Genomic DNA, 57,671 nt, shown 5'->3' with positions numbered 1-57,671 from the left:
TTACCGGCACTGAAGTCGAAGTTAATGAAGTGACAGCATATACTGGCGTTAACACAAAAGCGTTTGCTAAGGCCATTACAGCTGACATCGCTACAATGCCGACGAGCAGTCCTACCACCGGCAATAAGTAGCCCTTTATGCTCTTGCGGTTTTCAGCCTCTACGCTCTTAGCGATAAAGTAAAATGGTAAGGCAAAGGCTAAACTTGCAAAGAAGGCTGCAAGTTGTCCTACCACGCTTGGTAAAGCAAAGCCACCCAAGATTAAACCCAAAGCCATTCTAACCAAAGCAATAATGATGCCAGGTACTGCGCCGAAAACAAAAGTTCCGATCGTTATGATGACATCTGAAAAGTCAAACTTCAGGAAACTAACCCCTGGCATTATCGGAAATTCAAATTTCATAATTACAAAAGCAATTGCTCCAATTAACGCATAGGCAATAACATTGGCGAGGCTTGAACTAGTACTCTTTCTAACGTCCATAATCTTCCTCCAGAAAATAAATCAAGGTCCGTTGCTCCAGCAACAGACCTTGTAAATTCTGAAAATAAAATTATCAGTTAGATCTGTCTTCTTCCATCTAGACTTTAACTATCGGTATCCTATTAGGATTCAGCCGCAAACGCGGGTCGTGGACTCTCACCACCGGTCGGGACTTTCACCCTGCCCTGAAGACAACTACCTTATTCAACTTACATTTTTATAGTATTACAAGCGCTTTAATTTGTCAACTTCTTGCTTTGATAATTCCCGTCGCCGTCCGGAAGTAAGCCCTTCCAGAGTTAGAAAGCCATATTGCTCACGAGATAGTTTTTCAACTGGATGACCAACGGCCTTTAGCATTCTTTTCACTTGGTGATAATGTCCTTCGTGGATCGTTAACTGCACAATTTGCCGATCCTTGCGTTGATCCGTTTTTAAAATTTTAACCCGTGCAGGACGACTCTTAAACTTGCCCAGCTTTACTCCCTGCTTAAGACTCTTCAGCTCATCAGCGGTTAAAATGCCATGAATTCTGGCAACGTAAACCTTATCTACTTCATTCTTCGGGTGCATTAAGTAATTTGCTAAGGCACCATCATTAGTTAAAATAAGCGCACCCGAGGTGTCATAATCTAAACGACCAACTGGATATAGACGATATGGCAAGTCAGCAAAATAATCGACTACCGTCTTGCGACCCTTGTCATCATGAGCGGTTGAAACTACGCCGCGGGGCTTATAAAAGAGATAGGTATGATGGCTTTCGCGTTCAATCGGCTCGCCATCAACGGTAATATTGCTAAAAGTTTCCACCTTGGTTCCCAATTGGGTAACTACTTTACCATCAACTCGAACTCTCCCAGCAGTGATCAACTTTTCTGCTGCTCGCCTCGAGGCAATGCCGGCTTCAGCTATCACCTTTTGTAATCTCTCTGCCATAGTTTAATCTTCATCCTTTCCAGCATCTGTTTCATCAGGAAATAGTTCTACATTTTCATCTTGGAAATCAAGTTCATCCTCAAAATCTTCAATTAAAGGCAAATCTGCTAAAGATTCATAACCAAAATATTCTAAGAAATAATCAGTAGTTACATATAAATTAGGATGACCAGGCACATCTTTTTTTCCGCCAATCTTGACCAATCCTCGCCAGACTAACGTTTGTAATGCTCCTGACGAATTTACGCCCCTAATTTCATCAATCTCAATTCGGGTAATCGGTTGTCGATAAGCTACAATGGCTAAAATTTCTAAGGCAGATTGACTTAGCGAAGGATTGGCATCCTTTTTGAAGTAAGATTCAACTATTTTGGCAACACCCTTACTTGTAACCAGTTTGTACTTATCATTAACATGAACAACCCGCAAGCCCGATTGACGGTCCTTTAATTGATTATTTAATTTTTCCGCAGCCTCTGCCACAATCTTGGTGTCAATAATTAGCAAATCAGCTAAAGTATCAGCGGTTAGGCCATCTTCACCGGCCACATACAAGAGGGCTTCCATTTCTGCTATTCTCGTTGCCATAATTATATTCTTTCTACGATTAAATCACTAAATTCATCTATTTGCTTAACTTTGACTTGCTGATCTTTACACATTTCTAAGATAGCTAGAAATAACCCGATCACGTCAGAAATATCATTCATCGTTCTAGCACACGCAAAAAAGCTTACTGCTTTAGCCTCTTTCAGCTTAGCCTGTAAGTAATTTAACATTTGTGTGATTGGCGTTTCAGCTACGTTTAAAGTAGCGATATTCGGTTTGCGCAATTTTAACCGGCGCAAAACCTGTTTGAACGACTCCGTCAGATTTTCTTCGCTGATTTCACCTTTGGGTAGCTTTTCAACTTTAGCTGCTTTTTCAATGCTCGGTTCTTTTGCCATCAAAGTAGGCGTATTAGCTTCTCGCTCTTTTAGATAGCTTGATACTTTTTTAAATACAGAATATTGCACTAACTGTTGAACTAATTCTTCCCGTGGGTCATCATTCTCTGCTTGATACGGATCGAAATCATTTTGAGGCAGCAAATATTGTGATTTTATTCTTAATAGCGTTGAAGACATCACAAAAAATTCACCTGCAATTTGCAAATTCAACCGTTGCATTTCTTGCAAATATTGCAAGTATTGCTTAGTAATTTTGGCAATCGGTATATCATAAATATCGATTTTTTGTGACTGAATTAAATGCAGCAACAAATCCAGCGGCCCTTCAAAGTTAGGCAAATCTAATCTTAAATCATCTTTACTCATTATTTTTATTTACAAATTTCAATAAATATGTATAGTCAGGTACTGCACTAATTCTGAGACCATTTTTTTCTTGTTCAAGTTCATTTACAACAATTTGGCGATGTTTGTCGTCGCGATACGCTGGCAGTAAAGACAAATAGCGGATTACTACAAATTGGTCACTTGTTTGTACGCCAATGACGCCAACTTTATTGCCATCACTAGCTTGGTAGACATATAATTCAAAATCATTATTGCCATTTATTAGTGCCATTTCAGATTTTAAATTATCGATATTTTTTAAATCTGGCAAATAGGACAATAAGCCCATTACCGTTTTTTCAAGATCTTGCTTATATGGTATCAACATTCACATCACCTACAATCGAGGATAGCATTTTTGATAGACTGCAATTATCTGTTTTTGGGTCACGGGGCCGTAGTAATTACCATTTGGATCAGCCCGATCGAGCATTTTATCTATAACTCGTGAATCTGCGCCGTTTGCTAACATCTGACTAATGAAAGTATTGCGCAGGGTATGAGTATTGACTTCTTTGGTAATTTCGGCTTGTTGGCAATATCTTTTTAGCATTTGCCAAACAGCTTGACGGGTAAGTCCCCCACCCCGGTTATTACAGAAAAACCTCGATCTCTCTTGACCAGCAGATTGTGACAACATTTTCTGGCGATATTTTTCAATTACTGCCAAAGCTTCGTCGCTGATCGGCAACAAGCGTTCACGTCCATCTGCAGATAAAACTTTAAACAAATTTACTTCCATCAAGAAAGCATCTGGTTTTAAATTAACTAATTCACCGACTTTTATGCCTGTGGTATATAACAAAACTATAATAGCCCGATCTCGAAGCCCTAATAATTTGGACGTGTCCGGCTGTTGAAGGATGCTCCGCACTTCCGGGAGAGTTAAACTAACAGCTTGAGCTTTGGTAAGAGGCGGAGCATCAATTTCCAACATGGGATTAATTTTTTGATAACCTCGGCGAGCCAACCATTGATAGAATTTCCGTAAAGTTGAAATCAAGCGCCGTATCGAACTAGCGGATTTCTTTTGCCGCGCGATAAAGGCATTGATATCGCTAGCTTTATCAGGCCAGTCAGAAATATCTTCACCCTGCAAAAAAGCCAAAAATTCATTCAAATCTTGTTGATAGGCAAGGATGGTATTTTTACGTAAGCCCTTCTCGTTTGCTAAGAAGGCAAGATATTCTGCAACCTGTTTAGTTAAGTCATTCCTCATCTTCTGGGTCCTTAATTAGGGTGATAGTACCAGCTTGTTTATCTTCACTAATAATACCCCGTTTCAAGAGATTACCCACTGCTCGTTTGAAAGCTCCTTTGGAAATACCAAAATAAGCCTTTATCTCGCTGGCATCAGATTTATCATAGAAAGGCAAACTCTTATCAGCCTTACGCCGCAGACTCATCAAGATCATGCCCGCATCATCACTGATTTCTTCAAAAGCGCGCGGAAGAATGCTCATATTTAGTCGTCCATACTGACTAAAGCCAATTACTCTAGCCTTGACTTCCTCGCCTAAGCGCAATGGGCGTGGCATCTGACTAACATGAATAAAACCTAAATAATAGTCCTTGGTTAAAACAAAGGCACCAATTTCCCTAGAGGCATAAACAGTAGCAAATTGGTCTTTATTCTTCAAATCATTGGGGTAATTGGCAGCTAATTGTTCAAAAACATTTTCGTCGGCTAAATTGCACCAGACGCGTTCCTTTTCATCAACAATTAGGGATACTAATAGCCGGTCATCGCGCTTAGGCCACCGCTCTTTTTCCCGTGGTAGATCATCCATTGACAAGGCCACATCTTTATCCGGCAATCCAACATCCACAAAGACGCCCAACCCTGGTCGTACTTCGGTCACTTTGCCCCAACCATATTGATCAATTTGAGCGAAGGGCAAAAATTGCGTCATTTGTTTTTGGTGCTTTTTATTTTCGTAGCAAAATCCACTGATAAGATCGCCCTTCTGAGGTAACTCATCTTGCGTAAGCTCATGCTTTTTCAATTCGAAAGTAATACCATCTACTTGTACAAAAAAAGCATCTTTATTCTCATCAGTAATTTTCCCGGTCTGAACTTGTCCTAGCATAACACTCTCCCTGTCTTTAGTCGTCTTTAAACTAGTATACGAGATCTTTACCAAAATTTGTAGACTATGCTCTTATTAATTTAAAAAACAAAAGGAACCAAGTTAATTACTTGATTCCTTTTTGATTTAATTAGTTTTGTTTGAACTGAACTTTAGTTGATGTATTTAGTCAATTAAAGAGTTGAAATTTCACCTTGGTAAATAGCACCACGACGAGCATCAACAGTAATAGTTGTACCATCAGAAATCTTTTCAGTTGCACTGGTAGTACCAACAACAACTGGGATACCTAATGATAAGCCAACAACAGCTGCGTGTGAAGTTAAGCCAGAAGCTTCAACAACTAAACCTGAAGCCTTCTTGATAGCTGGTAAGTAGTCAGCGTCAGTTACCTTGGATACCAAGATGTCGCCTTCCTTAACCTTGCTGTTAGCTTCTTCAGCACTGTTTGCTACAACAGCCTTACCAACAACTGAGCCATTACCTACACCCAAACCTTGTGCAAGCTTTGAACCAACGATTTGAAGTTTCATCAAGTTAGTAGTACCTGAGTCACCAACTGGAACGCCAGCAACGATGATTACCAAGTCACCATCTTCAACCAAACCTTGTTCCTTAGCAACCTTGGTTGCCATTTCAAACATTTCATCAGTTGACTTAGGCTTTTCAGTTAAGATTGGAGTTACGCCCCAAACAATACCAAGTGAGTGTTGAATCTTTTCATCAAAAGTCAAAGCGATAATATCAGCATCTGGACGGTACTTAGAAATCATCCGAGCAGTGTAACCAGAGTTGGTTGCAGTGATGATAGTCTTAACGCCCAATTCTTGAGCAGTCCGAACAACTGATTCACCGATAGCTTCAGTAGTGTTTGAACCCTTGTAGTCTTCAAATCTTTGGAATGCTAAAGTGTTGTTCTTGTGCAATTCACGTTCAGTACGTTGGTCAATGTCAGCCATAGCTTGAACTGATTGTACTGGGTACAAACCGTTTGCTGATTCACCTGACAACATAGTTGCGTCAGTACCATCAAGCACAGCGTTAGCAACGTCAGTAACTTCAGCACGAGTTGGACGTGGGTTTTCTTGCATTGAGTCAAGCATTTGGGTAGCAGTGATAACTGGCTTGCCAAGTGCATTAGCCTTCTTGATCAATTCCTTTTGTACAAATGGTACGTTGATAAATGGAATTTCAACACCCATGTCACCACGAGCAACCATTAAACCGTCAGAAACTTGCAAGATTTCGTCAACGTTGTCGATACCTTCTTGTGATTCAATCTTTGGGAAGATCTTAACGTAGTCAGCGCCAGCTTCTTCACACAATTCACGAATGTCAAGAACGTCTTGAGCCTTACGAACGAATGAAGCAGTGATGAAGTTAATACCGTGAGCTAAACCAAACTTAATGTCATCAGTATCTTTTTCAGTGATCCCTGGAAGGCGGATTTCAACGCCTGGTGCGTTAACACCCTTCTTTGAACCAATCACACCAGTGTTTTGTGCTTCGGTTACAAGTTCACGCTTAGCTTCGTCCTTTTCCTTAATTAAAAGGTCAACCTTACCATCGTCGATCAATACGTGACCACCAACGTGAGTATCATCGTAAAGACCTTCGTAGGTAACGTGGATCATTTCTGGGTTACCCTTCTTTGAGTCATCCATTGAAATGCGGATAATGTCACCAGTGTGAGCAGTAAACTTGCCGCCTTCTTGTTCAGTAGTTCTGATTTCAGCACCCTTGGTGTCAAGGTCGATACCCAAAAGTAAACCAGTTTCCTTTTCAACTTGGCGAACCATCTTCATTCTAGCAAGGTGTTCTTCGTGGTCACCGTGTGAGAAGTTAAAACGGAATACGTTAGCACCAGCCTTAGCTAACTTAGTAATAGTTTCAATGTCGTTTGAGGCTGGCCCCAACGTGCTGACAATCTTAGTTTTCTTCATTTGTGAAAAATTCCTCTCCAAAATTCGATAAGACTACTTAGTCATATCTTTGTTTAAATCCAACAATGCATAGTCGCCTTCGTGCTTACCATCAAAAAGATCGAGAATGTCGTGAGTAGAAAGTTCGTTGTTCTCAAAGCCGACAGCTAAACCGCCCTTACCTTCAAGAAGCAACTTAACAGCATAATTACCCATCTTAGTAGCATTAACTCTATCTTCAACAGTAGGTCTACCACCTCGCTGCATGTGGGCAAGAACATTGGCACGAGCATCGAAGTCGCCGTATTTCAAGAGTTCATCCTTGAATTTGTCGGCGCTCATTGCGCCTTCGGCGAGTACAATGATTCCATGATCCTTACCCTTAGCAAAGCTGCGCTTTAGGCTTTCAGCAATTTCCTTTACATCGTATGGACGTTCAGGAATGACAATTGCATCGGCACCACTGGCTACACCAACGCGCATCGCAATGTCACCACATTCACGACCCATAACATTGACTACGAAAACGCGGTGGTGACTACTTGCAGTGTCACGAATCTTATCAATCGCATCCATTGCAGTTTCGCAAGCAGTATCATAACCGATTGTGTAGTCAGTATATGGAATATCGTTGTCGATCGTACCAGGCAGTCCGATTGAGTTAATACCGTGACGCGTCAAAGCTAAAGCACCGTGGTAAGATCCATCACCGCCAATTACGATAACAGCATCAATACCATGCTTCTTGAGTTGTTCAACGGCTTTTTGTTGTACTTCTTCTTGTGCCATTTCTGGATAACGAGCAGAGTACAAAATCGTACCGCCAAGATTGATCGTGTGGTCAACATCTTCAGCCGTTAATGGTGAAAAGTCGCCAGCAACTAATCCGGCAAAACCATAGCGAATACCAAAAACTTCAAGACCATGAGAAATGGCAGTTCTGGTAACAGCTCTGATTGCTGCATTCATACCAGGGGCGTCTCCACCACTGGTCAAAATACCAATCCGTTTCATGAATTCACCTCATCATGATTATATTGTGTAATCTCTCACATCAACTAAATATTACCATTTTTAGTCCGAAAAATCTCATAAAAATTAGCTAAAATTGCTTTTATTTCGCGATTTTATTGATGTTAGCACTTACATCTATTAAGGGGCTTGCTTTTATTGATCAGGCAAAAATCTAACTCGTTATTTTGACAGCTCGTAAATTTGTCAACAAATATTGCTTTTTGCTAGGATCATACCGATCTGCTTGGACTCTGAGACCAAGCAAATAGATTTGACCTTCTTTTAAATTGCCATGCACCTTTTCATAGACGCCAGGGAAGATCACCACTTCTTGCTTGTTCTGAGAATCAGCAAATGTTGAAAAAGCCATGGTTGTACCTTTTTTCGTTCTCACTGGCTTAAGACCCATTAATTTACCAACCGCAACCCCCTTGTCGCCAATTTTAAATTCAGCTAAGCGCTTAGCGTTATAAATTTTGGCATATTTTTGAACGGCCACTAATGGCGTGGTAGTCGTTGAAAAGCCCAAAACCCGCTCTTCCATTTCTGCTTTTGCGGCTGAATCTGGCATCGGTGCCTCTGTCATCTGTGGCCCGCCTAAACTTTCTGATAAAGATAAATTTTGACCAGTTAGTTTTACATTTTCGATAATATCTTCACAGCTGCTAAGAAGCATATTGCGATTAGGTTCCATTTGGTCAAAACAGCCAGCCATAATCAAGGACTTAATAGCATCTGTTTGCAAGAATTTAGGATCTAGCTGTCGTAAAAAATCGGTGAAAGATTTAAACGGACGTTTCTTGTTAACTATTTCGTTAATCATATCAATCCGCAAGCCCTTGATCGCTCTTAAGCCTGTGATAATCTGGCCATTTACCAATGTAAAGGATACGTCCGCATGATTAATATCGGGTGGCAAAATCCTAATTTCGGCATTTTGCGCTTCAATGACATAGTTTTGCATTTTAGTCCGATTTCCAATATTGCTATTCAGCATTGAGGTATAAAATGCTGCTGGAAAATGGACCTTCAAGTAAGCCAACCAGAACGCCAACTTAGTGTAAGCCACAGCATGAGAACGATTGAAGCCATAGTTAGCAAATTGCTCAATATAGCTATATACTCGTTCGCCAACTTGCTGTTCATGTCCTTGAGCTACCACGCCTTGAATGAACTTAGCTTTTTGGGCTGCCAAAACGTCGCTTTTTTTCTTCGACATTGCTCGACGTAAAATATCCGCCTCACCCAATGAAAAACCTGCAAGAACCTGGGCGGTTTGCATGACTTGTTCTTGGTAAACCAAAATCCCGTAAGTTGGCTTTAGAATTTTTTCAAGGCTCGGATCAGGATAAGTAATCGGCTTTTTACCGTGTTTACGAGCAATAAATTCATCTATATTACCCATGGGACCTGGACGGTATAAAGCATTGACGGCAACCAAGTCCTCAAAATTGTCGGGGTGCAGCCGTTTTAGAACATTTTTGATGCCTGCTGATTCAAACTGAAAAATTGCATCCGTCCTACCTTCTTGAAAAAGCTTTAAGGTCGCAGGGTCGTTGAGCGGAATTGCTTCTGGTAAATTTTGTTCTTTTGGCAAATTGCACAAAGCTAAAGTCTGACCTAAAATCGTCAAATTTCTAAGACCTAAAAAGTCAATTTTTAATAGTCCCAGACTTTCAACATAGGCCTTAGTTTGCTGAGTTACGGGAATTCCTAGCGTCCCCGCCTGCATCCCTGAGATCCCTGCAATTGACTGATCGCTAATTACCAAACCAGCTGCGTGAATTGAAGTGTGGCGGGGAATGCCCTCTAAATGAACAGCCGTAGCAAAAAGCAATTGATCCTCTGGGCTGGTTGCAACTAAGGTCTGTAGTTCGCGGGAATTTTGGTAAGCTTCTTTCAAGCTAATCTTGGTTTTAGAAAATGGAAGGCTTTTGGTCCACTTTTCAGTCTGTTTAAGAGACATCCCAAACACGCGCCCTACGTCTCTTAAAGCTTGTTTCGCCGCCAGGGTCCCAAACGTTAAAATTTGGGCAGCGTGATCCATTCCATATTTATCAAACATGTATTTAATAACTTCATCACGTCGGTTATCCGGGGTATCAAGGTCAATATCTGGCATTTCATGGCGAGCTGGATTTAAAAAACGCTCAAACAACAAATTATATTCAAGCGGGTCAATATCTGTAATACTCAAGGCATAACTTACTAATGAGCCACACGCAGACCCCCGCCCAGGACCGGTGGTAATACCGACTTGATGACAATAATTAATCACATCCCAGACAATCAAAAAATAGTCGTTAAACCCCATCTCGTTAATGACGTTTAATTCATAAGCTAAACGATCTTGATATTGTTTTGCAGGTTTCACAAGGCGTTTACGCTTTAAGCCATTTTCAGCTAGCTGTTTGAGGTATTCTTGGCTAGATAGACCTGAATTTTGATGGTACTTGGGCAAAACCGGTTTTTGAAAAACAACTTCAGCATGACATTGCTGGGCAATTTCACCGGTATTAGCTAAAGCTTGACTTAAACCCATTTCACGGTAACGCGAAACTAATTCGGTGCTATTTTTCAAATCATGCGAGCCAGGAATTTTCGCTAAATCTATCAGATCATGCAGCTTTTCACCTTTTTTGATGGCTAACAAAGTCTTGCGTAGAAAATGATCCTTGGAATTTAGATATTGGACGTCTTCTACGGCTACCAAAGGGATATTAAATTGTTTAGCTTTACTTTTGACAAAATTGATGTAATTATTTTGGTCTGAATTAGCATAAACACCCAAATACAAGGAATCCGGCAATACTAATTTCTGTAGTTTGCGCACGAAATTACCGGCTAATTCATCATTTTCTATAAACAAAGTTCTTAATTCGCTCTGAGTGTTGGCCGGAACTATCACAAAAAGGTCTTTTAAATAGCGTTGCAAGTCTTCAAGCGTCACGACTTTATGATTTTCGCCGTTTTCCGTCAAAAGGTTGATTTTACTCGACATCCGCAAAATATTGCGATATCCTTCGTTGGTTTTGGCTAAGACCAGCAAATCATATTTTCGCGTACTATCTACTAAACCATTAAGTCTTACCTGCATGCCCAATAATGGCTTAATCCCAATTTTTTGGGCTTGTTCATAAAAATTGACCAAACCATAAGTTACATTGATATCAGCCAATGCCACCGCTTGATAACCACGTTCTTTGGCAGCCGAAAGCAAATCGCCAATTTTTATGGGACTTTCCAGCAGAGTAAACGAACTAATGTTTTGTAAAGCTGCAATCTCCATTTTCCAAACTCCTTTCTTATTTTAAGTATAGCAAAAACTAAAGCACGTACCATAATACCAGAAAGATTGAAATCAACAGGGATTTTATGCTAAAATTTTCTTGTGAAAGAAGGAATAGCTATGGGTCGTACAATCGTTACAATCTTCTGGAGTATTCTTTATTCAATGATCATCAGCTTTATCGCTGGTCCTTTGACTAAAAACTCCGGCAATATGACCGAAGCTGTGATCTTTGGTGTAGTCTTTGGGATTTTGTTCAGTCTGATTATTCCGACAATTACCGCCCATTCCCACAAAGATGACAGTAAGTTCAGCAGTTTAAAGTAATTAAGCAAGTTAGATTTTGAGATAAGCAGAAAAAATACGTTTGGAGATTTTCCAAACGTATTTTTTTACTTTTAGTAGAATTTATAATTTGGCTTAGGATCGACCTTTTCACTGCTTTGGGTTAGATATTCAGTAAACATTTGGACGTAATCTTTATCCAAGGCCAAATCGATTTTATCTAGACTATATTCAGGATAGAAACCTCCACCATTAGCACGGTAATTATTTACTGCAAGTTCATAATTCTTGTCGTCTTCTAATGGTTTTCCATGCAAGGTTAAGTTCTTTACTCGCTGTCCCACAGGTTGACTGAGATCAACCTCATAGTGTACGGGATAGAACACATCAAAGTGGTATAACTCAGGCTTTGGCTTAATCCAGCGATCAAGGAATTTGATGGTTCCCTCGGGAGTCTTTTCTAAAAAGCTAGCACTGTGTTCAATCACATGCTTTAGCTGCTTGCCCGTAAATTTAACTCGTACCAGCTGATTGGCATATGGGTAATTTAAAATGACGTCTCGCAAAGTAACGGTTTTACCAAAGCCCTTGGCTTTTTCACTCATAACCGCCGTTGCCGACACATCAGCATGCGTAAACCAAAGCTGCATTTGCTGCAACAAGTTAATAAATGGCGCTCCATGAATCCGACCGGTCATTGCATCCTTGATAGGAGCTGGTTCTGATAATTCCGCAATCGGTTGATCAAGCCAATTTTGGGTTCCTTGATCAAGTTGCTTTACCAATTCTACAATCGCAGGATCTGGTTCAAAGGCTTTGGTATCAACTAATTCCGTTTCAATCTTGCTAATCTTTTTGCTTTGCTCGTCAATATCTAAAATGACCTTGCCAACCGCTTCACCGCGGTAACCTGGTTGAATTAAGGCAGTTTGGTCAACCACTTCATTCAAACGGCGGTGTTGGTGTCCAGTTAAAAAGACGTCGACTTCGGGAATTTCTTTTAAAATATGATACCCTTCATTTTCCCCACGATCTGGTTCAGTTGCTTGGCCCGTTTGGGGATCATTTTCAAAGCCGCCGTGATATAAAACAGCTAGCACATCAACTTGCGGTTTTAATAGTGCAGCATAATGCTTAATTGTCGTGAGAGCTGACTTAAATTCGAGTCCCGCAATATGGTCGGCTTGCTCCCAATGAGGAATATACTGGGTAGTGATTCCCAAAATTCCAACCTTGATGCCAGCTTTTTCAATAATTTTAAAAGGAATTCCAAAAGCTGGGCGATCTGTACCGGCAGCAAGGATATTATCATTAATAATTGGCGCGTCATTATGATTTACATACCAATTCAAATAATCTAAACCAAAATTAAAGTCGTGGTTTCCCAGGCAGCGGGCATCATAACCAATTGCATTATAGGCGGCAGTAAACTGAGCCAAACCGCGGTAATCAGGCAAGGTGCGCGCATAAGATGCCAAAGGCGACCCCTGCAGACAGTCACCAGCGTCAGTGACTAAGACATGGTCTCGGCCATATTTAGCTATCTCGGACTTGATAGTGCTGCTAACGCGTGCTAGTCCAAAGGGTGCATGGTAATCATTTCTATCTTGATAATCGGTAGGCATTAAAAAGCCATGCGTATCACTGGAATGTAAAAATACTAATTTCATTCTTTCCTCTCAATTAGCCTTTCCTTTTGGAATTTTTGCATAAAAAAAGACACCAGAAGCGAGGTGTCTTTTAATTAGTCGTTGTTGCTAGCTTTGTTAACAACTTGACGACCCTTGTAGTAACCTTTTGGTGAAACGCGGTGGCTTAAACGGTATTCGCCAGTAGTAGCATCATAGTGCATTGCTGGAACAGATAACTTAATATGACCGCGACGTGAACGCTTCTTTTGCTTTGAAGTATGTCTTGCAGGAACTGCCATTAATTTGATCTCCTTTATTGTAGTCTAAGTTTCAAATCGTTAGAACTATGCCGACTTGAATTACTCACGTGATTTAATGATACTATCCTAAGCACTAGAAATCAAGTAAAGTTTATTTTCTTGACGCAACTTTTAATGAAATATAGTCGCCTAAGCTTGGGAATAAATTATATAGTTTAGCGGCTGCAGCTAAGCTTAATGGCAAGTTCAATTCGCGTTTATCAGTTCCGAAGAAATGAACCACTTGCCAAGCCACATCATCTGGATCAAGCATAAAGGCCGAAACATTTTCAGCATAATGACCGGTTTTATCTGCAATATTAAAGAAGTTGGTATAAACCGGTCCAGGGTTTACCGTCATCACCTTTACGTTGAATGGCTTTAATTCTAAACGCAAGACATTTGAAAACTGGATAACAGCAGCTTTAGAAGCGCTGTAGGCAGCTGATTTGGTGGTAGGTACTTTTCCTGCGATTGAGCCAAAATTAATAATTTGACCGTGCTTTTGATCAATCATTAACCTTCCGACTAAACGCGTAAAGTACATCAATCCTAAAACATTAACCTGGAACATGCTGGTGACATCAGCCATGTCGCTCTCAAAGAAATTATCAAACTTGCCAAATCCGGCAGCATTTACCAGCACGTCTACGTGGTCAATTAAACTTACTAGCTTTTTGAAACTAGCTTCAATTTCATCTGACTTGCCCATATCGGTCGGCAGTACGAAGACTTCGCTGCCTGACAATTCTCTAGCTTCAGCAGCTATTTCTTCTAAACGCTCCTTACGCCGAGCCATCAGAACCACTGTGGCTCCTCGTCCAGCACTTTCCAAGGCAATAGACCGCCCAATACCACTGGAAGCACCAGTGATTACAACTACCTTATTCCTTAATGTATCAACCATTGCTCTAGCCTTTCATTGGAATCTGTATTTTTGCAAAATCATTTGCCAAAATTGTGTTCGGGAAAATCTCCTGGGCATCCCGCTCTAGTTTTTTAGCATCAACACCTAAATAACGAGCCGAAATATGGTCCAAACACAGCTGTTTTACGCCATTATCACGTGCCACTTGAGCTGCTTCAATACATGTCGAATGGTAATAGGACCGAGCCATGCGATTCTCACCCTTGCCAAAAGTTGACTCATGAACCAACAAATCAGCATCTTTAGCCAATTCCGCAATGTTTGGCGTTTTGCGAGTATCGTAGATAAAAGTTACGATTCGGCCCGGTTTATCAGGTCCAAGGAAATCCCTTCCATCTAAAATTGTACCATCTGCTAGCTCAATCTTTTCACCGTTTTTCAATTTTCCTAATAAAGGACCGTTTGGTACATGATAAGCAGCCAGTTTGTCCATTAATAGTTCTCCAGACTTGGGTGCTTCAATTACCCGATATCCAAAACTAGGTATCCGGTGATCCAGAGGTTTAGCAATTACGCGATAACCGCGATCATTTAATATCTCTCCCCCATCAACCAATTCAACGAATTTGATGGGATAAGATATCCTGGTCCGGGAAATGCGCAAGGCGGTTTTAACAAATTGTTCCAACCCCGCAGGGCCATATATGGTGATAGGGCCTACGTCTCCTTGAAATGACCGTGTCGATAATAAGCCAGGCAAGCCAAAAATATGATCACCATGGTTATGTGAAATAAAGATTTTGGTGACTTTGCGCAAACGAATATTGGTTCGTAAAATTTGATGCTGCGTTGCCTCACCACAATCAAACAGCCAAATTTCATTCAACTCATCTAAAAGCTTTAAAGCCGCTGATGACACATTTCGCTGTTTTGATGGCTGGCCAGCTCCAGTTCCAAGAAATTGTACTTCCAAACTAAACAATCCTATCTAAAATTTTGCGTATTTGACAATTTGTTTGACAATATATGCACTGTAATATTTTGCACCTTCAACATTGGGGTGGGTATGATCATCATATAACCAGGTAGGATGGGCTTGAGCTAGGCCATACCAATCAATTACCCGAAAATTATGATATTTTTTCTGCGCTTGCTGCAATAGATCATTAACTTGCCCTTGCCATGAACGGCTTGGCACATACACGTTTATCCAAAAAACTTCACGTTTAGGCGTTGCCTGGTGCATAATATGATCTATTTCGTCCATATCGAATGGGCCGTTAGTACCTAAGCCAATCAAAAGATTATCAGCCAAGGCGCCCTTATTTTGATAGCTATCAAGCAGCCCCTCTGCTGTGTTTGCTTGTCGAGATACGGCTGCATCCACAATACTGTTAGGCATTAATTTTTGCAAATCATCGCTTGAACTTGCCATGACTGAATCGCCTATTGCCAGCACTTGAACCTTTTGAGCCTTTTGGAGTTCAGCCTGACTTATGCCATATTTTTCAAATGACTGATTAACCTTATGTTTAAATTTGGCCTTCTTACTGGTTCTTTTGGCTTTTTTAGTTGTAGTGCTTGAGCTTTGAGCTCGTTTCTTTTGTTCAGATTTGCGAATTTTTTTGATAGCCTTCTGATTGCCTTCAGTCTGCGTCTTGCTATTTTGGGCAATTCTTTTGGCTAGCGCAGACTTACTATAATCCTCAGCTTTCACCATTGGTGAAATCCCTACTGCTGCTACGCCCAGAATCATCACCAAGGCCAAGCTAACTCCTGTAGCGTTCTTTACATAATTTTTGTTATGAAAATTAAGCGATTCAGTCCAAAAAGCTTTTACCTTTTCCCAACTGAAATGTTTGAAGCGGAGTTCAATTTGCCGATAAGTAAATTCTGCCAAAAATAGAATTATAGCTAGTTCGATTAAGCGGTAAAGCAAAACATGATCAGCTAAATTGGTAACCTTGTCTTCAAAGAAAATCATGACTGGGAACTGATATAGATAGATGGCATAGCTGCGCGAACCAATCCAGTCAAAAATAGGATTAGTCAGCAAGCGATTCCAGTCGCTTCCCGGATGGGCAATAATCCCAACTAGGATAGCTGTAAAAAGGCTGAATAAAAGCATCCCGCCCTGGTATGGAAACGCGGTCTGAGGATTCATTGAGCCATCAAAGAAGAGCCAAATCATGCCTAAAAAAGCCACTAATCCGGTAATATCGAGGATTAAACTATCTCGTAGCTCAATGTCGGAGCGCAATTTTTCCATCGGCCAAATAATCGCTAAACTCGCTCCCATGCCTAGACTAAAGAACCTGGTATCCGTTCCATAATAAATTCGATTGATATCAGCTCCGGTAGCATACAGCACAGCCATTTCAATGGCGGAAACCGCAGTTAGGGCCATAATTGTCCAAAACAGCGGCTTCTTTTTACCTTTAAAAAGTGCAAATAAGAGAATAATGATTAGGGGCCAAAATAAATAAAATTGCCCGTCAATCGACATCGTCCATAAGTGGGTAAAAGGAGATTCATTGCTTGCGAATCTTTCAAAATAGCTCTGTCCATTAGCAATCTGCCAAAAATTATAAACGTTTAGCAGATTGGTCACTACGACTTGCCATAATTTAGCCAAAAGATTGCGCTGAAATAGCAAAATATAAGCCGAGGACGCCCACAAAACAGTGATAATCTGCGGGTATAAGCGTTTAATCCGCTTCCGGTAAAAGGAACCTAGCGGATAGGTCCCCGTAGCATCGAGCGACTTAACTACCTGATCAGTTACTAAGTAACCAGTCAAAACGAAAAAGATCGGCACGCCCAGATAGCCACCAACGTAGACGTTAGGATCAAAGTGGTACAGAATAACCCCAATTACGGCCAACGCCCGCAAGCCTGAATAACCTGTAATAAAACGACTGCGTTTCATTTTTCTCCCCTATTAATGTTTATTGCAAAAATTCAAAGGCAAAGTCTCCAATATACACGTCATCACCATCGACTGCCCCTTTAGCGCGCAAAGCATCATCCACACCAAGATTTTTCAGTTTGCGTGCTAAGAGCATAATGCCGTCTTGATGATCTAAATTCGTTCTTTGAACCAAGCGTTCAAGTTGTTCTCCCTTTATCTCGAACTCATGGTCACCAATTCGCTCAACCGTAAACTCATTCTTAGGCTGTGCCTTAAAGCGGTATTCCTTAACAGTCTCCTGGCTTTCCTGATGAGCAGCTTGGACCGCTTCTTCCGCTTCAGCTTTTTCAACTAGATCCATTGCATCATTTAAAAGCGGAGTAAGGCCCTGATGGGCAATACTTGAGATGGCATAAATTGTTCGGTCATAGCCGTGACTCTTTAGCTCCTCTTTAAACTTAGCCAATTTATCTTGGCTGCCCGGCAAATCCATTTGAGTGGCTACGATCAATTCCTTTTTATTGGTTAAATCAACCGTGTACTCACTGAGCTCATGGCGAATCGTCTCGTAGTCTTCATAAGGATCACGTTCGTTGCTTGGGTCCATTGACACCAAATGCAAAATCACTTTCGTACGCTCAATATGCCGCAAGAACTGCATCCCCAGTCCAACGCCCTGAGCTGCGCCGGCAATTAATCCCGGCAAATCTGCCATTGAAAAGTCGCGCCCATCCGGAAGAATAACCATTCCCAGATTAGGTTTTAACGTGGTGAATTCGTAAGCAGCAATCTTTGGCTTAGCCTTCGTGGTCACTGACAGCAAGGTTGACTTACCAACCGAAGGGAAACCAACTAGACCCACATCGGCCAGCATCTTAAGTTCTAAGCGGAGTACTCGGTCTTCTCCTGGTTCGCCATTTTCAGCAATTTCCGGGGCCGTGTTAACAGAAGTCGCAAAATGGATATTTCCTCTGCCACCTCTTCCGCCTTTGGCTACTACCAGCTCTTGGCCATTTTTTACTAGATCGCCAATTAATTCATTAGTATTAAAGTCGTAAACAACCGTGCCCACAGGAACTTTTAAGCGTAAGTCTTTGGCAGCCTTGCCATACTGCGACTTAATTCGCCCATTTTCACCGTTATCAGCCTTAAATTTACGCCGATAACGAAAATCCATCAATGTGCGCAAGCCATTATCGGCTACAAAGATGATACTGCCGCCACGACCGCCATCGCCACCAGCAGGACCGCCATTAGGCACATATTTTTCATGGCGGAAAGCGACCATGCCATCCCCGCCTTTGCCGGCTTGGACCTCAATTTTAGTTTGGTCTACAAATGTTGGCATCTGTAGCTGCTCCTTTCATTTTTTAAACAAGAATAACTGATTAATTATATCATATAAACTGCTGTTATAAACTAAGTTTAACCGCCTGGGCTTGGGTTATTGTCAATCCGGCTGCTTGTAATTCTTCAACTGAAGCTTCTTTTATCTTTTTAAGCGAACCAAACTTTCGCAACAACTTAGTTCGACTCTTGGGTCCAATGCCCTTTATACTATCCAATTTGCTGGATAAAGCGTTTTTGGCGTGAGTTTTCCGGTGAAAAGTAATTGCAAAGCGGTGCACTTCGTCCTGGATCCGCGTCATAAGATAAAATCCTTCTGACTTTGGATCCATCGGAATCAGTTTAAAGCTCTCACCCCTGGTCGGATCGCCTTTTAATAAGTGGTTGGTCCGGTGATGATCGTCTTTGACCATCCCAGCAACGGGAATCATCAGATTCAATTCATTGCGCAGCACATCTTCGGCAGCTTCCATTTGGATCTGACCACCATCCATCAAAATGAGATCAGGCATTTTTTTATGTTCCTTAAGCAGTCGGCTGTAACGTCTTCTGACCACCTCACGCGTATTGCGCAATTCATCAGCCATATTTTGATGCTCAACTTCTCCTCGTAATTTATATTTACGATAGGCATTTTTATCTGGCTCGCCATCTTTGAAAACCACCAGCGCTGAAACAGGGTCAGCTCCTTGAATGTGAGAGTGGTCAAAACTTTCAATGATATGTCCATAAGGCAAACCCAGCGCATCAAAAATTTCCTTTTGGGCTCCTTTGGTTTTACGATTGCCTAATTCTAACAACCGGAACTTGTCATCAAGTTTCAATTTAGCATTATCCTTGGCCATTCCTAGCAGATCTTTCTTTTGTCCGCGCTTAGGCGTACGCACGCTCACGTGCAAGATTTCGCTCAAGGCATCATTATCTAGCCCCTCCGGAACCAGCACCTCTTTAGGCAAAACGCGGTTGCGTTGACCGTAAAACTGGACAATAAAGGTCTGGAAGGCATCCTCGGGATCTTTTTCGTCAGTTAAAGCAAACATTCTGGTTTCCCTGCGCAATAATTTAGCCTGACGCAAAAAGAAAATCTGGACTGACATCCAGGACTTATCAACATAAAAATTAAAAATATCTCTTTGCGTATGGTCGTTAGAGATGATTTTTTGCTTTTCAACCGTTTCTTCGATGTAATGCAATTGGTCGCGAATTTCGGCTGCTCGTTCAAATTCCAAATTTTCGGCAGCTTTTTCCATTTGCTGGGTTAAGTCAGACTTCACGCTGGCAATATCGCCATTTAAAAAGCGTTTAATTTTTTGGATCTGACGATCATACTCTGCTTTCGGAACCTCTTTGAAGCAGGCGCCCAAGCATTGCCCCATATGGTAGTACAGGCACGGTCTTTTTTGGAAGCCGTTGCAACGCCGCAAAGGGAAAACTTTTTGGATAAACTTTAAGGTTGCTTGTGCAGCATAAACATTGGGATAGGGACCAAAATAGTAACCGCCGTCCTTGCGCACAATACTAGTCAATTTAGTCTGAGGATCTCGCTCATTCGTGATTTCAATGTATGGATAACCCGTTCCCTGCTTAAGCTGAACGTTGTAGTAAGGTTGATATTTCTTGATCAGGGTAATTTCGAGCAAAAAGGCTTCTTTATCAGTGGAGACCGTAATTATGTCAAAGTCTCTGATTTCCTCTACTAACTCCGCTCTTCTGCCATATTGCCGACTTTTAAAGTAGGACCTAACCCGGTTTTTCAGATTTTTTGATTTTCCAACATAAATTACCGAACCATTGACGTCCTTCATCAAATAGCAACCAGGCTGCTCTGGCAGTAACTTTAGTTTATTTTCTATTAAAGTGTTGGCCACTTGTTCGCTTCATCTCCATACATATTATTAATTATGTAAAGTTAGTATCTTATCAATCGCCACGGCTACACCGTCATGCTCATTATCGGTTGTAATCCAATTAGCTGCTTGTTTAGTGACCGGAACAGCATTGCCCATTGCGACGCCAAAACCGGCGTACTCGATCATTGCTCGGTCGTTAGCTTCGTCGCCAATTGCCATGACTTGATCGGCAGCTAAATTCAAATATTCTGCTAAATGCTTGAGACCGCTCCCCTTATCAACGCCAGCACTCGTGGCTTCATAATAAAACGGCTCCGTTTTTGAGAAAACTGCTCGCCCTTTCATTTGGTCAAATAAGGGACTATGGATTTGCGCATCTAAATAATCCGGATCATCAACATACATGCATTTGATAATCGGAATGGCTCTCATCTCATCAACGGTTCGATATGCAATATTTAGTTTCACAACCGTTGAGTTATAGACAGTCCATTTTCCGATGTCGCGATTGGCTGTATAAATTCGATCTAATCCTACCGCATGAAAGTGTAGCTGCAATTTGCGACTAATAGCTTCAAGATCAATATATTCTTGGTAATCTAGGCCTTTTTTGAAAATCACTTTTCCTGCTGTAGTTTCAACAACCGCACCATTGTAGCTAACCACATATTGATCATTTTGATCTGCTAAACCTAATTCTTGCAAATATTGCCTAGCACCAGCCAAAGGGCGACCGGTACAAATAACAATTTTACATCCTTGCTCCTGGGCCCGTAAAATAGCTTGCTTGACCTTGGGCGTAATGATCTTTTGATTATTAACCAAGGTTCCATCAATATCAATTGCAATTAATTTAATCATGCCGCTTCTCCAGCTCTCTAGCCACTAAGGCGATTATTTTCTGGGCAATCTCTGATTTGCTTAAGCGTGGCCACCGATCTTGTCCCTGTCGGCTGATGACGGTAACTTGATCTTGGTCTGAACCAAACACATCCTTGGAAACATCATTAGCAATAATGTAGTCTGCTCCCTTTTTTTGGAGTTTTACTTGGGCATTCTTCAGCAAATCATTGGTTTCTGCAGCAAAGCCAATCACTAATTGGTCGCTTCGTTTATCAGCTGCTGTAGTTGCTAAAATATCCGGGGTACGGACCAGTTTTAAGTTTAGTTCTGTTTGTCCAAGTTGCTTTTTAAGCTTATGATCAGCCACTTTAGCACTTTGCCAATCAGCTACGGCTGCCGCCATAATCAGGCAATTGCTTTTTCTAAAAGCTTCCTTGACGCTTGATGCCATTTGTTCAGCTTGGGATGCATGGATTAGCTTAATCTTCCGATTGTCCGGTAAATCACAGGTTACGTGGCCATAAATTAAGGTCACATCGGCCCCAGCTTCAGCAGCAGCTTGCGCTATGGCAATACCCATTTTGCCACTGGAACGGTTGCCAATAAAGCGAACTGGATCAATCGGTTCTAAAGTTCCGCCAGCAGTGACTACGATTTTTTCACCGCGTAAGGACTGTTGGCTACGTAAATGTTGTTCAACCCAATCTAAAATCACGGCTGGTTCAGGCATTCGTCCTTTGGCAGCATATCCTTCAGCCAAAAAACCAGTTGCAGGTTCAAGAATTTTTACGCCATTTTCACGTAAAAAAAGCAGATTCCGTTTGTTAGCCGAATTGGCCCACATTTGGTCATTCATAGCTGGAACCACCAATTTTGGACAACTGCTGGCTAAAATTGTCGTAGAAGCAGCGTCATCTGCCAAACCCAGGGCCATTTTTGCTATAAAATTAGCCGTTGCTGGAACTACCAGGGCGAGTTGACTCCAACGAGCCAATTCCACATGCGCAATCCGCGCCTCATTATCTTTTGCCCACAGGTTGGTCAAAACCGGATATTTGGTCAAAGCGGCGAGGGTTTGCGAACCAATAAAATGCTGTGCGTTTTCCGTCATAACACATCTAACTTCATGGCCCGCTTTTTCCAAGCCCCGAACGACCTCGACTGCCTTATAGCACGCTATGCCACCAGTAAAATAAACCGCTATTCTTGTCATCAGCCTTCTCCGTTTCATTATTTACTAACAGTCCAATTATAACCTTAGTATAACAAAGAAAAACTCCAAAGCCTTAGGCTTTGAAGTTAAAAAATTATTTAACGTTGCAGACTCGCTCTGCGCCGTCCCCACTGCAGCAAGTAGATTGCTATTAAGACAATGACTATCCCAGCCATTTCAGCAAAATTGATTTTCAATTTGAAAAAGATAACACTCAAAATTGTGGTCAAAATTGGCTGAATCGCATCCATAATACTGATAACATCACTCGGTGCATGATCGGCAGCAGCTAAGAGCAATAAAAATGGAATAATTGTGCCAAATAAACACACTGTCAAAACCGAAGCAACTAACACTGGCGTTAATTTTGGCGTTCCTACCCAAAATGGTTGAAAACAGTTGAAGAAGAGTGAGGCAATTGCAGTTCCCCAACCAAGAACGATAATTGAGGGATTGTCCCGGTTTGCCCTTTGAGGCAAAACTACATAAAAGGCAGCCGTTAAACCAGATCCGATCCCCCACAGCAAAGAATCAACCGGGATCGCCAAATGGCTAAAATCGCCTTTCGTAGTGACAAGAACGACACCGATTAAAGCACAGACAAAAGCTAGTACGTCTGAACGCAGAGGCCGATAATGTTTAAAAAGAATTCCACCAGCCATGATAAACAGCGGAGCTAAATATTGCAAAATCGTTGCCGTCGAAGCATTCCCCTCTTGAATGGAATAGTAAAAACTCGTCAAGTTTAAGGCTAGACCCAAAATGGCATAACTGATGATTGACAAGCAACTAGCCTTATTTTTAAACACATCAAAAATTCGTCCGCGGTACTTGCAGGCTGCAAAAATTAAAAGTGCAGCGCCAACAATAAAAGTACGAATTGAAAACATCCAAGGACCAGGGATTGATAAGTTTTGCGAAATCAGCTGCAAAGTCGTACCAGAAATTCCCCAACTTAATGAAGCAATCGCACTGAGCAACATCCCTTTTACAACTTGGTTCTTTTTATTCAAAATTTGATTCCTTTTCTAGCCAATTAAGCTATTGTGGTTTACTTAAATCCAGCTTATTTTCGGCAATAGTGTAGTAAATGTAAGCAACTATTCCGAAGAATACAGGACCAAAGGCCGTCCAAAAGGCGGTCATATAGTCTCCGGATAAAATTGGTTCAACAACCGTAAAAATAATTCCTGCTGCGACAATGAGCCAAACGCCAATCGTAATTGGCCAAACCAGCTTAGGATTCTTATAGAAGACAAATGGTCGTTCTAAATCCTTTTTAGCCTTAAAGAATGGAAAGGCGCCAATTAGGAATAAGTATGGGCAAGCAGATGAAACATTCATCATGTCCATTAAAATTGTGTAAAAGCCCGAAGCCGTCGTACCACCAAAACCAATTAACAAAATAATGCAGCTGACAAAGGCCACTTCGCACCACATGGCAATAGAAGGCATATCGTGACTATTTAATTTAGTTAATCTTTTCGGCAAGATTCGCGGATCACAGCCTTCAATAAAGGACTTGATTGGTGAATAGACCATCACGAAAGCTGCGCCAAGGCCACCAAAAACATCACTTAAAGCAGTGATTCTTGAAAATACTCTTCCCAAGGTAGCACATGCGCTTGCTGATAAGCCCAAATGTTGCCCAACGACAATCCCCATATTATTTACCAAAGTAAATTCGACGTTGGCCAAGTCGACATTATTTTTGCCCAAAACCTTGTTCCAGTCAGCACTAATGCCACAAGCAAAAATTGCAAAGACATATAAAACGGTCATGATAATCATGGCGGTAATCAGTGCCCGCGGGAAAGTCTTTTCCGGCTTATGAACGTGGTCAATCACCCCAGCCATCGTTTCCAAGCCGCCAAAGGCAAACAAAGCATAAACGATAAATGAAAGGATAGAGATTGGTGATTGAAAGTTATGATTAGGCGAGTGGGTTAATTGGTAGCCATTTAGTGCTTGCGCAGTGTGCCCGCCCTGCATAATCCAAATCAAAATACTTACAACGATAAAAGCGATCGCAATCCCCATCGTAAAGAAGCCAGCTACCGAGGTAATTTTGGCAATTTTACCAAAACCATGAGTAGCAATAAAACAAACTACCACTAAGAAGACGATCTCCAGGATCCCTAAGGTGGCATTGCTGCTTAAACCGAATAAACTCCAAGTTTGAGTAGTGTCTTTACCGTAAATCAGCGTTGAAAGTGCCACTAAGAAAAATTGGGTCGAACTAACTAGCCAAATAACCCAAGCAGCTAACCAGATAAAAGTTCCGATAAAGGCCGGCTTTTCTCCAATTGACCCTCTTAGCCAGGAGAAAATCCCACCTTTAGCGCTCTTAAAACTGGCCCCGTATTCAGCAAACATTAAAGCTGAAGGAAGGAAGTAAAAAATTGCAACAAATGCATACCAGATAATACTTGAATAACCCATCTGGTAAAAAGCCGTTAAGGAGTTGCTGTAGCCAAAAATTGATGAAAAGATCATCAACACTAGCCCCATCAATCCGATCTTTTTTGAATTTTTATCCATAAAAACCTCTCTTTATTTATACACATAGTGACTATTGTAACTCAACTTAGGGGGATCTGATTAACGGATTTGACAAAACGTAAAAAAGAATGCCCTTTCTTGGACATTCTTTTCATTTATTTAACTAGAAAACCTATTTAATTATCAATTTATAGCGACTACTGCGATCTTCATCAGAGCCAGATTCTGCGGGATGACCGATTGCGGCCATGGCAGCAACCTTAAAGCCAGGATCAAAGCCTAAATCTTTAACTAGTTCAGTTTGGCTGGCCAATTTCATCGCTCCGCCCATAATATAGACGCCGCCCAGCCCCAATCGAGCTGCTTCAACCAAGATGTTCTCTACAGCCACCGAACTGTTGCGCGGGCCAAAGGCTTCATCATTTGCACCAATGATAAAGATTGCTTTGGCACCATAACAACTATTATCAGTGGCCGCTTCAACCTTTTCTAGCCAATCAGGACTGGTAACCAAAACTGCTTGTTGCTTGTCGGTTTGGTGCATGCCGCAGGGACTTGCTTGAAAAGCCGCAATCAATGCATCCAAATCAGCTTGGCTAATTTCTTCGTCAGTAAACTTTCTAATCGCGCGACGCTTAAGAATTGGATCTTCCATATGTCTGCCTCCTAGTTTGTATACTCTCTAGCTATATTATAAGACAAATGAAGAACATTAATTAGTATTTACTTTTTTGCTTGCAGATTAGCTTGTTCTTGAGCCAGCAGCATCTTATCGTACTTTCTGGCGAATGGCCAATAAATCAACGTTGAAATAAGCAAGGTACATGCTTGCCAAATTGCCATCTTCCATCCACCGATCAAGAAACCAGAAATGATCGCTGGCGTGGTCCAAGGTGCCGCAACCCCATTCAAAGGAGGGACAATTCCTGTTTTAATGACGAAATAAGTAGAAATCGCAACCACCATTGGCGTTAGGAAAAATGGAATAGCGAGCATCGGGTTCATGACGATTGGCAGCCCAAATAGGAAAGGTTCATTAATATTAAAGATTCCAGGTACCAATTCCAATTTACCAATCGATTTCAATTGCGCTGATTTAGCTGCTACCAGCGTAAAAATAATTAAACCAATCGTAATTCCTGAACCGGTCAGGTTAATGAAGTTGTTGTAAAATTCGTTGGTAATAACATGGGCACCGTTGCCGATCGTTAACTTGCCGGCTTTGTATAATACCCCATTATCAAAAGTATTAGCTTGCAGCATCGGACCAGCTAAAGAACCAACAATCAAACCACCGTGAACCCCAAAGAACCAGAAGAATGGTACCAAAAAGCCAATGACAATTGCACCGCCAAGCGAATCAGAAACGCCTTGCAATGGTGTTTGAACAGCATTGTAGATCCAAGTTAGGAAATCACTATTAGTAAATACCTTGAACCCAGCATAGATAAACATTGTGCCAATTAAAATCACACCAGATGGAATCATCGCCGTAAACTGGTTAGCAACAGCTGCTGGGACTTGTTTTGGCAACTTAATTGTCCAACCAGCCTTCATGATTTTGCAATAAATCCAGCCCACTAATAACCCTACGATAATCGCAGCGATCATTCCGTCGCCACCCATCCAGGACATATTAATCACCCCGGTTACAGGCGACTTGACATAGCTTTGCAAAGCTTGCGGGAGCTTATTGATGGCAGCACTCACTGCTTTTGCAGACATCGCATCAGTTCCGCTTGCCATTGCCGTCTTAATTGGGCTAGTAACGGATAAGTTTTGCAGCATCAAGAAGGCTGCAGCTGCCGTTAGACCTGGTGCTAAAGGCTCATAGCCCTCATTTTTAGCATAAACATAGGCAATTCCGATTGTTCCCCATAAGGCCATTAGGGAGAAAGTGGTTTGGTAAGCTTGGTTAAAGAAAGCACCCCAACCAGAGTTAGTAATTGCTGTGGCGACGGCCGGGATCGGAATATTAGCCAAAATCAAAAAGATCGAACCAATGATGATAAACGGCAAGGCGTAAACCATCCCATTTTGTAAGGCAACGATTGCTTTAGTGTTAACAAATTTCATGACAGGCGGCATGATCTTCGAATTGATCCAGTTGCTAAAAGTCGCTTGTTTATTTTTTTCAGCCATTATAATTCATCTCCATTATCTGCTAAAACTTTTTGGAACCAATAAAAGGATTTCTTAGGAACTCTAGCTAGGTCCTTAAGGTCGTGATTTGACCGATTAACGTAAACTGCACCATAACGCTTTTCAACATCCCCTTGAGAACTAGGAATATCTATTAACCCCCAGCCTAGATATCCCAGTACTTCAGCGCCATCAAGAAAAACCGCGTCCTTTAAGGCCTTGATATGCTCCCGGTGGTAGGCAATCCGTTCATCATCTTCAATCATGTGCTTGCCATCCCAGCTTTCATGCAGGCCAATGCCATTTTCGATAGGAAATACTGGCAACTGGTAGCGATTGTAGATTTCTGAAATTGCCTTTCTGAACCCTAAGGGATCAATGCTCCAACCCCAGTCATTAGTTTTTAAATACGGATTTTTGACGCTGCCGTAGTTGAGGTAGCGGTTGGGCGCGGTGCCGGCGGGAATTTGGCTGGCAGCCAAAACCTGTGAAGAATAATATGAAAAAGCTAAAAAGTCAGCCCGAACTTGCTTAAGTTCGGCTTGCTCTTTAGAAGTCATATCAAGCGTTATTTGCTGCCGTTTCATGAATTCTTTTACTGGGCTTGGATAACCCTTGCCAGTAACCAAGTCATAAACTGCATAGTCCAAGAATTCCATCAGTTCTGAGGTTTTAAAAGCATTCTGTGGGCTTGCGGTCTCAGGATACGCTTGCACGTAAGCAAGCATTCCACCTATCTTTAAGTCTGGGTAATTTTGATGTAAATAATTTGCAATCTGGGCATGTGCCAGAACAGTATGGTGGAAAATACGATACATCGCCTTTAAGCTGTGATCTGGCAAATCATATCCAGCTATCTTGAAGACTTCGTCTTGAAAGTATAAATTATGTTCATTAAACACAATCCAGTATTTTACTTGCTCATGGAAACGATCAATCATGGCTTTTCCAAAGCGAACAAAACTATCAACTACATGACGATCCCAAAAGCCATGATATTTTTGGGCCAAGGCTAACGGCATATCAAAATGATACAGACAAACCATGGGCTCAATGCCGCGAGCTTTCATGGCCGCAAATAATCTTTCATAATATGCAATTCCGGCTTCATTGAATTCCCCATCGCCATCTGGGCAAACCCGTGACCAAGAAATTTGAATCCGATACATATTCATATGCATAGCCTGCAATAAATCAAGATCTTCTTCATATCGATGATATTCATCAATTGCCGTGTGCCAGTCACTAGTATGGGGACCGGATGAACGAATATCATAAACAGAAAGACCTTTTCCATCTTCATTCCAGGCCCCTTCAGTTTGCATACTTGAAACTGAGTTGCCCCAGAAGAAGGTTTTTGGTAACGATCTCTTCATGTTTCCCTCCTGTAAACGCTTTCTTTTAAATGCAAGTAAAGTATATGCTTATCATATATTGGTGTAAAGACCACATGTAACGTAAATCTAAATTTATCAGAACATACGAAAAAGCAGCAACCAAAGTTGCTGCTTTTCTAGTTTTTTTCTTTTTCAACTATTGCTTCTGATAAAGTTGGATTAAGCGTGTATAACGATCCTCACCGCGATTAATTTTTTGTAACCGGTACTCGCATAAGATGCAAATTGCGATCCCTAAAAGCAAGATTCCGGCAAGAATAGTGATTGTGGGCGTTTTTTTGGCAAATTCAAAGATGGTTAGCCGCATTGGCGTAAACAGCACCAACAATAGCACCACATTTAAAACCGCCTGAATCCATAAGCCGATGCGATTTATTGGCATGTCTGCTTGATGGTTTTGCAGCTTGCTGATATGTTCAATCATCATTGCTGCTTCAACTAGCAACATGCAGCCAGCAATGATGGCACTTAAGTTATTGCTGTCGCCGATCGCCATAAAAAACCAAAGCAAATTCGTGAAAAATAAGCCAGTTACTAAATATCTGACTAAGGTGTAGCGGCTAAAATAAAGGTGGCTCACGCTATATTCTTTTTTGGCAGCCTCATTTTCACGTTTGGCGCGCTCTACGTCACTTTTTTTCATTTTAAAATTCCTTTCGCTGTCAATAAACAAGAAAAGCCTTCGCAAATGCGAAGGCTAAAACTTGTCTACTCACCTTTTTCCAATGTCCCTGATTGGTAAAGCTTTTCGTACAAATCAACCATTTCTCCGGCTAAATCTCTAAAGGTGATCGCATTCATCAAGTGGTCCTGTGAGTGAACAACTAAGAGCGTCACGTGCATATGGTCACCCTGTGCTTCTTTAGTCAGCATTTGAGTTTGAGAGTTGTGGGCTTCCAGCAAGCTCTTGCCACTCTGATCCAACTTTTCACGAGCACCAGCAATATCACCCTTTTTTGCTAATCGGATAGCCTCAAAAGCCAAGCTCTTTGCATTTCCGCCGTTGGCAATTAAGCCCATGGCTGCCATTAAAGCTTCTTGTTCCTTGTCTTCTTGAGTAGCTGCTTCGTTTTTTTCTGCCATTACAACCACCTCAGACTAGCCATTGATTAAGCTTTCAGCTTGCGCCAAAACCTTCTTGCCATCCATCATGCCGTATGCTTGCATATTAATGACGTCAAGTGGTACATCCTTGCCACCCTTGCCTGCGCCCTTAACTTTGTTTTCAAAGTCTGATTTCATGTAGCCCACTTGAGGCCCAAGCAAAACTACATCAATATCTTCATTGTCAAGATGTTGTTGTGCTTCAGAAGCTGGGCAAGCAAAAATCTTAGCATCAATGCCTTGTTCCTTAGCTGCTTCTTGCATCTTAGTTACCAATAAACTTGTGCTCATACCTGCTGCACAATTCAACATAATAGTTTGTTCTGCCATGATGTTTTCCTCCTAGAACTGTTTTAAATTTTTTCTTTCGTATCTCGCTTACAAGCAAAATTATAAAGCGCTTTCAGTTGCTTGTAAACCTATTTTTTTACAAGGGCCTTGCGCAAATCGCTTTTTTTGTGACTTAAAAGCCGATCTGATGGGCTTTTGCGACATGTCAACTTTTTTTGAAGTTTACATGCTCACCCCCCTTATTTATTCTTAAATACCAGTTTTTATTCAAAAATGGCCTTTTTTGTATTTTTAGGTGTTAACGCTTTCATTTTTACATACGAGTATGTACAATAAGTTTGATAAGTGCATGTCAATTTAAACTTGAACATAAAGGGGGATTTTTCATGAGCCGGTATCAAGAAATTGCCAGTGATATTGAAAAAGATATTATTGAGAAAAAATACACGGATCGATTGCCCGAGCAAACAGAGCTCGCAACCAAATATCAAACCAGTCGGGTAACGATCGTCCACGCAATGAAGCTTTTACAGAACAAGAATTTAATTAAAACGATTAAGGGACATGGTACCTTTGTTATTTCCAAATCCATTCCCCGAGTCTTTTTAAATTCCGGGGTCAGTGAAAATGACGGCTTTACGGCCCATGTCCAAGGCGGGGCCAAAGTGCAAAGCAATATCATTGCCTTTAATACTAGAAAACCCAGCAAAGAAGAATGTAAAGCTTTCGGAATTGGACCTCAAGATGAAGTTTACGATATAATTCGACAGCGAATCTTAGATAACCAGCCGGCTAAATTGGAATACACCATTATGCCGATTAAGCTTATTCCTGGTATTACGCCAGAAATTTTACATAAATCAATTTATGCTTATATCAAAGAAGTGTTAGGTTTTGAAATTGGTGCAGATGACCGCGTAATTTCCGCAGATCGAGCTGATGCTTACGATATAAAATATTTAGACTGTAAAAAAGACGACCCAGTCTTATGCGTTCAACAAAAAGCATATCTGGGAGATGGTCGACCATTTGAGTTATCGGAGGCCAGAAACCGCTTTGACCGTGGTTCCCTCACCTTCAACCATAAATAACGTTGCCGAACCTAGATGTTTAGAAATTAGCCTTGCTTTAAGATAAGTTTTGTGTTTACATATTATTGTAAACGATTACATTTACTTGTTTGAAAGTGAGGCTTATTTCATGTATTCAGCAAAAATGCCAAAAGGTTTCTTATGGGGCGGTGCCGTTGCAGCCCACCAACTTGAAGGAGCTTGGAATGTAGATGGAAAAGGAATGTCTGTAGCAGACGTCATGACGGTCGGCTCTGCCGAAAGACCACGCGAAATTACTGATGGCGTCCTACCTGGCAAGAATTATCCTAACCATGAGGCAATTGACTTTTACCACCGCTATAAGGAAGATATCAAACTTATGGCGGAAATGGGTTTCAAAGCTTTCAGAACTTCAATTGCTTGGACCAGAATCTTCCCCAAAGGTAATGAGAGCGAGCCAAACGAAGCCGGCTTAAAGTTTTACGACGACTTGTTTGATGAATGCTTGAAATATGGAATTGAACCAGTTGTCACCCTATCTCACTTTGAAATTCCTTTCCATTTGGTTAAAGAATACGGCGGTTTTACCAACCGAAAGTTGATTGACTACTTCTTGCGTTTTGCCGTTGTTTGCTTTAAACGTTATCAAAATAAAGTCAAGTACTGGATGACCTTTAATGAAATTGATAACCAAAGTGCCTTTAACAACGACTTCCTAATGGCCACCAACTCTGGGATTTTGTTTAAGGATGGCATGACTGACAGCGATAAAGAAGCTGCCATGTATCAAGCAGCTCATTACGAATTAGTAGCTTCAGCTTTAGCAGTCAAAGAGGGTCATAAGATTAATCCTAACTTCCAAATCGGATGTATGATTAACTATTCCCCAGTCCGTCCTTTGACTCCAAGCTCAGACGATGTACTTTTAGCTGATAAGTTTGAACAACGCCGCGATTGGTTCAGCGACGTTCACGTTTTTGGCGAATATCCAAAAGAAGTTGAGGCTTACATTGAGCGCAAAGGCTATCGTCCAGACATCACTGACGAAGATCGGGTAGTCCTCAAAGAAGGTACAGTTGATTATGTTGGCTTTAGCTACTACCAATCAACGACGGTTTCCAGCGAAAATGTAAAGCCTGATGAACTTTCAGATTTAGCTAAGGCAGTTGCCGTCAACCCTACTTTGGAACGTAGCGATTGGGGTTGGGAAATTGACCCAGCTGGCTTACGTCTAGCGCTTAACCACTTAACTGACCGCTACCACTTGCCATTGTTCATTGTTGAAAACGGTTTGGGAGCTTATGACAAGGTTGCAGCCGACGGCTCAGTTCATGACGATTACCGGATTGATTACCTTGAAAAACACATTTCTGAAATGGAAAAGGCCGTGGCAATCGATGGTGTCGACTTGATGGGCTACCTGCCATGGGGCTGCATCGACTTGGTAAGTGCCGGTACTGGTCAGATGGATAAACGTTATGGCTTTATTTACGTCAACAAAAACGATGCTGGTGAAGGCGACTTAAGTCGTTCTAAGAAGGACTCCTTCTACTGGTATCAAAAAGTTATCAAGTCAAATGGTGCAGACTTGAGTAAATAAAATATCTTAGCTTAACCAAATACAGTCTTTTGCTTAAGACTGTATTTTCTATGCATTAAAAAATTTGTAGCATCCCCATTTTGCCTGTTAAAATAGACTTATCTTATCAGTGAAAGGCAAAAAAGCATGAAAGAAATTTACTTTAACCATGACGGCAATATTGATGACCTAGTCTCATATTTGCTTTTATTGACGGCCCCCGATATCAAATTATTGGGTGTTGGCGCAATTGACGCCGATGGCTATCTTGACCCATCAGTGGAAGCATGTCGAAAGATGACCGATCGCTTTAATTTACGGGGGGATGCCTTAACAGTTGCCCGTTCAAACTCACGGGCAATCAATCAATTCCCTCATGAATGGCGGATGGCCACTTATTCTTTCAACTACCTGCCACTATTAAACGAAAGCGGCAAGATCGAAACCAAAGAAGCTGAGTTGCCGGCACACGAAGATATGATTGCCAAACTAAAAGCAGCTAAAGAAAAAGTAACTTTAGTCATGACTGGCCCTTTAACCGATTTGGCTAGAGCATTGGATGAAGATCCAACTATTGAAGAAAAAATAGCAAAATTGTATTGGATGGGCGGATCGCTGGACGGACATGGCAATGTAGCGATTGTCAACGCAGATGGAACCCAAGAATGGAATGCCTTTTGGGATCCCGAAGCGGTCAAGCGAGTTTTTGATTCCAAGCTTGATATCCAAATGGTGGGCTTAGAATCAACCGAAGAATTGCCACTCTCAGACGAACTACGCCAGCATTGGGCTAGTTTGCGGCGTTATCCGGCAATCGATCTGGTTGGCCAAGGTTATGCCCTAATTGTCTCGGTACCGATGGCTGAGCTCTATTTGTGGGATGTTTTAACTACTGTCAGTGCCCTCTATCCTGAAGTAGTAGAAACGCGCCAAGCTAAGGCCAAAGTCATCACTCATGGATTAGCTGCCGGACGAATCGTTGAAGATGAGAATGGCCGTGAAATCACCCTTGTCACTAAGGCCAACAAGGACCTCTTTTATCAAAAAGTTGACAGCCTTTTAAAAAGAGCTAAATAGCAAGGAGCTAAATTATGGGATTAACTTTTAAACGTCAAGATGATCTGGACAGCATGTTGGAGAAGTTTGCGGTAGTTCCAGATCCAAAAAAGAAAACTAAACAAAAGCCAACTAAGGAAACTGATCAAAAATCAGCCGAAAAGCATGACTAAGCAAAAAGACACATCAAAAAATGATGTGTCTTTTTTGCTACTCAATTAATAACTCAAGGCCCTGCGCGCATTCAAACGCCAGTGGTAATAAAATTGTGAACGACTCATTGACCGCTTGCTGCCAGTCCAAGGATCATTGAAATAAATGGTATTGCCATGATAGCCAGTTAAGGCAAGAGCATGATTGTAAAAACCATCCACCCAGCGTACCCAAACTACTACCAAATGGCCACGAATCAGTTTCTTCTCTAGCGAGCCTAATGAACAACCCGTCATCACATCTGCTGTTCCCAGATAATGCTTAACTGTGCTGCGCAAACCCAAGGGAGCTACCCAATAACCGGCAGGATACTCTTTATATGGAGAGCCAATAAATCCTTTATTTGGGTTGGAACTACGGGGCATTACCCGAGCAGCTTGCTCTTTAGTAATATGATGACCGGCAAAGTTGATCATCATGGTAGCTGCTGTAATCTCACAACCAGTAGGCATGTTGGGTCTTTGACTAATGTTTTTAGCGTAATTTTTTACTCCTGTTACCTTACCTGTGTGACTAATCCAATAATATCGTTTACTGGTACGAGTATTCTTAAATTGTTGATGGCCATAACGATTTAGGTACACATAGCTGGAAGCATGTGGCTTCTTTCTTAATCCGGTCATCACGTAGCCATATTTGTCAAATAGGTAATGATATTTTCCTACTTTATGCAAGCCTTTTAAGCGTTTGCCCTTTTTTAAATAATACCGCTTCTTCCCTGCTTTCCGCCAACCAGTTGGCAGCTTTTTCTGGTGTTTTGGTTTAGTTGGCTTAGGTTTGGCATGAGATGACTGTTTATTCTGCGAGCTGGTTTTTGACGAGGTACTCGAACTTTGTTGGCTCTGGCTACTGGAGCTAGTCGACGTGTTCGAACTACTGATTTTGCTTGAGCTGCTTGAGCTGCTTGAACTACTTGAACTACTTGAGCTGCTAGAAATTGAGCTGTTGATACTAGAGTTTTGACTAGTTGTACTTTGACTACTCTGGTCGCTTGCAGCAAAGGTCGGTCTAGCAAATAGGGCTAGAGCTGCTGCTGTACTCATAATTAATGTAATTTTTCGATTCACACTAAAATCCTCCCATGTAGACGATTATAGCTTAATTTGTTTTGACAGCTAGAAGTTTTTTAAATATTCCTAGTTTTTGGCGAAAAATAAACCATTTCTTCAAAATTTACTCAATCATTATGCTAGACCAGAATGTTAAAATTAAAGTGTAAAGGAAGTGATTAATTTGAGCGAAGACAATTCACTAACTTCATACTTAAAATGGCGTGGCGATATTGCACTTACCACCGCTCCTTTCAATGAAGCAGATGCGCTTGTTTTAGCTATGCTTTCTTACGTTGACTTTTCTGGCATTGTTCCTGATGATGGGCAGACAATGACTTTATTAGACGCTGGAAAAGCTTACTTTAATGGTCCAAATGCCGACCGAGATCATTTTACTTTTAGAAATTATCTTCAGGTCTTAATGGAATCTGATCGCTTTAATCAAGCGCAACTTTCTTATTATGTCAATATTTTAAATCAAGAGACACAGTTTTGTGCTCTAAAAATCACTTTGGATAATGGGCTTAATTACCTATCTTTTAGAGGAACTGATGACTCAATCGTAGGCTGGAAAGAGGATTTTGAAATTAGCTTCAAAGTTACCGCTGCCCAGCAACAAGCTCTAGCTTTTGTCAGCAAGATAATGGAACTTGACGACCAGCCCTACTACCTAGGCGGTCACTCTAAGGGTGGCAACTTGGCAGAATATGCAGCAATTAACGTTGACGATGAAAAAAGGAAACGTATTCAAAGCATTTTCACTTTTGACTCACCCGGAATTGCCTCTGAACTGGACAAGCCAGTCCCAAGTAATTATCTTAAAGAGCACCTAAAGCGTTATGTTCCAGAATTTAGCGTAATTGGTCGCTTGTTCGAACCACAGGCTCCTAGTGCCCAAATTGTTATTGCTAACCGTTCTGGACTGAGTCAACACGATGCTTTTAGCTGGCAAATTGAGGGCTCACACCTGGTAAAGATCAAACATCGAAATCCGCAGGCACGGATTTATAACGAGTTGATAAACCAATGGATTGGTGACGCTACTTTAGAAGAGCGGGAAAGTTTAACCAACGATCTGTTCTCAGCCCTGGCAGCTGGTGGGGCTGAAAAAATAACCGAATTGGACAAAAATGGCTTTGGGGGCTTTGGTGCGATTCTGTTTTCGTTTGCCAATTCTTCTCGCCGAACCCGTTTTGTTTTTGGTAGTCTGTTTTCATCAATTTGGAATACCCTAAAAAATCTTGAATTGTCGCGAGCCTTGCTGTCTCCTGGATCACGCATGGCTTGGGTCTTAATCTTGTTGGGGATTGTCTGCCTAACCTATCCTCAATATGCAATTAGAATTTTTGCCAGTATTGCAGCAATCGCTGCCCTCGTTTTTTGCTTCAATCGCATCTTAAGTACAGCAAATGCCAAGCTAAAACCTCAGCAAAAGCGATTCTTCATAAGCACCTACATGTTGATCTTTGGGCTTGCAATTGCCCTAATTTCCAATAATTACTTGCTTTTTATCTTGGCTCATTACTTCTTGGGAGTGGTGTTGCTGATCTATGCTTATGTAAAATTGCGGCAGACAATTTTATCAAAAACCTCAACCATTGGGATGCGCCTGCTTCTCGGAATTGAAACAATAGCGGCTTTTGGGATTGGGATTGTTATTATCATAAATCCTAATTACTTTACCCTAAAATCAATTGTTATCCTGGGAATTCTCCTAGTCGTATATGGCTTTTTCCGCCTTGCAGAAGAACTTTTCCGCTATCGCAAGCGACACCTCAAAAACAAATAAAAAGGCATTCATGCTGTCTGATAAACGCAGCACGAATGTCTTTTTTATTCTGAAACTTTATCTTCAATCCAATCGCCCAGTTCAGCTAAATGAAGTTTAGTAACTGAACTAAAGGTAAGCACCGTAACATTATCATGATTCAAATCGAGGTACTTGCCAAGACGCGACTGTACTTGCTGGACTTCATTTTTCTTGAGCTTATCCATTTTGGTGCATACAACCAAAATTGGCAAATTGAGCAGCAATGCATAATTGTACATGCTTATGTCATCTTTAGTTGGCTGGTGTCGAGCGTCAATTAATAAAATCAAACCACATAGATCTGCCCTAGTTTCCAAGTAGTCTTGAATCATTTCGCCAAATTGTTCCCGCTTTTTCTGGGAAACCTTGGCAAAACCGTACCCAGGAACATCAACCAAATAAAAAGCTTCATTGGCCAAATAAAAATTTAAGGTCTGAGTCTTTCCCGGTTGTGAAGATGTCCGGGCTAAATTTTTTCTACCCAAAAAGGTATTAATCAAACTTGATTTACCCACATTTGATCTGCCCGCAAGCGCGATTTCTGGCAGATCATCTTGGGGATACTGAGATTCTTTGACTGCACTCACAGCATATTTTGACTGTTTAATGATCATCGGCTGCAACCTGCCCTTGGTCGTCTTCGTGATAACGGATAATTTCTGGTTTGGCATTCTTGGTAATTACATCTTTGGTAATCTTAACCGCCTCAATATCTTCCTCACTAGGCGTACGATACATCGTATCCATTAAGGCATTTTCGATTATTGTCCGTAATCCACGAGCGCCCATATTACGTTCAATTGCCTCGTTAGCAATGGCTTTAAGAGCCTCTGTCGTGAACTTTAGTTCAACATGGTCTAAATCCATTAGCTTCTCATATTGCTTAACTAGAGCATCTTTAGGCTCGGTTAAAATCCGTACCAAATCAGCTTCAGTTAACTTATCTAATGTAGCAATAACTGGAATCCGCCCAATAAATTCAGGAATCAAACCAAATTTAACCAAATCACCGGTAGTTAAGTTCTTGGTCCATGCATCTCCATCAGCAGCCTGATAGCTTTGTTCTGCTCCAAAACCAATGGTTTTCTTCCCCATGCGATTCTTAACGATTCCTTCAATTCCGTCAAAGGCCCCACCAACGATAAATAAGATGTTAGTGGTATCAATTTGGATCATTTCTTGTTGTGGATGTTTCCGGCCACCTTGAGGCGGAACAGAAGCAATCGTGCCTTCCAAAATCTTTAAAAGTGATTGTTGAACGCCTTCACCTGAAACATCGCGAGTAATTGAGACATTTTCTGATTTCTTAGAAATCTTGTCAATTTCGTCGATATAAACAATGCCTCGTTCAGCCCGTTCAATGTCGAAATTAGCATTGCGCAATAATTTCAACAAAATATTTTCGACATCCTCACCTACATAGCCAGCTTCAGTTAAAGTGGTCGCATCTGCTATTGCAAATGGAACGTTTAGAATTCTCGCTAAAGTCTGAGCTAAATAGGTTTTACCTGAACCCGTAGGTCCTATCAGAGCAATGTTAGATTTCTTCAACTCAATTGAAGAGTCGAAATCCATCTGACTGATTCTCTTATAGTGATTATAAACAGCTACAGAAAGGACTTGTTTTGCCCGATCCTGACCGATCACATATTCATCCAATTGCTTTTTGATTTCCATTGGCTTTGGCAGTTCTGCCGCTTGCTCAATGGCATCAATTTGAATTTCATCTTGAATAATCTTTTTTGAGAGAGTCACACACTCGTCGCAAATATAAGCACCGTTATTGCCAGCGATCATCTTTTTAACTTGATCTTGGGTTTTACCGCAAAAAGAACATCTCGCTTGACGTGGGTCAATATATTGGGTTGCCATTCAAAGCTTCCTCCTTTTTCTCTAGAATTAAGGTTATCATATTTACTCGTAATAGGGAAAAATAAACTCTAAAAAGACAGAAAAAGACGACTGTTTCCAGCCGTCTTCTTCGTTATCGAGAAAAAGGATTACTTGTCTTCTGAGTCAGCAGCCTTTTCTTCTTCTTCGATCTTTGACTTAGCTACTTGCTTTGCATTGTCGGTTACTAAGTCCATAGCCTTGCGAACAACAATGTCGTGGCTCAACATATCATCAGTTAAGGTGTTGCGAACCATCTTTTCATCCATGTTGTATTCAGCAGCCAAATCCTTGATTTCTTGCTTAATTTCATCTTCAGAAGCAGTGAACTTTTCAGCTTCAGCAATTGCCTGCAATACCAAGTTGGTCTTTACACGTTCAGCTGCATTTTGTGAAAATTGTGCACGAAGTTGGTCTTCAGTAGTGTTGGTTAACTTGTAGTAAGTTTGAGGATCAATTCCTTGACGTTGCATGTTGCCCAAGTATTGGTTCATTTGGGTATCAACGTCTTCTTGAATCATAGCATCTGGAATTTCGTCAATCGTAGCATTCTTAACTGCAGCTTCAATAGCGGCTTGTTGAATGGCTTCTTCAGCAGCTGCGGTCTTTTGTTCCTTCAATTGCTTCTTGATCTTTTCCTTTAATTCATCAAGAGTTTCAACTGAATCATCAACGTCCTTGGCAAACTCGTCATCTAATTTAGGAAGTTCTTTTGACTTAACATCATGAATCTTAGTAGCAAAGTGTGCTTCCTTACCAGCAAGGTCCTTAGCACCGTAATCTTCTGGGAAGGTAACAACTACATCTACATCATCGCCAGCCTTGTGACCGATTAATTGATCTTCAAAGCCAGGAATAAAAGTATTTGAACCAAGTTCTAAGGAGTAGTTTTCAGCTGAGCCTCCGTCAAAAGCCTTACCATCAATGGTACCCTTGTAATCGATCGTTACAGTATCGCCTGATTCAGCCTTACCATCCTTTAAGACTAATTCGGCATTGCGTTGACGACGGCTTTCCAATTCAGCATCAATATCCTTAGCGTAAACACGAGTGTTTTGCTTAGGAACTTCTACGCCCTTGTAGTCGCCTAACTTAACTTCAGGTTCAACGCTAACAGTAGCCTTCATTGTCCAATCCTTGCCCTTATCCATTGAGACAGGTTCAATTCTTGGTTGACCTACAGCTGCGATCCCTGCTTCTTTAACAGCAGCGTCGTATGCGTTTGGCAAAACCAAGTTCAATGCGTCTTCGTAAAGAGCTTCTTCACCGTAGTATTGGTCAAAGATGACACGAGAAACGTGACCCTTTCTGAAGCCAGGTACACGCAAGTTCTTCTTAACTCGCTTAAAGGCTTGATCTAAACCTAATTTAATTTCATCTTTTGAAATATCAAAAGTAAGTTCACCGGAAGTCTTTCCGGTTTTTTCCCATTTAACAGACATTAATAAAATACCTCCAATGTCAAGTTTGAGTTTGCTACTTGCATACTAGCCTATAGTACCGTAAAGTTAGCAAAAACACAAATTTTAGATAAAAAAAGATGCCTTTCCTGAATAGGAAATGCATCTTTTTGTTAGCAATCTAAGCCGTTAGATTAGTCAAGGATTTCAGTAACTTGACCGGCACCAACAGTACGACCACCTTCACGAATAGTGAACTTGGTACCAACTTCGATGGCAGCTGGCTTGATCAACTTAACAGTGAATTCAGTGTTGTCACCAGGCATAACCATTTCAGTACCTTCTGGCAATTCGATTTCACCAGTGATATCAGTGGTGTGGAAGTAGAATTGTGGACGGTAGTCTGAGAAGAATGGAGTGTGACGACCACCTTCATCCTTGTTCAAAACATAAACTTGGCCCTTGAATTCTTCATGGGTTTGGATTGAACCAGGTGCAGCCAAAACTTGACCACGAACAACTTGGTCACGGTCAATACCACGAAGCAATACACCAACGTTGTCGCCGGCTTCACCTAAGTCAAGAGTCTTGTGGAACATTTCCAAACCAGTTACAACTGACTTAAGAACCTTGTCTACCAAACCAACGATTTCAACTTCATCGCCGACCTTAACAGTACCACGGTCGATACGGCCTGAAGCAACAGTACCACGACCAGTGATAGTGAAGACGTCTTCAACTGGCATCAAGAATGGCTTGTCAGTTTGACGTTCTGGAGTTGGGATGTATTCGTCAACAGTGTCCATCAACTTCATGATAACTTCTTGTTGTTCCTTGTCACCTTGTAAAGCCTTCAAAGCTGAACCACGGATAACTGGAACATCGTCACCAGGGTAGTCGTATTCTGAAAGCAAGTCACGTACTTCCATTTCAACCAAGTCTACCAATTCTGGGTCGTCAACAAGGTCGATCTTGTTCAAGAAGACAACGATGTATTCAACACCAACCTGACGAGCAAGCAAGATGTGTTCACGAGTTTGTGGCATAGGACCGTCAGTAGCAGCAACTACCAAGATCGCACCATCCATTTGTGCAGCACCAGTGATCATGTTCTTGATGTAGTCAGCGTGGCCTGGGGCGTCCATGTGAGCGTAGTGACGCTTTTCAGTTTCGTATTCAACGTGAGCAGTGTTGATAGTAATGCCACGTTCCTTTTCTTCTGGAGCAGCGTCGATTTCAGCATAGTCTTCAGCCTTAGCCAAACCCTTTGATGCCAAAACAGTAGTGATAGCCGCAGTTAAAGTGGTCTTACCGTGGTCAACGTGACCAATAGTACCAATGTTTACGTGTGGCTTAGTTCTAACGTAATGTTCTTTTTCTGCCATTAAAATGACCCTCCTGTAATTTTGCAAGAAGTCCGTTGAGATAAGTAACGGATAATTCTCTGTTGCTATTGTACTACTTTCACGGGCAAATGCCTAGTAAAATAAATGCTAATGCCTTGCTCAGTGAAAATATCCTCTGTTAATTATACCTAATTGCGAGCGGATGTAAACCAAAATGTGTAATTTTACAAATATTGATTTAACAAGCGCTGAAAGAGTTCTTCATGTTCTCCCGCACTAGTGTGCTTGACAGAACCTACGATATCCTTTGCAAAGGCTTTAGGATCTGTAACATAGTCTCCTAATTTGGGATACAAGGCGCCTAAAATGATGTTCGTAGAGGCGATAGCTAAAGCTTTATAACTTGGATCTTTCACTAACAACTTATTTACTTCAGCCAAGGTTTCCAAATAGAGTGGCTCTTGTAAAAAGTGAATCGTTTCTTTGGGGACAAAAGTAGTCGGCTGCCCGTCTACTAAGACGGAGAATTGCTCATCTAGACGAAGTTTGCTGCACTCTTCTATGAGGCTAATTCTTAAGGCAAACTCGGCTGTTGGATCCACCAAAGTTGCCCGCACAAAATTTTTAAAATTAGTTAACGACAATTTCAAAACTTGTGCATACGCTTCTTCTGTAATGTTTTTTTGACGCAGTTTTTTCATAATTTGTGATTGTGTGCGGTCATCAACTGCGACAATTTGATATTTTTGACAGATTTTTAAGTCAGTATTGGCTTCGATTTGCAAAGCCTCGATTAAGAAATTGTTTTTCGCTAATAGTTTAAAAAAGTAATCCTGATATTGGCTATCCAAGTAGTTTGGCATATGTTTGATTGCACTATAAGCTAACCAATAATTTCCCTGGCCTTCATAAAGTTTAGAGAGCTCAAATAAAAGTTTAGGATCTGTTTCCGTTCGCAGAGCTTCCTCTAAATATTTGATCGCTTGGTCGATGTTACCTGCGTCCTGACTTTCTCTGGCTAATTTTAATAAATTTTCACTACTTGTTGTCATTGAACCTTCTTCCTATTCATTATCAGTTTGTTTTTGAGTTTTCTTTGCAACCTGCTTTTTGACATTTTTTCCAGTGTGACCCTTTTTACTTACGGGACGCCGACTGCCTACTTTCCGCCCGCGGTTAGGGCGATTTGGCTTCTTAGTCTGTTTCTTATTTGCCGGCTTACTATTTTGGCCTTGGTTTTGTTCTTTTTTGGCCTCATTTTTCTGTTGAATCCGGTGACGATTTTGGTTTACTTCCATCACCACTGGCAAAACAACCGGACGCCGATTAGTCTGCTTGTAAAGGAACTTTTCCAAATCATTGCGAACATCTTGCTTCAATTCAGTCCAATCAAATTTTTTGTGTTCGAAATTGTTTTGAATTGCTTGCTTGATAACCTCAATGGCATCCTTCATCAACTGGCGGTTAGCTTTGATATAAACGAAGCCGCGACTTGTGACTTGTGGTTCAGCCACAATCTTCTTTTTCTTTCGGTCAATCGTGACTACGGCAATGAAAATTCCGTCGTCAGATAAGACTTCCCGGTCACGCAGGACAATATTGCCCACATCCCCTACGCCAGAACCGTCGATCATGATGTCTTCACCTGGCACCGGAGAAGTAAGATAAAAGCGCTTTTTCTTAGCGTCATATTCTAAACAATCGCCGTTTTTGGTGATAATCACATTCTCACGTTTCATGCCGGCTCTAATTGCTAGTTCCTTATGTACCTCCATCAGGCGATACTCGCCAATTACAGGAATGAGGAACTTAGGCTTCAAGGTGGAAACTAACAGTTGCAAGTCTCGTCCAGTAGCATGACCACTGGTGTGAACGTTCAATCCTAATTGAATCACGGTACCGCCTGCCCGATAAACCATGTCGCTCACTTGGGCAACCATGGTTTCTACCGCATGTGAAGGAGTCGTTGCAATAAAGACGAGGTCACCCTTTTCAATATTAATCATGCTGTGACGATTATTTGCCATTTTTTCCAAGGATTGAAGCGGTTCGCCCATTCGACCCGTTTCTAAAATGACCGTTTTTTCTTTAGGCGTAGTCTTCAGGTCCTTTACCCGCATCAGCAAGCCATCTGCTACTTCAAGATAGCCCAACTTCATTGCCGTACGAACAATCTTAGCTAAATCTCTCCCAGTGAGTAAAACCTTGCGTCCGGTAGCCTTGGCAGCATCTAAAACTTCTTGGACCCGATTTAAGTTAGATCCTTTAGCTGCCACAATTATCCGTCCTGGAGTATTTCTAAAGACATTCGTTACGTAATCAGCCACATCTTGTTCAGCCGCATTTGGAAAAGCTGCTTCCGCATTTGAAGAGTCAGCAAGAAGTGCCAGTACGCCTTTTTGTTCAATTTCTGCTAACCGATCCATATCAGTCCGATAATGCTCACTAGCAGTTGGATCGAACTTAAAGTCACCGGTATAAACAATTTCTCCGGCCGGAGTATGAATATCAATTCCTAAAGAATCAGGAATTGAGTGTGTGGTATGGAAAAATGAAACACTAGCATTTCTAAAATCAATCTCGGTTTCGGCATCGATTACATGGAAAAGTCCATTTTTCCGAGTTTTATTTTCTCTTTGAACTTCAATCTTAGCCAATTCAATCGTCAATTGTGAACCAAAAACCGGTATATCGTATTGCCGCAGGATATAAGGCAAAGCACCAATCGAATCGGCATGCCCATGAGTTAAGAAAATACCCGCTACCCGATCGCCATATTCAGCAAAAAAGTCTAAATCGGGAATCACTACATCAATCCCGAATAATGAGGAATCAGGGTATTTTAACCCTGCATCCAAAACAAAAATTTCGTCATTAACTTGCACCGCAAACATATCTTTGCCTTGTTCGCGGACGCCACTTACGATCATTAATCTAATTTTATCTGTCATTTTACTTCCTTTTCCTATGCTACTTACATTATCTGCATGTTTTTAAAACATATATGGATCAAAATTGATCACAACGAAAATAGTCTGAATTAATTTTAGCATAATGGAGCTACAGATAATAGAATAAAGAAAAAGGCCAGTCCATAAAATGGGCTGGTCTTCAAGCAAATTACCGACGCAAACCAAGCTTTGCAATTAAAGCACGGTAACGTTCAAGGTCAGTGTTTTGCAAGTAACGAAGCAAGTTACGACGGTGACCAATCTTCTTCAACAAACCAACGTATGAGTGGTGGTCATGCTTGTGTTGTCTCATGTGTTCAGTCAAGTTGTTAATGTCTTCAGTTAAAACTGCAACTTGAACTTCTACTGAACCGGTATCGCCTTCGTGAGTTGCGTATTCCTTGATTAATTCGTTCTTTCTTGCCTTTGAAATTGACATAAATTTCACCTTTCATGTAAAAAATTGCCATTAACAACGTCTACCGCTAGGTGTCGCGAGTAAACAGCGTTAGTGGTTCACAACATTTATTATGATACAGGGCTCTTTTTTAAAAAGCAAGTATATTTTGCCTTGCATCAATAATTCTTATTAAGTATAATGTTTGAGTAAAACTATGATCAATTGGAGGTGAAACAAGATGCCACAAATCAAATCAGCTATCAAGCGTGTTAAGACTCAAAACGAACGTGGTGAACGCAACTCAGCACAATTAAGCAAAATGCGGACTGCTGTTAAGAAGTACAAGCAAGCTGCTGCTGCCGGTGCTGACAACGCCTCCGAATTACATGTTGCTGCTGTTAGCGCATTGGACAAGGCTGCTGCTAAGGGTCTTATTCATAAGAACAAGGCTAACCGTGACAAGGCGCGTTTAGCAAAACTCGCTAAGTAATGTTGGGTTAAAGAAAAAGGCCGAGAACAATTTAGTTCTCGGCTTTTTTTATACGCTTAAAAGAAACATCTTCAAAAATTCTTCGCTGCGGTAGGTACCATTTTTATATTTGTATTCTAATTCAATTGCAGCTGCTAAAACCTTTTCTAAAGTTTCAAGCGAACTACGATTTTTCATTGCTAATTTTACCCGATAAGGATGAACCCCAAGTTCTTTAACAATTTGGGCCTCGCTTCTTCCCCGCTTTTGCAAGAGTTTTGTTAAGGTCAAAAGTTCAATTTGATTTTCAAAAACCGCCAAAAGCTGAATGGGATTGGAACCATATCGCAATTGATCCTCCAAACGGGTCATTGCCTCTTGATAGCGATGCTGCATCGCACTTTCCAGAATAGCAAAAATATTTTGATCCAATGACAAGTCAACATTAGCAGCAACCAATTCTTCAGTTAGCTGATGATCAGGTGCCGCCACCTTTAACTTGTTAAAATTGCTGATTACCGTGTCCAGAACTTGGTCGCTGCGTTCTACCAGCAAAGTTAAGGCTGAATTGGAAATATTATAACCTTCAGCTTTGATTATTGCTTTACCGACTGCCCCAACTTCATAGGGCTTAATAATGGGTTCAACCATATTAAAATGTTGAATAATTGTCTTGACCAGCTTTTTCCGCCGATCAATTTTTTCATACGACGCTACCAAAATAACCGTATCAGTTAGAGCTTCAGCCTGACTAAAAATTTTTAACAACTGTTGTAATTGGCGGTCATATTTCTTAGCAACCTTACTTGTCAAAAAAAACGGCTTTTTGACAATAATTATCTTCTCCGTGCTAAAAATGCTGGACTCACTCAATGTTCTGATTAGGTTATCCAGGCCGTCCAGCTCGCAATCGACAATTTCATGATCCAAATCACGGTAGCGCTCATCCTGCAGTAAATCGTTTGCTAAATAATCATTCAAAAATTCATCTGGCCCACAAATCAAGGTTTGCGGATTTTGCTGATTAGAATTTTTAAATAAAGATATCAATGCCATCGCCAATCACCCTTTAGATAACTTCTGAAATAAGTCTGTCCTAGACCATAATACCAGCTAATCATACCACAGTCTTGAGTTGAGACCCACGGGATCGCCAAGTTCTTTAAAGTTGTGATGGTTTCTGGGTGCGGATGACCAAAGCGATTTTGTCGCCCAGCTGAAATGAAACACAGTTTTGGCTGCAATTTTTGCATAAAATCCGGATCAGTAGAGGTTTTGCTCCCATGGTGACCTAATTTAAAATAGTCCACCTGGAAGTTATACCGTTCCATAATTGCTTTTTCACCGGCTTGTGGCAGATCCCCTGTGAAAAGCCAGTTTTTTCCAGCCAAATTAAATAATAACGACAGCGAATCTTCGTTTTTCCCGCTCCCAGGTGTGAAAGGATAAACAATTTTGAAGGGAATTTTTTCGTTAACCTTCATCCCTGCTAAGACTTCAATTTTCTCCGTATTTTGAGCGTAACTTAGCCGCTTCACAAATGATGGATTGTTTAGCATCCCCTGGCCTACATACAACCTTTTTACTTTTATTTGTTTCATCAAAGGAGCCAAATCTCCTACATGATCCGCATCTTGATGTGATAAAAAGATCGCATCAAGTTGATCGATTCCCTGCGCCCGTAAAAAAGGAATGGTGATGGCATTAACTTGGGGTTCAGTCTTTTTACCAGAAAAGTTTACTTTTCCTCCCACATCAATCAGGTAGCTTTTTCGAATAAAAGGCGTAGTAATTAGAATGCTGTCTCCTTGACCAACATCAATCAAAGTAACCTGACCATAAGGAGGAAAATGAATCCAAAGATAAAAGGCTAAGTAGCAAACCACGATCAGCGACCATAGTTTTTTCCGCTGAACCGCAAAACTACCGCTATTAGTCAAAATTAGTGCACCAGCTGTAAGAATTATTAGTCCAAGACATTGCCACCAGCTTAACATGCCAAAATTTAATAGCCCCCATGAGCTTTCTGCCAGCCACCCAATCCATTTTTCAACCAGACCCAAAACGCCGTTAAATAGACCCGCTACTTGAATCCAAGGACTAATCAGTAAATTCAAATAAACCATCGGCATGACCAAGAAATCAAAATAAAGGGCTATTGGCAGGTTAAACAACACCGTCAAGATATTAATTTGGTAGTAGCTAGTTAAAAGGATCGGCCATAAGAGTATATTTAATCCAAAAGATTGCCAAAGTTTGGGCAGGTTATTGGTTAAATGCAGGCCCAAGGCAGCCAAATAACTCAATTGCGCACCGGTATTTTGAAATAAACGGGGAAAGCAAATTAAGTGCAGCAAACAGACCATGCCCAAAAGGTCAACCCCGGCTATTTTTATCTGCAGCAATTTAAGTAGTCTCCCAATCACGAAAACCCCACTGGCGCGCACAAAACCGGGTTGAAAGTCAGATAGCAAGATTCCAACGGCTAAAAATAGGCTGCAGATTGCTAAAGTTTCCCCTTCGGTTAATTTAAGCCAGAAGCAAATAAGACTAATAACCAAGGTATAAAGCAACACGTGCTGTCCCGAAATGCTTAGAAGATGAATTACACCCAAATTGCGATAATTATTTAAGACATCTTTACTATTAACTCCACTAGGCTCAGCCAGAATCAATTCACTCGTAAAAAATCCCAGTGGGAACGGTAATTGCTCACACCAGTTTAGAAATTTGGCTCGAACTTGATGCCAAGAACTAGCTAAGGAAGGCGGGGCTTTAGTTAATTTAAAAGCCTTTAATTTTATTCTACGACTGATTCCCTGACCAGCATAATATTTTCGATAATCAAATTGGCCCAGATTAGTAGCCGGCATAATCTCCTCAATCGTTCCACTAGTCGGCAGCAACCTACAGGAATTTTGCAGCAGTTTTTGCTGATCGTTAGTAATGTTCCCGGAAACTAAAACTTTGCCTTTTTTTCCATTAGCAACCCCAGAAAACCAATTATCTTTAATTTTTATTTGATCAGGATAAATTACTAGTTCTTGGACCTCCGCCAAACTTTTTGGTTGATAAACGGAATCTGCTATTTTTATCCGAATTAAAAAAATAAAAAACAGACAAATTAGTATTTTCCAGGGAAATTTATGTCCATAAAAAGCGATCAATAACGCCAATAAAGCTATTGCGACAATTTTTTGAGCATTTGTTTGGGCTTGAAAATACCAAAAGCTAAAGGTCGTTAAAATTAAAGCGAGTAATAATAACCAGCCTGGAGCATTCCTAGACAGCCAATTGGTCTTTAAGACTGGCAAAAGTTTTCTCCCCAATTCCAGAAACTTGCATTAAATCTTCAATTTTCTTAAAACCGCCATTTTGTTCGCGATAAGCAATAATTTGTTCTGCTCTTTTTTCTCCAACACCGCTTAGTTTTTGCAAATCACTCACGCTTGCAGTATTTAAGTTGATTTTTTCACCGCTTTGATTACTGCCGCTAGTAGGACTATTTGAACTACTTGAACTACTCAAAGAACCGGTGTTTTCCGGATTGCTGGCAAGTTGATTAGCAACCTTTTCCCCTTTAAATGGTATATACAGTTTATCTTGATCGTTTAGCAATTGTGCTCGATTAATTGCCTTAATTTGCGCACGTTGGCTCAAACCTCCGGCTGCTTCAATTGCATCCGCCAGTCTTGCCCCGGTATGCAGGGTATAAACGCCGCCATGCTTAACTGCACCGGAGATGTCGATAGTCACTTTTGAACTCGAACTTGCCTTAGTTGAACTAACGGCAGCACCACTTGCGCTAACGCTACTGATTTGGGCAGATGAACTGGTTAGGGCCGGTAAAGCATCATTGCCGGTTTCTTTTCCTTTAAAATTAAAACAGACCAAAGCTATTGCCCCAACGCCAATAACCAGTGCCAATAACCGATTGGTCCGAAGTAAATTGGTTATCTTATCTATTATTTTTTGCATAAAATACCTCCAAAAAGTAAATACGCAAAAAAGGATGTAAATTCACCTGAATCTACATCCTTTACTTTTTCTTAATATTTAATTATTGATAGTGCTTGGCAAGATAGTTTAGTGCGTCATCAACATTAGCAACTGGCACTATCTTCATCTTGGTTTTGATTTTCTTAGCTGTTCGCTTAGCTTCAGCGTAATTTGTTTGACTCTTCTTCTTGAGTCCGGTCATATCAGTTGGTGCAAAGAAAACTTCGCACCCAGCCTTGCTGGCGGCGACCACTTTCTTGTCGACCCCGCCAATAATCCCTACTTTGCCATTAGCCGCAATCGTTCCTGTACCAGCCACCTTATGACCTTTAGTCAAGTTTTTACCAGTAAAGACTTGGTAGCATTCCAAAGTAAACATTAAGCCTGCTGAAGGACCGCCAATGTCACCAGCATTAATAGTCACCTTCGGACTTGTTTTAACTTTCACCCGTTCAACTAGAGAAATGCCAATACCAGGCTTGTTTGTTCCTTTAACTTTGACGATTTTTCCAGAATAAGTCTTTTTTTGCTGATTACGAATTATTTGAATGGTTACTTTTGAACCCAATTTACGGCTCTGCAAATATTTCATTAAGGCTTCTTGCGATTTGAAATGGTGGCCATTTGCTCCGACAATGGTATCACCGATTTGCAGCTTGCCCTTAAAGCTGGAGGTATTCTGTACCCCCATCACGTATACCCCGTAGTAAGATAATTTGGGCTTCAGGCCGGCTTTTTTAGCAGCTGTATAAATAGCATTTTGTTGACTGGTTTCCATGTACCATTCCTGCAGCTCTTCATACTGACTGCTGGTTTGGCCACCCAGTAATTCTTTAGCAGATATCCGTTCATCAAATTCTTGAGTATAACTCCACAAATACTGCGCCAGAGTGGCCGGTCGAGCGGTCATGCTCACAGTAACCAAATATAAATTGTTGGGTGCTTTCTTTTTGCTTTTGATAAATTGGCCCACTTGAAAAGCATTTCCTGGCGTTTCCAAGTAATAGTTAGTAGGCCACAAGGCAACGATTGCTACCAGCACAATCGCAGCCAGGGCAATTAACCATTTTTTTAAACGCCCATGGTTTTTGGTTATTTTCTCTTTAGTCATCTATTCGCCCCATTTTCTCCTTCAGTGCTTTGGCAGCCTGACTAGGTAAAAATTGCTCAACTGGGCCGCCAAATTTGGCCACTTCCTTAATCATGCTCGATGCCACAAAACTATTTTTCGGATCAGTAAACAAAATCACTGTCGTCAGATCAGGAGCCAATTCGCGGTTAATGCCAGCAATTTGCTGTTCGTATAAAAAATCCGTACTATTTCTAACGCCGCGAACAATTGCACCAGCGCCCAGTTCATGTGCCAGGTCTACTGTTAATTGCTCTGGCCTAGCAAGAACCGTAACGTTAGCAAGATTGCTGCTGGCATCGGCAATAAAGGCTTTTCGCTCTTCAACTGAAAATAGATAGTGCTTTTGACTGTTGGTCATCGCTACCACATATAAATGATCAAAAAGCTTGCTAGCCTGTTTGATCACTGTCAGATGCCCCAAAGTAATGGGATCAAAACTGCCAGGAAATAATGCTGTCGCCATTAAACGTCCTTTCGATAAAATCTTACAATGGTTTTGCCCAGATGATGAGTTTTGCTTAAGGAATAACCAGTTGGCGTCGCAATGTCTGTATGGTCATCTGTTTCAGCCACAATCAAAGCATGATCATTTAAGAGTTCCAGCTGTAGCAGTTTGGTCATATCCTTCACAATTTGTTGCTTGGCATAAGGCGGATCTAAGAAAACCAAATCAAATTTGGCTTGTTGGGTTGCCAGGTATTTTAAAGCCGCTTGACTATTCATATGCAAAACGTCAAATCGTGCCTCATCCCGGGTTAAGGCCACATTTTTCTTAATGATCTCAATTGCTCCGCGATTAATGTCATTAATTACTGCTCGCTCATAACCACGAGAAACAGCTTCAATTCCCAAAGCCCCGCTTCCTCCATATAAATCTAAGACGCACCCGCCTTGGAAGAATTGGCCCATGGAGTTAAATAGCGATTCTTTGACCTTATCGCTGGTTGGCCGAGTTACCCGACTTTTTAAGGTAAATAAGTTTCTTTTAGCATATTTTCCGGCGATTATTCTCAAGCTTGTTCCCCCAGATTTCGATCATTTTCAGCTAGCTTTGCTTCAGCTGCCGCAGCCATTTGCGTAATTTGCGCTTCAATATAGCTACTATCCAAATTAACGTCCTCGGTATTCGACTTTTCAGCTTTTAGGACAAAACCAAGCCGCTCTAACTCGGTTATTTTATGGTCTGCTTCAGCTTTATTTACATAAATCACACAGTAGCCAAGTTTTTTGGAAAAATAAACAATATCTCCAAAAGACCGCAAACGAAATTGGTCGCTGCTGGTACGCAGATAAACAATTAAAGCGGTACGTTCGGCAAAACCGTTTTCTCCCAGTTCCGTATTGATACTCATAAGACGCTGGCAGCCTCCTCTTGTTTCTTTCTTTCATTCGCTGAAATGTTAAGAACTAGGCCAATCCCGGCAGATAAAACCACCACCGATGACCCACCATAGGAAATAAACGGCAAGGTGACCCCAGTAATCGGCAGGAGTCCAATCACTGCCCCAATATTAAAAATACATTCCATTAGGATAATAGTAGCTACCCCGAAACAAACCAAAGAATTGAATTGACTGATTGCGTGAACGCCTACTTCCATAATGGACCAGATCAAGTAAAAGAGCTGCCCTACAACAATACAAGCCCCCACAATACCAAGTTCTTCAGCAATAATGCTCAGGATGAAATCAGTATATGGTTCTGGCAAGTAGCCTCGCTTTTGAACGCTATTGCCCAGACCCACGCCGAACAAACCACCATTATGGATGGCATAGTAAGAATTTACTAGCTGGGCTCCACCTTTTTTCTCCAGTTCAAAAGGATGCAAAAAGCTCATGATTCGTTGATACTGGTAGGATTTTTGCAGAAAACTCGGATTCCACTTAACCAGCAAAAAGAATATTCCCAAAACAGCCAATAAAACGCCTAATATCCACCAAACTGCAATTTTTGTTGGAACCCCGCAAGTGGCAAACATGACCAAAGTAATCATGAATAAGATTGCTGTACCACCGATATCTGGTTCAACAACCACCAAGGCCATCATAAATACCGAAACGATTGCTGGATTTATTAGGCTCTCAAAAATTGTTCCTGGTGCAATTTTGCCATCGCGTCTTTCTAACAAAAAGGCTAAATATAAGACCAAGCCCAATTTAGCAAACTCAAGCGGCTGAATATTTATCGGGCCGAGGTCAATCCAGCCGACCGCCCCATTGATCGCGGCCGCGTTTCCTTTAAAAATCCTTTTGAAAACCAACAAAATTAACATAGCAAAGCACAGGTATAGGAACGGAAAGACAAACTTCCGATTTTGAAAGTTTGATAACTTGCTAGCAAAAACGAAACAAGCCACTCCCACCGCAAATACATCAAACTCGGCTTGTTTAACGCCATAAGCTGATGCTTTTAAACCATTTAGCAGCAGAATATCAGAGCTCGCTGAATAAACCATCACCCATCCAAAGACCAATAAAATCAGATAAGGGACGAGGATTTGATAGTTTAAGTAATGTAGTTTTTTTCTCACTTTCTTTGCCCCTTTAAGAGTTAATATCTTGTTTATTATAGCCCATATCGTCCTTTTTCGACAATTTAGGCCTTAAATCTTATAGGATTTGAAAAAATTTTCTAATGAATAAAAAACGACTCTCCTTGCAAGGCAAGGGAAGTCGTTAAAAATTGCGATTAATTAGCGCGGTTACGCTTCTTATCAAATTTTTGCCGTTCAGACGTATTCAAAATCTTTTTACGCAAACGAATTGATTCTGGAGTTACTTCACAATATTCGTCATCATTCAAGAATTCGATTGCTTCTTCCAAAGTCATGGTCTTTGGGGTCTTAATAGCAGCGGCATGGTCTTTACCAGCAGCACGCGTGTTAGTTAAGTTCTTACCCTTAGTAACATTAACGGCAATATCACGTTCACGAGAGGATTGACCGACAATCATCCCTTCATAAACTTCAACACCCGCTCCAATGAACAAGACCCCACGTTGTTCAACAGATTGTAGTGAGTAGGTCGTTGATTGACCTTGGTTGATTGAAACCAAAGCACCGTTCCGCCGACCTGGTTGCCAGTTCTTCACAACTGGCTTGTAGGAATCGAAGGTGTGGTTCATAATCCCATAACCAGCGGTTTGAGACATAAATTCATTGTTGTAACCAATCAACCCACGTGAAGGAACTAGGAAAGTCAAACGGGTTTGACCATTGCCGGTTGATTCCATATTTTGCATTTCGCCCTTACGTTGTGACAATGAGTCAATTACTGAACCAACGTATTCATCTGGGGTATCAACTTGCACAGCTTCATATGGTTCACACATTTCGCCGTCGATTTCACGATAGATAACCTTAGGACGAGAAAGTTGCAATTCAAAACCTTCACGACGCAATTCTTCAACTAAAATTGACAGGTGCAATTCACCACGACCAGAAACTGTCCATGCGTTAAGTTGGTCAGTTGGTTCGACCTTTAATGAAACGTCGGTCCGGGTTTGACGGATCAACCGGTCTTCCAATTTCTTAGGAGTAACTTGATCGCCTTCCCGGCCAGCAAACGGTGAATCGTTAGCAATAAAGTCCATTTGCAGAGTTGGTGGATCAATCTTCAACAATGGCAAAGCTTCTGGGTTTTCCGCTGAAGCAATCGTTTCACCAACAAAGATGTCGTTGATCCCTGAAATGGCAATAATATCGCCCGCTTTTGCTTCCTTGATTTCATTACGCTTCAAACCAAAGTAACCAAATAATTTAGTTACCCGGAAGTTTTGCGTTGAGCCATCACGCTTCATCACAGTAATGTTATCGCCAACTTTTACCTTGCCTCGGTAAACCCGGCCAACACCAATTCGACCTACATAGTCGTCCCAGTCAAGCATGGTAATTTGGAACTGTAAAGGTTCATCTTCGTTATCGAGCGGAGCAGGAATATTCTTAATAATGGTGTCAAAAATTGGATCCATGGTCTCTTCTTGCTTAGCCGGATCATCGTCGTAAGATGAAGTTCCGTTTAAAGCAGATGCATAAACAACTGGGAAGTCAAGTTGTTCGTCATTAGCACCAAGTTCGATGAAGAGTTCAAGCACTTCGTCAAGTACTTCTGCTGGCCGAGCACCTGGGCGGTCAATCTTATTGATCACTACAATTGGCTTAACTCCAGCTTCTAAGGCCTTTTTCAAAACAAACCGGGTCTGAGGCATGGTTCCTTCATAGGCATCAACCAAGAGCAAGCAGCCGTCAACCATGTGCATGATCCGTTCTACTTCCCCACCAAAGTCGGCGTGCCCTGGGGTATCCAAAATGTTGATCGTAGTACCCTTATATCTAACAGCAGTATTCTTAGACAAAATGGTAATGCCACGTTCACGTTCGATATCATTTGAATCCATTGCCCGATCTTCCAGATTCATATGTTCTGGCAGCGTATCAGACTGCTTCAGCAATTGGTTAACCAAAGTGGTTTTACCGTGGTCAACGTGGGCAATAATAGCAATATTTCTAATATCGTCTCTTCTTTTTTCTGACAAAAGTATTCCTCCCGACTCCTCAATAAAAAAACTGTGACCGCGTCACAGTTTCGGTAACGCGTTAGCGCCTTATCGAAGTGCATAGTTTTGGTATATTACGTTTTATGATTTTACCACCACTCGTTATGCCGGTCAATCTAAAAGCCTGGTTTAATAGGATTTTCGCCTAGTTCCTGGAAACCTTTTGAGATAAACATTGCAACCGCTTTTTTAGACAAATTGCCTATTTTTATGGTAAAAATAATATTGCAATATATTTAACCTATTAAAGGAGCGTTCAAATTGATTTTGATGAAAGATATCACGCGTGAAGGTAATCCTGTTTTGCGACGCGTGGCCGATGAATTAACTTTTCCTCTTAGCGATCATTATCGCAAATTAGCTGATGACATGATGGAATACTTAGTCAACTCACAAGACCCCAAGATTGCTGAAAAGCATCAACTGCGTGCCGGCGTTGGCTTAGCTGCCCCACAGGTTGGCGAAGGCGTGGCCATGTGCAGTCTTTTGGTGCCAAACGACAAGGGCGAAATTATCTTTAAAGACACTTTTGTCAACCCGAAAGTAATTTCCCAATCTGTTAGAATGACTTGCCTGAGCGAAGGCGAAGGCTGCTTAAGCGTTGACCGCGTAATTGATGGTTATGTTCCTCGCCCATATAAGACGACAATTCGTTTCTATACGCTTGAAGGTGAAGAAAAAACCATTCGCTTAAAGGGTTATCCTGCAATCGTAGCTTCACATGAAATTGATCACCTGAATGGCCATCTGTTTTTTGACCGCATCAATAAGCAGGATCCATTTCATCTAGATGACGATACGGTGGTTATCTCGTAAAAATCAAAATATAAATGGTTAAGGCACCTGGTAAGTTTTAAATAAACTCCTAACAGGTGCCCTTTTTATACACTTGAATTTTTATTTATGGTAAACTTTTTATTAGCTGTTGAATCATCTCATGATTCACAATTTGAGATCGTTTAAAAATTAAATAATTAAGGAGATTCATATTCTATGATCTACAAAGTTTTGTACCAAAAAGACAAGATCGTCAACCCTCGTAGAGAGACTACCCAAACTCTTTACATGGAAGCTGACAGTATGGTCGAAGCACGTACCTTAGTTGAGGACAATACCCCCTACAACATTGAATTGATCCAAGAACTAACTGGTAACTCTTTAGCTTACGAAAAAGAACACGCTGATTTTAAGTTAACAGCGTTTGACAAGAAGCAAGACAGTGCGGATTAAAAAAGATGAAGTTGCCGTTTTCGCCATCGGGGGTTTGCACGAAATCGGCAAAAATATGTATTGTGTCCAATACCGTGATGAAATTGTTATCATGGACTGCGGAATCAAGTTCCCAGAAGACGACTTGCTGGGAATCAATTATGTGATCAGCGATTATTCATACCTCGTAAAGAATCGCTCCAAAATCAAGGCTCTGGTGATTAGCCACGGCCACGAAGATCATATTGGCGGGATTCCCTTCTTGCTAGAAAAAATCCCAGAAATTCCAGTTTATGCTACGCCATTTGCCCTATCTTTAATTAAGGGTAAGCTAGATGAACACGGCCTGTTGCGGACAACCGAGCTGCACGAGGAACACGAAGATACGGTTTTAAAGTTTAACCATTTGAGCGTTACTTTCTTTAGAACTACCCACTCTATTCCAGATACTCTTGGAATTGCGGTGCATACGCCATTGGGTGCAGTGGTCTTTACGGGAGATTTCAAGTTTGACTTAACTCCGGTAATGAATCAACCAGCGCCAGATTTCCAAAGAATGGCTAAGATTGGTGATGAAGGCGTCCTTGCTTTATTGTCAGATTCAACTAATGCTGAGGTGTCGGCTTTTACTAAGTCTGAACGCTTTGTCGCTAATTCTTTGCATAATATTATCACCGGGATCAAGGGTCGGATAATTTTCGCAACTTTTGCGTCTAATTTATACCGGGTATCGACTGCCATTCAAGCTGCGATTGATACTGGTAGAAAAGTTGCCATTTTTGGTCGCAGCATGGAAAACGGCGTACAAAATGGTATTGATCTTGGTTATCTTCATGTACCAAAGGATCTAATTGTTGATGCTGATGAAATTAACCGCACCCCACCGGAAAAAGCCATGATTCTATGTACTGGTTCCCAAGGTGAGCCATTAGCCGCCCTTTCGCGGATTGCTAACGGCACTCACCGCCAAATCAGCCTACAGCCTGGAGATACGGTAATCTTTTCATCAAATCCAATTCCCGGCAACACTCTGAGCGTTAACCACTTAATTAACAAACTGATGGAAGGTGGCGCCCACGTTATCCATGGTCGAGTAAACAATGTTCATACCTCTGGCCATGGCGGTCAAGAAGAATTGAAGATGATGGTGCGGCTGGCAAAGCCAAAATACATGATTCCTGTTCACGGCGAGTATCGCATGCAGGTTATTCATACGCAACTCGCACAAGCGGCTGGCGTTCCTGCTGAAAATACTTTTGTTCTGGAAAATGGTGAGGTTGTCTGCTTTAGCGAAGCTGGATCAAGAATTGCTGGCCACATCCCTGCCGGCGATGTTTATGTTGATACTTCAGGAACTGCTGATGTTGGCAACGTTGTCGTTCATGATCGGCAAGTCCTCTCTGAAGAAGGTTTAGTAGTTGCCGTAGCAACTGTTGACTATAAGCATAAACGCGTTTTAGCGGGACCAGACATCTTAAGTCGTGGATTTGTTTATATGCGTGAATCAACCGACCTGATTGCAGCAGCCCAAAAACACGTTTATCATGTTCTCCGCAATGAAATGAACAAGCCGGAGAAGCCAAAGGATGCTGAAATACGCAAGGCAATCGTTGATAATTTGTCAGATTTCCTTTATTCAAAGACTGAACGAAGACCGATGATTTTACCAATGATTGTTGAAAAGAAATAGAAATAAAAGAGGCTCTTTGTCAAATCCTGTTGATAAGGGTTGATATGAGCTTGAATTGAAGATCCGTATAGTATTAGTTTAGATACTATATGGATCTTTTTCTGTTACCAC

General features: G+C 41.3%; 54 protein-coding genes and 1 riboswitch (1 of these 55 running past the window's edge). Of the genes, 10 read left to right on the top strand and 44 right to left on the bottom strand.

The window, feature by feature from the left end; genetic code table 11:
* The 10 genes from KI210_RS04315 to KI210_RS04270 all read right to left on the bottom strand — a co-directional run.
* Positions 1–484: the 5' portion of an ECF transporter S component gene (locus KI210_RS04315; RefSeq protein WP_212780671.1), read on the bottom strand. 209 nt of this gene lie to the left of the window's left edge; the window shows 484 of its 693 coding nt (coding positions 1–484); its start codon is at positions 482–484; the stop codon falls past the left edge of the window.
* Between the two features lie 81 nt (positions 485–565).
* Positions 566–681, bottom strand: a riboswitch (FMN riboswitch).
* A 28-nt stretch (positions 682–709) separates the two neighbouring features.
* A complete protein-coding gene (locus KI210_RS04310; protein WP_212780670.1) occupies positions 710–1,423 on the bottom strand; it encodes a pseudouridine synthase in 714 nt (237 codons plus the stop codon).
* 3 nt (positions 1,424–1,426) lie between these two features.
* On the bottom strand, positions 1,427–2,011 hold the full coding sequence (gene scpB, locus KI210_RS04305; protein ID WP_212780669.1) for an SMC-Scp complex subunit ScpB: 585 nt from the start codon (positions 2,009–2,011) through the stop codon (positions 1,427–1,429).
* A gap of 2 nt (positions 2,012–2,013) precedes the next feature.
* On the bottom strand, positions 2,014–2,739 hold the full coding sequence (locus tag KI210_RS04300; protein WP_212780668.1) for a segregation and condensation protein A: 726 nt from the start codon (positions 2,737–2,739) through the stop codon (positions 2,014–2,016).
* Positions 2,732–3,088: a reductase gene (locus KI210_RS04295; RefSeq protein ID WP_212780667.1), complete on the bottom strand. Its 357-nt coding sequence runs from the start codon at positions 3,086–3,088 to the stop codon at positions 2,732–2,734. Before KI210_RS04295 ends, KI210_RS04300 begins: the two co-directional genes overlap by 8 nt.
* Before the next feature lie 9 nt (positions 3,089–3,097).
* Positions 3,098–3,979, bottom strand: a complete 882-nt coding sequence (locus tag KI210_RS04290; protein ID WP_212780666.1) for a tyrosine-type recombinase/integrase — start codon at positions 3,977–3,979, stop codon at positions 3,098–3,100.
* Positions 3,969–4,850, bottom strand: a complete 882-nt coding sequence (locus tag KI210_RS04285) for a CvfB family protein (protein ID WP_212780665.1) — start codon at positions 4,848–4,850, stop codon at positions 3,969–3,971. The genes KI210_RS04290 and KI210_RS04285 overlap by 11 nt, the downstream gene beginning before the upstream one ends.
* 173 nt (positions 4,851–5,023) lie before the next feature.
* A complete protein-coding gene (pyk, locus tag KI210_RS04280; RefSeq protein ID WP_212780664.1) occupies positions 5,024–6,793 on the bottom strand; it encodes a pyruvate kinase in 1,770 nt (589 codons plus the stop codon).
* A 33-nt stretch (positions 6,794–6,826) separates the two neighbouring features.
* Complete coding sequence (pfkA, locus tag KI210_RS04275; RefSeq protein ID WP_212780663.1) at positions 6,827–7,786, bottom strand: 6-phosphofructokinase; 960 nt, start codon at positions 7,784–7,786, stop codon at positions 6,827–6,829.
* A 172-nt stretch (positions 7,787–7,958) separates the two neighbouring features.
* The gene (locus tag KI210_RS04270) at positions 7,959–11,075 is read right to left on the bottom strand and encodes a DNA polymerase III subunit alpha (protein ID WP_212780662.1); all 3,117 of its coding nucleotides are present in this window, start codon (positions 11,073–11,075) and stop codon (positions 7,959–7,961) included.
* 120 nt (positions 11,076–11,195) lie between these two features.
* Between KI210_RS04270 and KI210_RS04265 the strand changes: the two genes are divergently transcribed.
* Positions 11,196–11,402: a YjzD family protein gene (locus KI210_RS04265; protein ID WP_212780661.1), complete on the top strand. Its 207-nt coding sequence runs from the start codon at positions 11,196–11,198 to the stop codon at positions 11,400–11,402.
* A gap of 71 nt (positions 11,403–11,473) precedes the next feature.
* Here the strand turns inward: KI210_RS04265 and KI210_RS04260 are convergent, their stop codons facing one another.
* The 17 genes from KI210_RS04260 to KI210_RS04180 form a co-directional block, all read right to left on the bottom strand.
* Positions 11,474–13,030, bottom strand: a complete 1,557-nt coding sequence (locus KI210_RS04260) for a bifunctional metallophosphatase/5'-nucleotidase (protein ID WP_212780660.1) — start codon at positions 13,028–13,030, stop codon at positions 11,474–11,476.
* 74 nt (positions 13,031–13,104) lie between these two features.
* Positions 13,105–13,290 carry a 50S ribosomal protein L32 gene (gene rpmF, locus KI210_RS04255; RefSeq protein WP_212780659.1) on the bottom strand — a complete coding sequence of 62 codons (186 nt, stop codon included), beginning with the start codon at positions 13,288–13,290 and terminating at the stop codon, positions 13,105–13,107.
* 112 nt (positions 13,291–13,402) lie between these two features.
* Positions 13,403–14,197 carry an SDR family NAD(P)-dependent oxidoreductase gene (locus KI210_RS04250; protein ID WP_212780658.1) on the bottom strand — a complete coding sequence of 265 codons (795 nt, stop codon included), beginning with the start codon at positions 14,195–14,197 and terminating at the stop codon, positions 13,403–13,405.
* Between the two features lie 4 nt (positions 14,198–14,201).
* On the bottom strand, positions 14,202–15,131 hold the full coding sequence (gene rnz, locus KI210_RS04245) for a ribonuclease Z (RefSeq protein WP_212780657.1): 930 nt from the start codon (positions 15,129–15,131) through the stop codon (positions 14,202–14,204).
* A 15-nt stretch (positions 15,132–15,146) separates the two neighbouring features.
* Positions 15,147–17,087, bottom strand: coding sequence for an acyltransferase family protein (locus KI210_RS04240; RefSeq protein WP_212780656.1), 1,941 nt, complete (start codon positions 17,085–17,087; stop codon positions 15,147–15,149).
* 19 nt (positions 17,088–17,106) lie between these two features.
* A complete protein-coding gene (obgE, locus tag KI210_RS04235; RefSeq protein ID WP_212780655.1) occupies positions 17,107–18,417 on the bottom strand; it encodes a GTPase ObgE in 1,311 nt (436 codons plus the stop codon).
* Between the two features lie 64 nt (positions 18,418–18,481).
* Complete coding sequence (gene uvrC, locus KI210_RS04230) at positions 18,482–20,284, bottom strand: excinuclease ABC subunit UvrC (protein ID WP_212780654.1); 1,803 nt, start codon at positions 20,282–20,284, stop codon at positions 18,482–18,484.
* Between the two features lie 27 nt (positions 20,285–20,311).
* Complete coding sequence (gene yidA / locus KI210_RS04225; RefSeq protein WP_212780653.1) at positions 20,312–21,127, bottom strand: sugar-phosphatase; 816 nt, start codon at positions 21,125–21,127, stop codon at positions 20,312–20,314.
* Entirely contained in the window at positions 21,120–22,322 is a 1,203-nt protein-coding gene (coaBC, locus tag KI210_RS04220; protein WP_212780652.1) for a bifunctional phosphopantothenoylcysteine decarboxylase/phosphopantothenate--cysteine ligase CoaBC, read from the bottom strand. Before coaBC ends, yidA begins: the two co-directional genes overlap by 8 nt.
* Positions 22,323–22,420: 98 nt before the next feature.
* Positions 22,421–23,305, bottom strand: a complete 885-nt coding sequence (locus KI210_RS04215; protein ID WP_212780765.1) for a DMT family transporter — start codon at positions 23,303–23,305, stop codon at positions 22,421–22,423.
* Positions 23,306–23,363: 58 nt separating this feature from the next.
* A complete protein-coding gene (gene yjeM / locus KI210_RS04210; RefSeq protein ID WP_212780651.1) occupies positions 23,364–24,863 on the bottom strand; it encodes a glutamate/gamma-aminobutyrate family transporter YjeM in 1,500 nt (499 codons plus the stop codon).
* A 133-nt stretch (positions 24,864–24,996) separates the two neighbouring features.
* Complete coding sequence (locus tag KI210_RS04205) at positions 24,997–25,479, bottom strand: nitroreductase family protein (protein ID WP_212780650.1); 483 nt, start codon at positions 25,477–25,479, stop codon at positions 24,997–24,999.
* Positions 25,480–25,547: 68 nt separating this feature from the next.
* Positions 25,548–26,966 (bottom strand): PTS sugar transporter subunit IIC, encoded by a 1,419-nt coding sequence (locus KI210_RS04200; protein ID WP_212780649.1) that lies wholly within the window; start codon positions 26,964–26,966, stop codon positions 25,548–25,550.
* Positions 26,966–28,342 (bottom strand): glycoside hydrolase family 1 protein, encoded by a 1,377-nt coding sequence (locus KI210_RS04195; RefSeq protein WP_212780648.1) that lies wholly within the window; start codon positions 28,340–28,342, stop codon positions 26,966–26,968. Before KI210_RS04195 ends, KI210_RS04200 begins: the two co-directional genes overlap by 1 nt.
* Positions 28,343–28,499: 157 nt before the next feature.
* The gene (locus KI210_RS04190) at positions 28,500–29,006 is read right to left on the bottom strand and encodes a hypothetical protein (RefSeq protein ID WP_212780647.1); all 507 of its coding nucleotides are present in this window, start codon (positions 29,004–29,006) and stop codon (positions 28,500–28,502) included.
* A 65-nt stretch (positions 29,007–29,071) separates the two neighbouring features.
* The gene (locus tag KI210_RS04185) at positions 29,072–29,446 is read right to left on the bottom strand and encodes a PTS lactose/cellobiose transporter subunit IIA (protein ID WP_212780646.1); all 375 of its coding nucleotides are present in this window, start codon (positions 29,444–29,446) and stop codon (positions 29,072–29,074) included.
* 15 nt (positions 29,447–29,461) lie between these two features.
* Positions 29,462–29,797 (bottom strand): PTS sugar transporter subunit IIB, encoded by a 336-nt coding sequence (locus tag KI210_RS04180; RefSeq protein WP_212780645.1) that lies wholly within the window; start codon positions 29,795–29,797, stop codon positions 29,462–29,464.
* A gap of 347 nt (positions 29,798–30,144) precedes the next feature.
* Here KI210_RS04180 and KI210_RS04175 point away from each other — a divergent pair, with 347 nt between their 5' ends.
* The 4 genes from KI210_RS04175 to KI210_RS04160 all read left to right on the top strand — a co-directional run bounded on the left by KI210_RS04175 (position 30,145) and on the right by KI210_RS04160 (position 33,618).
* Complete coding sequence (locus KI210_RS04175) at positions 30,145–30,849, top strand: GntR family transcriptional regulator (protein WP_212780644.1); 705 nt, start codon at positions 30,145–30,147, stop codon at positions 30,847–30,849.
* A 109-nt stretch (positions 30,850–30,958) separates the two neighbouring features.
* Positions 30,959–32,410, top strand: coding sequence for a 6-phospho-beta-glucosidase (locus KI210_RS04170; RefSeq protein WP_212780643.1), 1,452 nt, complete (start codon positions 30,959–30,961; stop codon positions 32,408–32,410).
* 126 nt (positions 32,411–32,536) lie between these two features.
* Entirely contained in the window at positions 32,537–33,466 is a 930-nt protein-coding gene (locus KI210_RS04165) for a nucleoside hydrolase (protein ID WP_212780642.1), read from the top strand.
* Between the two features lie 14 nt (positions 33,467–33,480).
* Complete coding sequence (locus KI210_RS04160) at positions 33,481–33,618, top strand: SPJ_0845 family protein (RefSeq protein ID WP_212780641.1); 138 nt, start codon at positions 33,481–33,483, stop codon at positions 33,616–33,618.
* Between the two features lie 45 nt (positions 33,619–33,663).
* Here KI210_RS04160 and KI210_RS04155 read toward each other — a convergent pair whose 3' ends face one another.
* Positions 33,664–34,725 (bottom strand): C39 family peptidase, encoded by a 1,062-nt coding sequence (locus KI210_RS04155; protein ID WP_246487317.1) that lies wholly within the window; start codon positions 34,723–34,725, stop codon positions 33,664–33,666.
* Positions 34,726–34,891: 166 nt separating this feature from the next.
* Between KI210_RS04155 and KI210_RS04150 the strand changes: the two genes are divergently transcribed.
* On the top strand, positions 34,892–36,499 hold the full coding sequence (locus KI210_RS04150; protein WP_212780640.1) for an Mbeg1-like protein: 1,608 nt from the start codon (positions 34,892–34,894) through the stop codon (positions 36,497–36,499).
* Positions 36,500–36,543: 44 nt separating this feature from the next.
* On the opposite strand, the gene yihA is transcribed toward KI210_RS04150, so the two are convergent.
* The 7 genes from yihA to rpsO form a co-directional block, all read right to left on the bottom strand.
* The gene (gene yihA, locus KI210_RS04145; protein WP_212780639.1) at positions 36,544–37,134 is read right to left on the bottom strand and encodes a ribosome biogenesis GTP-binding protein YihA/YsxC; all 591 of its coding nucleotides are present in this window, start codon (positions 37,132–37,134) and stop codon (positions 36,544–36,546) included.
* Entirely contained in the window at positions 37,124–38,392 is a 1,269-nt protein-coding gene (clpX, locus tag KI210_RS04140; protein ID WP_212780638.1) for an ATP-dependent Clp protease ATP-binding subunit ClpX, read from the bottom strand. The genes yihA and clpX overlap by 11 nt, the downstream gene beginning before the upstream one ends.
* Positions 38,393–38,520: 128 nt before the next feature.
* Complete coding sequence (gene tig, locus KI210_RS04135; protein WP_212780637.1) at positions 38,521–39,852, bottom strand: trigger factor; 1,332 nt, start codon at positions 39,850–39,852, stop codon at positions 38,521–38,523.
* Between the two features lie 152 nt (positions 39,853–40,004).
* Entirely contained in the window at positions 40,005–41,195 is a 1,191-nt protein-coding gene (gene tuf, locus KI210_RS04130) for an elongation factor Tu (RefSeq protein WP_212780636.1), read from the bottom strand.
* A 185-nt stretch (positions 41,196–41,380) separates the two neighbouring features.
* Positions 41,381–42,208 carry a hypothetical protein gene (locus KI210_RS04125; RefSeq protein ID WP_212780635.1) on the bottom strand — a complete coding sequence of 276 codons (828 nt, stop codon included), beginning with the start codon at positions 42,206–42,208 and terminating at the stop codon, positions 41,381–41,383.
* Between the two features lie 12 nt (positions 42,209–42,220).
* Entirely contained in the window at positions 42,221–44,107 is a 1,887-nt protein-coding gene (locus tag KI210_RS04120) for a ribonuclease J (RefSeq protein WP_212780634.1), read from the bottom strand.
* Positions 44,108–44,276: 169 nt separating this feature from the next.
* On the bottom strand, positions 44,277–44,546 hold the full coding sequence (gene rpsO, locus KI210_RS04115) for a 30S ribosomal protein S15 (RefSeq protein WP_212780633.1): 270 nt from the start codon (positions 44,544–44,546) through the stop codon (positions 44,277–44,279).
* A 199-nt stretch (positions 44,547–44,745) separates the two neighbouring features.
* On the opposite strand from rpsO, the gene rpsT reads away from it, so the two are divergent.
* Positions 44,746–44,997: a 30S ribosomal protein S20 gene (gene rpsT, locus KI210_RS04110; protein WP_212780632.1), complete on the top strand. Its 252-nt coding sequence runs from the start codon at positions 44,746–44,748 to the stop codon at positions 44,995–44,997.
* A 48-nt stretch (positions 44,998–45,045) separates the two neighbouring features.
* On the opposite strand, the gene holA is transcribed toward rpsT, so the two are convergent.
* From holA to typA, 9 genes are all read right to left on the bottom strand, one after another.
* Positions 45,046–46,032: a DNA polymerase III subunit delta gene (gene holA, locus KI210_RS04105; RefSeq protein ID WP_212780631.1), complete on the bottom strand. Its 987-nt coding sequence runs from the start codon at positions 46,030–46,032 to the stop codon at positions 45,046–45,048.
* Entirely contained in the window at positions 46,023–48,290 is a 2,268-nt protein-coding gene (locus KI210_RS04100; RefSeq protein ID WP_212780630.1) for a DNA internalization-related competence protein ComEC/Rec2, read from the bottom strand. Before KI210_RS04100 ends, holA begins: the two co-directional genes overlap by 10 nt.
* Complete coding sequence (locus KI210_RS04095) at positions 48,259–48,954, bottom strand: helix-hairpin-helix domain-containing protein (protein WP_212780629.1); 696 nt, start codon at positions 48,952–48,954, stop codon at positions 48,259–48,261. Before KI210_RS04095 ends, KI210_RS04100 begins: the two co-directional genes overlap by 32 nt.
* An 82-nt stretch (positions 48,955–49,036) precedes the next feature.
* Complete coding sequence (locus tag KI210_RS04090) at positions 49,037–50,086, bottom strand: SepM family pheromone-processing serine protease (RefSeq protein WP_212780628.1); 1,050 nt, start codon at positions 50,084–50,086, stop codon at positions 49,037–49,039.
* The gene (gene coaD / locus KI210_RS04085) at positions 50,079–50,570 is read right to left on the bottom strand and encodes a pantetheine-phosphate adenylyltransferase (RefSeq protein ID WP_212780627.1); all 492 of its coding nucleotides are present in this window, start codon (positions 50,568–50,570) and stop codon (positions 50,079–50,081) included. The genes KI210_RS04090 and coaD overlap by 8 nt, the downstream gene beginning before the upstream one ends.
* Complete coding sequence (gene rsmD, locus KI210_RS04080; RefSeq protein WP_212780626.1) at positions 50,570–51,121, bottom strand: 16S rRNA (guanine(966)-N(2))-methyltransferase RsmD; 552 nt, start codon at positions 51,119–51,121, stop codon at positions 50,570–50,572. The genes coaD and rsmD overlap by 1 nt, the downstream gene beginning before the upstream one ends.
* Complete coding sequence (locus tag KI210_RS04075; protein ID WP_212780625.1) at positions 51,118–51,459, bottom strand: DUF2129 domain-containing protein; 342 nt, start codon at positions 51,457–51,459, stop codon at positions 51,118–51,120. Before KI210_RS04075 ends, rsmD begins: the two co-directional genes overlap by 4 nt.
* A complete protein-coding gene (locus KI210_RS04070) occupies positions 51,456–52,637 on the bottom strand; it encodes an FtsW/RodA/SpoVE family cell cycle protein (RefSeq protein WP_212780624.1) in 1,182 nt (393 codons plus the stop codon). Before KI210_RS04070 ends, KI210_RS04075 begins: the two co-directional genes overlap by 4 nt.
* Before the next feature lie 158 nt (positions 52,638–52,795).
* Positions 52,796–54,640: a translational GTPase TypA gene (typA, locus tag KI210_RS04065; protein WP_212780623.1), complete on the bottom strand. Its 1,845-nt coding sequence runs from the start codon at positions 54,638–54,640 to the stop codon at positions 52,796–52,798.
* A 282-nt stretch (positions 54,641–54,922) separates the two neighbouring features.
* Here typA and def point away from each other — a divergent pair, with 282 nt between their 5' ends.
* The 3 genes from def (at position 54,923) to rnjA (ending at position 57,560) form a co-directional block, all read left to right on the top strand.
* Positions 54,923–55,477: a peptide deformylase gene (gene def / locus KI210_RS04060; protein ID WP_212780622.1), complete on the top strand. Its 555-nt coding sequence runs from the start codon at positions 54,923–54,925 to the stop codon at positions 55,475–55,477.
* A gap of 177 nt (positions 55,478–55,654) precedes the next feature.
* Complete coding sequence (locus KI210_RS04055) at positions 55,655–55,891, top strand: DNA-dependent RNA polymerase subunit epsilon (protein ID WP_212780621.1); 237 nt, start codon at positions 55,655–55,657, stop codon at positions 55,889–55,891.
* Positions 55,881–57,560, top strand: a complete 1,680-nt coding sequence (gene rnjA, locus KI210_RS04050; protein WP_212780620.1) for a ribonuclease J1 — start codon at positions 55,881–55,883, stop codon at positions 57,558–57,560. The genes KI210_RS04055 and rnjA overlap by 11 nt, the downstream gene beginning before the upstream one ends.
* The last annotated feature ends 111 nt before the right edge of the window (positions 57,561–57,671 follow it).

Origin of the sequence: Lactobacillus corticis, assembly GCF_018327645.1 — a bacterium.
Taxonomy (GTDB): domain Bacteria; phylum Bacillota; class Bacilli; order Lactobacillales; family Lactobacillaceae; genus Lactobacillus; species Lactobacillus corticis.
The sequence above is the reverse complement of the archived record's forward strand: the minus strand, read 5'-3'. Positions and strand labels throughout refer to the sequence as shown.

Bases quoted from the DNA above. Each gene is read 5' to 3' on its own strand.
- obgE (WP_212780655.1), bottom strand. From the start codon at position 18,417: ATGCCAACATTTGTAGACCAAACTAAAATTGAGGTCCAAGCCGGCAAA.
- KI210_RS04090 (WP_212780628.1), bottom strand. From the start codon at position 50,086: ATGACTAAAGAGAAAATAACCAAAAACCATGGGCGTTTAAAAAAATGG.
- yidA (WP_212780653.1), bottom strand. From the start codon at position 21,127: ATGATTAAATTAATTGCAATTGATATTGATGGAACCTTGGTTAATAAT.
- rpmF (WP_212780659.1), bottom strand. From the start codon at position 13,290: ATGGCAGTTCCTGCAAGACATACTTCAAAGCAAAAGAAGCGTTCACGT.
- pfkA (WP_212780663.1), bottom strand. From the start codon at position 7,786: ATGAAACGGATTGGTATTTTGACCAGTGGTGGAGACGCCCCTGGTATG.
- clpX (WP_212780638.1), bottom strand. From the start codon at position 38,392: ATGGCAACCCAATATATTGACCCACGTCAAGCGAGATGTTCTTTTTGC.
- KI210_RS04260 (WP_212780660.1), bottom strand. From the start codon at position 13,030: ATGAAATTAGTATTTTTACATTCCAGTGATACGCATGGCTTTTTAATG.
- holA (WP_212780631.1), bottom strand. From the start codon at position 46,032: ATGGCATTGATATCTTTATTTAAAAATTCTAATCAGCAAAATCCGCAA.
- coaD (WP_212780627.1), bottom strand. From the start codon at position 50,570: ATGGCGACAGCATTATTTCCTGGCAGTTTTGATCCCATTACTTTGGGG.
- KI210_RS04180 (WP_212780645.1), bottom strand. From the start codon at position 29,797: ATGGCAGAACAAACTATTATGTTGAATTGTGCAGCAGGTATGAGCACA.
- KI210_RS04250 (WP_212780658.1), bottom strand. From the start codon at position 14,197: ATGGTTGATACATTAAGGAATAAGGTAGTTGTAATCACTGGTGCTTCC.
- coaBC (WP_212780652.1), bottom strand. From the start codon at position 22,322: ATGACAAGAATAGCGGTTTATTTTACTGGTGGCATAGCGTGCTATAAG.
- tuf (WP_212780636.1), bottom strand. From the start codon at position 41,195: ATGGCAGAAAAAGAACATTACGTTAGAACTAAGCCACACGTAAACATT.
- KI210_RS04125 (WP_212780635.1), bottom strand. From the start codon at position 42,208: ATGACAACAAGTAGTGAAAATTTATTAAAATTAGCCAGAGAAAGTCAG.
- pyk (WP_212780664.1), bottom strand. From the start codon at position 6,793: ATGAAGAAAACTAAGATTGTCAGCACGTTGGGGCCAGCCTCAAACGAC.
- tig (WP_212780637.1), bottom strand. From the start codon at position 39,852: ATGTCTGTTAAATGGGAAAAAACCGGAAAGACTTCCGGTGAACTTACT.
- KI210_RS04200 (WP_212780649.1), bottom strand. From the start codon at position 26,966: ATGGCTGAAAAAAATAAACAAGCGACTTTTAGCAACTGGATCAATTCG.
- KI210_RS04160 (WP_212780641.1), top strand. From the start codon at position 33,481: ATGGGATTAACTTTTAAACGTCAAGATGATCTGGACAGCATGTTGGAG.
- KI210_RS04055 (WP_212780621.1), top strand. From the start codon at position 55,655: ATGATCTACAAAGTTTTGTACCAAAAAGACAAGATCGTCAACCCTCGT.
- KI210_RS04215 (WP_212780765.1), bottom strand. From the start codon at position 23,305: ATGTTGCTCAGTGCGATTGCTTCATTAAGTTGGGGAATTTCTGGTACG.
- scpB (WP_212780669.1), bottom strand. From the start codon at position 2,011: ATGGCAACGAGAATAGCAGAAATGGAAGCCCTCTTGTATGTGGCCGGT.
- KI210_RS04310 (WP_212780670.1), bottom strand. From the start codon at position 1,423: ATGGCAGAGAGATTACAAAAGGTGATAGCTGAAGCCGGCATTGCCTCG.
- KI210_RS04170 (WP_212780643.1), top strand. From the start codon at position 30,959: ATGTATTCAGCAAAAATGCCAAAAGGTTTCTTATGGGGCGGTGCCGTT.
- KI210_RS04300 (WP_212780668.1), bottom strand. From the start codon at position 2,739: ATGAGTAAAGATGATTTAAGATTAGATTTGCCTAACTTTGAAGGGCCG.
- yihA (WP_212780639.1), bottom strand. From the start codon at position 37,134: ATGATCATTAAACAGTCAAAATATGCTGTGAGTGCAGTCAAAGAATCT.
- KI210_RS04265 (WP_212780661.1), top strand. From the start codon at position 11,196: ATGGGTCGTACAATCGTTACAATCTTCTGGAGTATTCTTTATTCAATG.
- KI210_RS04095 (WP_212780629.1), bottom strand. From the start codon at position 48,954: ATGCAAAAAATAATAGATAAGATAACCAATTTACTTCGGACCAATCGG.
- rpsT (WP_212780632.1), top strand. From the start codon at position 44,746: ATGCCACAAATCAAATCAGCTATCAAGCGTGTTAAGACTCAAAACGAA.
- KI210_RS04285 (WP_212780665.1), bottom strand. From the start codon at position 4,850: ATGCTAGGACAAGTTCAGACCGGGAAAATTACTGATGAGAATAAAGAT.
- KI210_RS04295 (WP_212780667.1), bottom strand. From the start codon at position 3,088: ATGTTGATACCATATAAGCAAGATCTTGAAAAAACGGTAATGGGCTTA.
- yjeM (WP_212780651.1), bottom strand. From the start codon at position 24,863: ATGGATAAAAATTCAAAAAAGATCGGATTGATGGGGCTAGTGTTGATG.
- KI210_RS04075 (WP_212780625.1), bottom strand. From the start codon at position 51,459: ATGAGTATCAATACGGAACTGGGAGAAAACGGTTTTGCCGAACGTACC.
- KI210_RS04120 (WP_212780634.1), bottom strand. From the start codon at position 44,107: ATGACAGATAAAATTAGATTAATGATCGTAAGTGGCGTCCGCGAACAA.
- KI210_RS04165 (WP_212780642.1), top strand. From the start codon at position 32,537: ATGAAAGAAATTTACTTTAACCATGACGGCAATATTGATGACCTAGTC.
- KI210_RS04175 (WP_212780644.1), top strand. From the start codon at position 30,145: ATGAGCCGGTATCAAGAAATTGCCAGTGATATTGAAAAAGATATTATT.
- KI210_RS04185 (WP_212780646.1), bottom strand. From the start codon at position 29,446: ATGGCAGAAAAAAACGAAGCAGCTACTCAAGAAGACAAGGAACAAGAA.
- KI210_RS04190 (WP_212780647.1), bottom strand. From the start codon at position 29,006: ATGAAAAAAAGTGACGTAGAGCGCGCCAAACGTGAAAATGAGGCTGCC.
- KI210_RS04195 (WP_212780648.1), bottom strand. From the start codon at position 28,342: ATGAAGAGATCGTTACCAAAAACCTTCTTCTGGGGCAACTCAGTTTCA.
- KI210_RS04240 (WP_212780656.1), bottom strand. From the start codon at position 17,087: ATGAAACGCAGTCGTTTTATTACAGGTTATTCAGGCTTGCGGGCGTTG.
- rpsO (WP_212780633.1), bottom strand. From the start codon at position 44,546: ATGTCAATTTCAAAGGCAAGAAAGAACGAATTAATCAAGGAATACGCA.
- KI210_RS04270 (WP_212780662.1), bottom strand. From the start codon at position 11,075: ATGGAGATTGCAGCTTTACAAAACATTAGTTCGTTTACTCTGCTGGAA.
- KI210_RS04205 (WP_212780650.1), bottom strand. From the start codon at position 25,479: ATGGAAGATCCAATTCTTAAGCGTCGCGCGATTAGAAAGTTTACTGAC.
- KI210_RS04290 (WP_212780666.1), bottom strand. From the start codon at position 3,979: ATGAGGAATGACTTAACTAAACAGGTTGCAGAATATCTTGCCTTCTTA.